Consider the following 57,671-nt stretch of genomic DNA (forward strand, 5'->3'; position numbering starts at 1 on the left):
TTTTAAACACGCTGCTGCTGGCGGCTCGAATCCGGTCAAAATTAGTAATTATGATGAAAACGTCTGGATATTTCCTTTTCTGCCTTTTGATTTTGCTGCTGGCCAGCACTTGCTCCAATCCGCCAGAATTTCCGGTTGAACCCGTGATCAAATACCTTGGAGTGAGCCATACATCCATTGCCCAAAGCCGTGGCGGTGGTATTCCTCTTGATACCATCGAAATCCGCTTCGCGTTCACCGATGGAGACGGTGATTTGGGCAGCAAAGACAGCACCAACATCTCGCTGACCGATAGCCGGGATGACTTTGAGCATTTTTTCAAGGTGAGTCAAATACCCCAACTGGGTTCCGGGGATGGCATTCAGGGCGAAATTTCGATTAAACTAACCAACAGCCCGGATACCAAATATTTTTGTTGTACCTTCCCCAACACCCGTCTGACCTGTATCCCCAGCACCACTTTCCCTACAGATTCTCTCTCTTATTTCATCCGAATTCGGGATCGTTCTGGCAAATGGAGCAACACGATCAAAACCGAGAGAATAACCATTTTTTGTAAATAAATCAGACGTATGAAAGCACATAAATCTCCCCGCAAAGCGGGCATGCACAGCCTACATGACTCCAAAAACTCAGGGGCCCGAACGATGCATTCTCAGCAAGGCATTTCCACCAAAACCATTGTCATCATTACCGCATCTATCCTGGTTTTTTTGGTGCTGATGTATTTGATGATGGCTGGGTAAACTTCGTAGTGGGGTAAAATGAACACTTATTTTTTATCGCCCTTATCTTGCAACAACAAAAAAGCCCAAGGAAGCTTCCGCTACTTTGGGCTTTTTTTATAAAATTTAGTTAAAATTATTAAACTTTCAGAACTTATTGAAAATAATGAACTACATTTGTGATATAAAATGAAATGCTATGAATAAGCTCGCATTGCTCACTCAAAGTTCTTTAGGTTCAATCTACATTTTAGTCATGATTGCTTGGGCCATTCCAAGTAATGAAGGCCGCTTTTTTGCCTTAATTATGCTCTTTTTTTTAGGCATCTGGCAATACCTAAGCGCTTTTGTTTGGATCGTTAGTGGCGACAAACGTAGAAGACATTATTTTTTATGGGCCAGCACTTACCTATTGTTTTCGCTAGTAGGTATTTATACCGGTTTGAACAAACGATTTGAATATCTGGCGTATGCCGCTTTTGTTACGCTTCCTGTTTCATTGGCCATTTGGTACCAAATCATTGCTTACCGTCACTACCAAAGTATGGAAGATGAGAAACAAGGCGAGGATGAAAACGGCGCTACAGAATTATTGTAAATCAAGCGTTCAGCACCTTGATCTGACTAAACCCATCACTCTGCTTTTTCACCTGAATTTGTACGCCAATTCGTTCTTTCAACTCTTTGACGTGCGAAATGATGCCAATGGTTTTGCCACTTGATTGCAGGTTTTCCAGGGTTGAAATGGCGAGGTCCAAACTGCTTTCATCCAGGGTTCCAAAACCTTCATCAATAAAGAGGGATTGAATGGAAGTATTGCGGCCAGCCAACTCGGAGAGCGCCAGGGCCAGCGCCAAACTTACCAAAAAACTCTCACCCCCCGACAAAGTCCGCATGCTTCGGCGATTGTTGGCTTGAAAAGTGTCCATGATTTCCAAGCCAAGGTCCTCATTCGCTTTTTTCAAAATCACATAGCGGCCATTGAGCTGCTGCAAGTGGCGATTGGCCAGTTGAATCAATTTGGCCAAAGTCAGACCCTGGGCAAAAGTGCGGAATTTTTTGCCGTCGGCTGAGCCAATCAAGTCATTGAGTTTGGCCCAACGCTGGTATTCTTTTTGCTGCGCCTGAATGGATTTTAGCAAGTTTTTGGCTTTGAGTTGTTGTTGCTCGTGTCGCTGGAGTTTTTCCAACAATTGTCCCAGGTTTTGCTCCAACATTTGCCAGGCTTTCTCTTGTTCTTCCAATACCGTTTTGAGTGCCTCGGCTTCAGGGGCCTCGCGGGTTTCCAGGATCAAGTCGGCCAGTTGATTGGCATTCTCTTGTTGTAAGCGCTTTAATTCTGCTTCCTGCCGCGCCAATTGTTCCTGCACATTGCGGATTTCCTGCTCTTCTTCGGTGCTGAGCATACTGGCGCGTAGGGCGTCTAAATCCGGCAATTGTTGGTTTTGAAGCACCAGGGTCAAACTTGTCTCCAGTTTTTGGACTTCTTGCAAAGTGCGTTTGAGTTCTGCTTGTACATTTTCCAGGCGCGTCTGAGCGGCAATATTGGCTTCTCGGAGTGCTTTTAATCGGGCGCTTTCAGCTTGCAACTGCTCGTTGGCCTGCACAATGGCCAATTGCAGGGTTTCTTTGAAGTCTTCGATGTTTTGGGTGCCAATTAATGCGATCCTTTTGTCTTGCAAAAAGGACAAAGCTTCCGTTTCTTTTTGAATGAATTGGCTAAGTTGCTCCATTTGTAGCTTTAGCTTTTGCAGGTTGTCCGCCTGTTGTTGGCGTTCAAAGCGATTTTTCTCCAGATCACGTTCCAGCGAAAGTTGTAGTTCCTGGGCTTTTTGAAAATGCTCGCGGGCATTAAGCAACGCTTGCAGGAGTTCAGTGCTATTTTCCTGATAGCCAAAATCGAGCAGGGCCAATTTTTCCAAAACGATGGCCTGTTTTTGCGCCACACGGATATTAATTTCGCTTTGTTTTTGCCCCAATTGCGCCTGCCGTTCGGCCATGATGGCACTGCGTGACAGCAGTTGTTGTTCCGCCTGCTGGAAGTCCTGGAGATTTTCCTGCAAGGTTTTTAATTCCTTGGTCAAGTTAGTCAAGGTGCCAATGGCCTGTCGGCGCGCTTGTAACAATTGTGCCGTATCCGCAAGGTATTCGCCTAAGGTGCCTGCTTCCTGATCCACGTCGAGGCCCACCAAACTACCCATAATCCGGCCTCTTTTGCCTTCCAATTCATGGATGCGCAACAGGCCTTGGCTCAGTTGGCCGTGCAGGGGTTGCTCCAATTGTTCTACCTGGGTGCTGGTTTCCCGCAATTGCAGGGCTAGATTGTGGCGGTGTAGTCGTAGCGTTTCGGCGTCAGCCTGGGCCTTTTCGTATTCTTGTAGGGCCAGGTCGACAAAGGGTTTAAACTCGTGGTAACGAAAAGGGTGTTCGGTGGAAAAACAAAGTGGGCAGGCTTCGCCCTCTTGCAGGCGGTTGCGGTCTTGTTCGTAATTGGCGATCAGGCGTTGTTGTTCGTACACTTGCTGCTTGTACAACAGGATTTCATCGCTAAATTCCTGTTCATCAAAAACATTCAAGAGTTGTTTTTGCAAATCCATCTCGCGGTGGCGCAGCGTTTCCAATTGCTGTTCCAAACTGCTGATTTCCGCCAACACTTGCCGATACGCCCCGTTTAGTTCTTGCAATTGTTCCAACTGGGTTTGGCGTTGATTGAGGCGTTCGAGGTCCTGGTACAACCAATTGAGCAAAGCCTCGTCGGAATGGGGTACATCGGGTGGCAAAGCGGCTTCGTAGGCTGCTTTCAGCTCACTTTGTCGACTCAACAATTTGGCTTTTTGAACTTGCAAATCCAGGGTTTGCGCTTGCAATGAAGTCAGCTCTTGGGTAGTTTGTGTTTGATCCTGGTTCAGCAGCGCACTTTGTTGCCGCGCCTCGTCCAAGGCAGCAATTTCGCTTTGCAAAAGGGGCAACAACGCCGCCAGTTGGTGCCAATTGGGGTGTTCCTGCAACCAGCTTTGCACCTTTTGCAGGCGTTCTGCTGCGGCTTGGTGTTCGGCTTCAAGAGCAGCGCCTTTTGCCTGACTTTGTTCCTTTTCTATCCGTAAACGCAACAGGTTCTCTTGTTGCGTTTGCAGGGGTTGGGCACGCGTATTGATCTGCACATCGAGGCGTAAGGCTTCGGCCAGGATGGGTTCCTGTTGTTTTTGCTCTAGCTGGCCTTGTTCCAGGAGCTGTTGAGCCGCACGGGTTTGGGCTTCCTGGGTCAAAAAAACTGCTTGTTGTGCATCCTCCTGCATTTGTAGTTGCACAACCTGCTCTTGGATTTGGGTTTGGGCCATCAACAAGTCGTCTAACTTCTGCAACTGGGGCTGGTACCTGCGCAAGGATTGATAGCGCTGCAAACGGGCAAATGGAATTTCTGCCGCTGTGTGGGCAAGTTCCCATTGGCTGTATTCCTCGCTGAGATTTTGTGCGCTGTTTTCCAGTTCGGTTTTGCGCTGAAGCTGTTGCTGGAAATGGCGGAGTTTTTTGAGGTTTTGCTGGGTGACTGCACTTTCTTGCTCCAGTTGTTTGGCTTGTTGGGCCAGCGCTTCGGCCTCTTCGGCGGGTAGTATTTCCAGGCGGCCTTTTTCCGCTTGCAGTTCTTTCAACAATAAATCTTCCTGTTTGTGCCGGGCAAAAGCAGCCTTCGACAACTCGCTGTAAATTTCGGAACCCGTAATTTTTTCCAACAACTCACTGCGTTCTCTTTCGTCGGCGTGTAAAAAAGCGGCAAAATCACCCTGGGCCAATAACACCGAGCGCCGAAAACGATCGTAATCCAGGCCAGTCAATTCTTCAATGAGTTGATCGACTTCTTTGCCCTTTTGGCCAATGGTGAGGAACTCCTGTTTTTCAAAGTCCCAACGCTCCAGTCGGCGCACAGGCTCCTGGATTTTGCCTTCCAGTTTCCCCCCCGAGCGGTGCATGCCCCATTTTGCGCGAAGTAGGATGTTGTTGTTTTCAAATTCCACTTCAGCCAAACATTGGGTCGCTCCAAAGGACAATACTTCGCCTCGTTCGCTACCCCTTGGCAACTTTCCAAATAGGGCCAATGTGATCGCGTCCAAAATGGTACTCTTCCCCGCTCCAGTGTCCCCTGTGATGGCAAACAACCCAGTGGTTCCCAGCGGAGCTGCCAGAAAGTCGATCTCGGCATCGAGGCGGAGGGAGTGGAGGTTTTTTATGGTAAGTTTGCGGATCTTCATAATAAAGTGAAAAGTGAAAAGTGAATAGTGAATAGCGCTTCGGCTTACTTCGACTCCGCTCAGTAACCAACACTCAGCGACCACGCTTCGGCTTACTTCGACTACGCTCAGTAACCAACGCTCAGCGACCGGGCGGCTATGGGCTATTCAAACCTTCCACTAACTCACGAAAAGTGGCTTCCAATTCGGTCCATTCTTCTGTGCTGCGCTGGTCTTTTTCGGCCCGTTTGCGAAAAACTTCGAGGACATCCAGGGATTCCAGGGATTCTACCACGGCGTCCAATTGTTCGTCGAGGGCCTGGTATTGGCGTTCGAGGCGAATTTTGAGGATTTCGAGTGGCAAATCTTTGACGAGGGTGCGCAAGTGGCTATCGAGTTGAGGGATGAAGGTAGGTGATTGTACGATGACTTCAACCCAGGCTGGCAGCGCTTCGCGCTCTTTGTTGCCAAAAATTTGCAGTTTATCTTCTACTTCGGCCAAAGTACCTTGAATGGTTTTGAGGCGGCGAAAAGTGGGCGCGGGTAAAAAGCGGACTTCACGCAGGGTGTGTCCATCAAAATCCAGGCAATACACCCCTTTTTCGTCTTTGGTTTCGCTAAAACTAAGAGGGATCAGCGAACCAGAATACCGCACCCGCTGGTTTCCGGCGACGGCTTGCGGGCGGTGGATGTGCCCGAGGGCTACATAGGAAAACAGGTCGGGCAGGATATCAACATCCAGGTTTTCGGTGTTGCCAATGTAGATGTTGTCTTGTTTGTCGGAGGCATGAGCGCCTTGGGCGTACAGATGCCCGGTGGCGAGAATGGGCACGTTTTGGGCGCGGTAAGGCTCCAGCAAGGCACCCATGTCCTGGTAGCGTTGACGAATCCCGGTTTGAATGCGTTGAATCCGGTCAAGGGTTGTTTCTCCGCTTACACTCGGCGAAAGGTCGCGGTCGCGCAAAAAGGGGATCGCGGCAATGACTGCCTCCAGTTCACCTGCGGCATTTTGGAGCAACAAACAGTCTTGTTCGAGGTTTTCGGAAGCGGCACCCACCACCCGAATGTTGAGGTATTCCAATAATTCGCGGGGCGCATCCAACATTCCGGGCGAGTCGTGATTGCCCCCGATGATGACAATGTGTCGACAAGTGGTGTGCAACAAATTGGTCAAAAAATTATAGTACAATTTCCGCGCCGGGTGGGGTGGGTTGCCGTTGTCGAATACATCCCCCGTCAGGATTAGGGCATCGGCCTGCTCCTGGACAATGGTCTCGTGGAGCCATTGCAGGGCCAGGTGTTGCTCATCGCCCCGCTCGTTGAAAAGGAGGCGTTGACCGAGGTGCCAATCGGAGGTGTGGATGATTTTCATGGTGGTACTTGTGGGGGATAAAGATAGCAAAAAATGGATTGGGGGGAAAGTGTGTCGCAGTCCCTGTTCAAACCATCACCCCAACAAAAACACCGTCATCGTCCGCGCGCCATGCGCCCCCAAGACCAACGACTGTTCAATGTCCGCAGTTTTGGAAGGCCCAGCAATAAACACCCCAAAGCCATACTCCTGCCTCTGCAAACGTTCATAGGCCTGGTGCATGTTGGCAACGAGTGCATCCGCTGGCAGCACAATGGCCAGGTGTTGGCAAATAAAAGGCACTACTCGTTGTTGGTAATTGGCTTCCGTCACCCAAATGGCCGAGTTTTCCGCCACCCCAAAGGTTCCGGTGATGATGGCCAGTTCTACATTCTCCAGCTCATGTGGGTCAGCATTTTCGGGAATGGGTTCGGCCAGGTGTTGCAATGCGGGGATGGAACTGATGATGCGCCCGGGGTAGGGATTTTCTTGTAGATAAGCCTCTATACTCGCATAATCCGCTACTCGCACAGGTTTACCACCAATGGTACTCAACACGGTCATAAACTGATCCAAGACCTCAGTGGTTCGCACCGGGAATGATGTCAAATCCGGTAAGGGGCGTTCATCCGTAGGTTGATTGGCCCGCACTTTGGCCAATATTTGATCGCGTACTGACATATTCCTACAAGTTAACTTCTATTTTTTAGATACCAGTCCCGGAACGATTCTTTGGGCGCTGCGGGCATTTCGCGTTGTTTGAACCAGGGATTGAAGGAATTACTGACCATTCCCGGGATGACGCGCATGGCCCAACGCCCCATTTTGCCCATACTCCGGTACACCATTGGGCTGGACAACACGCTAGACATCATTTTGAGGCCCATTTTTTTGCCAAAATCCACTTTGCCCTGTCGGGTCAGTTCCTGCCGCCATTCATAAAGCTGTTCATGGATGTTGATCTTGACCGGACAAACGTTGGAGCAGGAACCACAGAGGGTGGAGGCAAAAGGCAGGTCTGCGTTTTTGGTCATGTCGAGGTTGGGAGCCAAAATGGCACCGATGGGCCCCGCTACGGCGTTGTGGTACGAATGCCCACCACTGCGGCGATAAACAGGGCAAGTATTCATACAAGCCCCACAACGGATACATTTGAGCGAATTGCGGAAGGCTTCGCGACCCAACTGCTGGCTCCGGCCATTGTCCACCAGTACGATGTGCAATTGGGCACCTTTTCTTGGGCTTTTGAAATGGCTGGAATAAGTGGTGATCGGTTGCCCGGTTGCGCTGCGGGCCAGGAGGCGCAAAAATACTCCTAAGTGTTCGCGGCGAGGGATGATTTTTTCGATGCCCATACAGGCAATGTGGACATCGGCGAGGTGGACGCCCATATCGGCGTTGCCCTCGTTGGTGCATACCACAAATTCGCCAGTTTCGGCTACGGCAAAGTTCACTCCGGTTAAGGCTACACGGCGACTGAGGAATTTGTCGCGCAAGTGCTGGCGGGCCGCTTCGGTCAACAATTGAGGATCGGCATTCCCCTTAGGCGTCCCCAAATGCTGGTGAAACAACTCACCAATCTCTTCTTTTTTCCAGTGGATACAGGGCATCACGATGTGGCTGGGTGGTTCATCGGCCAATTGTACGATGCGTTCGCCCAGGTCGGTATCGACTACTTCAATGCCATTTTTGGCCAGGTATTCGTTGAGGTGGCACTCTTCTGTGAGCATCGATTTGGACTTGACCATGCGTTTAGTGCCAGCTTGTTGCAGGAGGGAAAGAACGATTTGATTGTGTTCTGCTGCGTCAGCCGCCCAATGCACGATGGCCCCGTTGGCAGTAGCTTGCCGCTCAAAGGATTCGAGGTAGTCCGCCAAATTTCCCAATACATTGTCCTTGATGGCGGAGGCGGTATCGCGTAAGCTTTCCCAGTCTTCGTAGAGGGTATGCGCTGCTATATCCCGTTTTTGGCGAATCCACCAGAGGGTGGCATCGTGCCAGTCTACGCGGGGTTCATCCGCGTTGAAACGTTCAGATAATTCGGGATGTTTGGGTTTGGTAGACATTGCGTGCAGTTTACGGACTAAAGTAACTGCTTTCTCGTATAAAATCCTACTGGTACTCTACTGTATGGTTCAATTTTTGGTTAAAACGTACTACCCTGAGGTGAATCTTCGTGTCTTAGGTTTCTTAGGTGGTGAAAAGAATCATTATTTCACCACCTAAGAAACCTAAGACACCAAGGGGCACCTCAGTAGTTTTTATTTCAGGGCCAACACCACCACAGAAAATGGCGGCACCTTCACCTTCAACTGACTACCACTCAAGGTTGCACCATTGTACACGGCAGGTTTGATTTTTTCAGGATTTTCAAAAGTATTGTGATCCTGCAAAGTAGGCGCTGTCAACACCCGGCCATTCACGCTGGCGTACTTGGCACCACGCAAATCAATGGTGATTTCCTGGGCTTCCCGGGCGTGGATATTGGTCAGTGAAATGTGCGTGACACCCTCCTTGTTTTTGGAAGCAGAACAAGTCAAGGCAGGCAATTGGCGATTGTCCAGTTTGTACTGGTTCGTCTGAATCGTCAAAGGCAACATCGTAGCCTCTTGATGCACATTGTACATTTCCATCACGTGGTAAGTCGGCGTCAGGATCATTTTTTCTTCCTTGGTGAGGATCACTGCTTGCAGTACGTTGACGATTTGAGCCAGATTGGCCATTTTCACCCGTTCGCAATGGTTTTGAAAAATGTTCAAGGTCATGCCCGCCAGCACGGCATCGCGCATGGTATTTTGTTGGTACAAAAACGCGCCATTGGTACCTGGTTCTACGTCGTACCAGCCACCCCATTCATCCACGATAAGGTCGACCCGTTTGTTGGGATCGTACTTGTCCATGATGTTGCTGTGGCGGGTCACCAGTTCTTCCATTTGATAAGCCCGTTGCATGGTGGTGAAGTACTGGTCTTCAGAAAAGGTGGTAGAGGGTCCTTTTTTATTCCAATCGATGACGGAATAGTGGTGCAGGGCCACGGCATCTAGCATGTTGTGGGGAATGTCGCGCATCAACACCTCCGTCCAGTTGTAATCCGCATCGCTGGCACCGGAGGCAATCTTGTACAGGCGGTCATTGCCCGTTGAAGTCATGAAGGTGGCATATTGGCGGTAAATATTGGCGTAGTACTCGGGTTTCATGTTGCCGCCACAGCCCCAGGCTTCGTTGCCCAAGCCCCAAAAGCGGACTTTCCAAGGCTTTTCACGGCCATTTTCCTTGCGCAGTTTGGACATGGGGCTGACTCCGTCGAAGTTGGTGTACTGCACCCAATCGGACAATTCCTGAACCGTGCCACTGCCTACGTTTCCAGACAGATAGGGTTCGGTGCCCAGTTTTTCGCACAAGTTCAAAAAGTCGTGGGTACCAAAACTGTTGTTCTCGGTTACATTTCCCCACCAGGTATTGACAATCGTGGGGCGATTGGCAAGGGGGCCAATGCCGTCTTTCCAGTGGTAGGTATCGGCAAAACAACCACCCGGCCAGCGCAGGTTGGGTATTTTGAGTTTGATCAAAGCGTCGATCACGTCTTTGCGCACCCCATCTACCGTAGGGATTTTGGGATTGTTTGTCCCTACGTAAATCCCATCGTAGATGCACCGGCCCAGGTGTTCGGAGAAATGGCCGTAAATGTGCTTGCTAATGGTGTGTTTGCCGAGGTCGGCATTGAGTACAGCCTGGTTTTGGGCGTACACAAAAAGGCTGCACAAAGTCAGCAGCAGTGTCAGATGTAGGTTTTTCATTGTTTACGTTTACGTAAGAAGTGGGGCAAAAATAAGCATTCATTTTCTCTGAGCCAAAGGATTAGATAAGACACTTGAAATGAACCGTTTACTCATCTAATCCTTTGGCAAAATGAACACTTATTTTTTTATCGCCCTTAAGAATAATTGTAAAAATAACTTTTAAAGGGAAAGTGGCAAAAATTTTGGTGGGATTTTGAAAAAAGGGGAAGCCCTTGGACAATATAGACTGTGCAACAGTAGAGCCCAAGATAGTTATATCCAGACATTGTGTTACTTTTAAACCTCCCCATTCAAAACCTACGATCACATGAAAACAAGCCATTTTATAGCTTTAACCTTAATCGCATGGTCAACCATCTTGCCACTTCCAGCCCAAGCTCCCACTCTGGAAACCGGCGCCCAAAAACCCATGCCCGCCGAATGGATCGATCGCAGCACTGGGCACCACATCAAACGACTCAGCCCGATCGACCAACCCAACGAGAGTTTTTATTTCCACAACAATCCCTTCATCAAAACGCCTGACGGCAAAGCGGATCTGATGATTTATTATCGCGGCCCTCAGTTGTATGTGCTCAATTTAAAAACGATGGTGCATACCCAGCTTACCCATAAGTTGACTCGAAAAGCCGGGGAAATTATAGGAAAAATCCACCGGGAAGTTTTTTATCAAGTCAAAGACAGCGTATTTGCCACGCATATTGACCGGGCCAGCACCCGCCTGGTTTGTGTTTTTCCGCCCGATTTTAAAGGGTCAATTACGACCCTGAACGCTAATGAAACCTTGCTGGCGGGTAGTTGGGCCGCGCCTGCCAAAGATTCCATTTACAAGCTTCACCCCGCCAAAGGGGAATATTTCGACCGGATTTTTGACGCCAAAATCCTCCATACCTTGTTCACCATCAACCTAAAAACCGGAGCTTTAGAAAAAATCCACAGCGAGAACACTTGGTTGGGACACATCCAGTTTTCGGTCACCGATCCCAACATTCTGATGTTTTGCCACGAAGGACCCTGGCATAAAGTGGATCGCATCTGGAACATCAACCTCAAAACCAAAGTGATCCAAAAAATCCACACCCGCACGGTAGCGCGCGAAATTGCGGGGCACGAATTCTGGAGTTGGGACGGCAAAACCATCTGGTACGACTTGCAAATGCCGCGTGGGGAAACCTTCTTCCTGGCCGGGTACCGCGTGGCGGATGGCCAACAAACCCGCTACCAAATGATCCGCAATGAGTGGTCGATCCATTTCAACATTTCCCGGGATCAAAAACTGTTCTGCGGGGATGGCGGGAATCCTGGCCAGGTTGCAAAAGCCCAGGACGGCATGTGGATTTACCTTTTTCACCCCGAAAAAGACCATTTGAGGTCCGAAAAACTGGTCAACATGAAGCTGCACGATTATCGCCTGGAGCCGAATGTGCATTTTTCGCCGGATGGGAAATGGGTGATTTTTCGGGCGAATTTTGAGGGTATGAGTCAAATTTATGCAGTGGAATTGTAAGCGGCAGCATCCCTTAGGTGGTACTATGGTGTCTCAGGATTCTTAGGTGGTGAAAGAACTTCTTTTTTCACCACCTAAGAAACTTAAGGCACCTAAGATTTCACCTAAGGGGTTTTGCGTCTTAAGAGCATAGTTATCGACTATTTCGTCAACTCACCCAGCAAGCCAGCAAACTCCCCCGCCAAATGCCTTCTCGTAAACTGCTGAATCCCTTCCGCACTCCCTTTTAAATCTCCATTCTGGTACGCTGCAAAAAACGCCAAAATGCTGTTTTTCAGCCCCTCAACATCTTCGTAATTGTGCAGCGCCCCACCTTTGGTCAGCTCTACTACTTTCGCCGAGTCGCTATCCACGGGGCCGATGGCCAGCAAGGGGCGGCCCGATCCGAGGTACTCGTACAATTTGCCCGGTATGATCGTGCGGGCATTTGGTGAGTTATTGATCAAGAGGAGCAACACTTGGGATTGTTGTTGGTACAAAACCGCCTCTGAGTGTGGTACAAAGTCAATAAACTCAGTGTTGGCTTCCAATCCATATCTCTGCACCGATTCGCGCACCGAAAAATCGGTTGGGCCAATCAGGCGAATTTTTAACTTTTGCTGCAATGCTGGTGCGGCGGCCAGGGCAGCTTGTACCGCCTGCCAAAACACCTCAGGGTTGCGATCTTTGTTCATCGAACCGATGTGGGCAATCGAAAATTCAGCATCCAGTTTGGCTGTTTCCGCTTGCGCAAAATCGGCATCGTCAAAACCATTCGGGATGACCGCGATGTCTTTTCTGCCGCAGAGTTCTACAAACTCATCCCGCGAACGCCAGGTAACCGCCACTACTCGGGAAGCTGTACGCAATACCTTTTGCTCCAAAGCTTTGTGGCGTGCATCCGCCCAGGAAGTGAGGCGCAGGTCTTTGTAAAAATCAATATTGGTCCAAGGATCCCGGAAATCAGCCACCCAGGGAATACCCGTGGCCTTGTGTACCCCTTCCGCAATCAGGTGCATGCTGTGCGGCGGGCCGGTGGATACGATGGCATCTACTGGATGTTCTTGCAGGTATTTCGTCAGGTATTTGATCGAGGGTTTGATCCAAAACATCCGGGCATCGGGGATAAAAAAGTTGCCCCGAATGAAGACGGATACCTTTTGAGCCAGGCTTTCTTTTTTGCCTTCGTTGATGAAGCCAGAGTAGATTTTTTCCTCTTTTTTGCGGCCCAAAAATTGCTTGTACAATTGATAAGGCTCCCAAATCGGCGTTTTGACCACCTGCAAGTCTGGTGCAACTTCCTTGGCCAGGCTTTCATCAAAGGCAGCCGTTTCTCCATTTTCAGGCGTGTACACCACGGGTTCCCAGCCGAACTGCCGGATGTATTTGGTCATTTTGACCCAACGCATTACGCCGCCGCCGCCAGCGGGGGGCCAGTAATAGGTAATGAGTAGGAATTTTTTCATAAGGACGCAAAAGTAGAGAATAAATGGTTTAGGAGGTTTAGGAAGGTTGAGAAAGTTGAGGCTACCGCGAGCGATTTTGACAAAGTCCTTGTCTAAGTTGCTCGCGGTAGCCTAAACCTTCCTAAACCTTCTCAACCTCCTCAACCCCTTTAAAAATAAAGCATGGCAATGGAGCCACAGACTGCTTTGACCAACAATAAACCGTCAATTACGATGAGATAGTACATAGTGGACCGCCTTTTTTTGAGGGCTTGCACCGCAAACAGCATGGCTATGAAGGGCAGGGTATTCAAGCTTATTTTCATTATCGAAAAATTGTGGGTAAAGCCGTACAACCAAAAAGTAGCGAGGCCAATGATGCTCAAAGGGAGTAAAATCGTAAAAAGGGTATTCCGCAACCCTCGCTGCACCACAAAGGTATTCAGTCGCTGGCGGGCATCGTTGGCATAGTCCTTGATGTCGAACATGATGCCGATCAAAGCAATGAACATCAGGTTTTTGAGGAACAAACGATAACCTACCCCATCCAATCCACCCGGCTGCCCGTGGGTAATCTTGTGCCACAAAATGGGATACAAAGTGCAAATGCCCGCCCAACAAAAGCCAATGATGAAGGGTTTGAGCACTCCAATTTTGCGCAGGTTGTACTGCTCATTGAAGCTGATGCCGTAATAACAAATGCCGAGGAAGGGGATTGATAAGCTCAAAGCCCATTGCACGGCACTCATTTGCAGCATGGCCCGGCCATAAGTAAATACAAAATAAAGGGCATATCCGCAACAAATCAGCAGCAAAATGGCCTGGCTAAATCGCACGAAAGGCTTGTGATTGCTGTACCACCTTGCCCTTAAATCTGGTACGGTTTGCATTTTGTCCAAAAGGTAAGGTAAGGTATAAAACCAGGTAGTCAGGGCAAAAACTGCGAGGTAATAGGCCCAATCTGCCAGCGGGTATGCTTGCTGCAATGCCGCTTCGATGGAGAGGGCAACTGCACACAGTCCATAAAAATAATTTCCGTAAAAAAAGCCCTGAACGGTGGAGCGAATTTGCATGGAGCCTTGGTTGTACAACCTTATTCATTCCATGTAAAATTACAGTACTTGGATCAAAAATGAAACGATTCAATTTTATCCCCCAGTACAAATTGCCGCATTTCTTCATCCAGTTGTTGAAAGTCTGGTTTTTCCACCCTTTGGACAATTTCGCCACCCCGTAAAACAAAGATTTGGTCGCAGGTATCGTTTAGGGTGGAAAAAATATGTGAGGAAATCAGGATGGTTTTCTGTGCAGCTTTTAAACGTTCAATGATTGCCGTAATGAGCATATTGCTTTGGATGTCCACGCCATTGAAGGGTTCATCCAGGATAAAAAAATCGTTCTTTTGCAGCAGAATGCCCGTGAGTGCCAACTTCTTTTTCATACCCGTTGAATAGGTTTCAGCGTACTGCGCCAAGGGTAAATCGAAGATGTTTTTTTCGGCAAAATTGTTCAGCGGGATATTCCGGGCATTGCACAACAATTGCAGGTATTCCGATCCAGTAATTTTGGGCAAAAAATAAGGATTGGTGGGTAAAAAACCCAGGTGGTTTTTCAAAATTGAATAGGGACTACTGATGCTGCCAGAACAATCCTCCAAACCTGCAATACACTTGAACAAAGTGGTTTTGCCCGCACCATTTTCGCCCACCATGCCGTATACTTTTCCTGGCTCCAGCTCGAAGTTGATTTGTTTCAATACCGTTTTTGAGCCGTAATTTTTACTCAAATTTTCAATCTGGATCATTGCAGATAAGTATTTAGCCGTTGAACAGCTCGTTTGTAAAACAGGGGTAGCACCATCAACAATAAGGGCGGAAACCACATGCTAAGGCCAAAAAAAAGCGCCTGAGGCAAACTCATTTCCTGAGGGTAAGCGGAGTATTTGGCCAAAATCATTGCCCCAATCAAGAACAAGCCTAAAGCTAAAACCAGAAATAAAATCCAGCTCTTATCCCAGAAAAAAATGCTTAGCACCACAATCAAAGGTAGCGTCAGCATGCTTAGATATAGCCAAGCAGTAGCCATTTTTTTGAGCAAAAAATGTCGTGGCGTGCAGTTGTACATCCACACGTAATAGTCGTTTTCCGGCAGGGCATAATGGCTCATGGCCAATAAACATATAAATGCCAGGCTCCCCACACCAAGGTTGAAATTGGTAACTTCAATGGCCTTCCATGCTACAAAATAGGCCAGCAAATAGAGCAGCCAGTATTTGCGAAACCCCGTTGTAAACTCAAATGGAAAGCGGGAAAAAGGGGTCGGAATGGTCAGACTCAAGCGAGTGCCTGAGTTGAACAAGCTAAGGGTCAAAGCTGCCGGCAATAAACCAAGTGCCAGTAAAAACTCGGTTTTAAAACATAAAAAAACGACAAAGGGCAATACGAGCAGGCCATTTTCAGCAGCCCGAACACGCCGATAAGTCGACAATGGGAAGGTCGTTTTCAAAAAATCATTGCGTTCCTTTTCGCCAAAACCAAACACCACGCTAAGGCCAGTAGCAACATAAATGTATCCGGCATAGGTCGTTTTGTAAAATAGGTAGAAGGATAAGCCAAGGAAAATCAGTACGCCAAGGATGTAACCTAAAACAGGGTGCAGTCCTAGTTCTTCCATTTTCCGGCTCAGGATTCGTTGTTGAAGGACAAAATAGTAGTACATGCGCCGATTAGTTGCCAATAAAACTAAAGAATTACAAAAGGGGTTATTTTTGCAGCACCTCCACCGTATTCAACTCCGGCCCACCACCCCGATTTTTTGAACCAGCGCCGATGTACAATTTCCCTTTGACCTTCACCACTTGGGTACCGTGGCGAGTGGTGGTGAGTTTAGCCCATTTTTCCCACACATTCTTTTTCACATCATAAGCTTCCACTTCGTTGTGCGCCTCCACATGAGTTGTCGATTCCCCGCCGATGATCAATACCTTGCCCTTATAAGCGATAGCTGTAGCACCAGCCCGTGGCGTGGGGATGTTTTTACTGGCATCCAGGGTCGTCCAGGTATTGGTTTTAAAATCGTAAATGTCTACCTCATGCAAAGTAAGTTGAAGCACCTGGTTCGTTTTGGCCCAGGACGTGCGGCCTCCAGCCACCACCAGTTTGTCTTTGACTACTGCTACGGAAATGTGGTCGCGGGCATGTGGCGCATCGGGCAGTTTACTCCAGGTGTTGGTAGCCGGGTCATATTCGTCAAACCAGCCCACAAAGCCATCCCAATGCCCATCCTGAATGCCACAAACGATGTAAAATTTGTCGTTGCGAATGAAGGTGCCCGCTGCACCGCGCAGGCGGTCTTTCGGGATTTCCGGCCCTTTGCGCCAGGCATTTTGCACGGGGTTAAAAATGTAAATGTTTTCAATGGGCTTCTCGTGTGGATAGCTGCCAGTAAAAGCCCCCATTACATAGATTTCTCCTTTGTAACTCAGTGCCTGAAAGTGGCTCATTTCCATCGGCGTTTGTTGCAAAGCCTTCCAGGTTTTGGTTGACAAATTGAGTTCATCCACGGGCCGCATGCCCCTACCCCCCAACAAATACAAGCGATTGCCAATGGCAGCCATCGCGTTTTCGTGGCGAGTGCTACATTCGTTTTGGGTAGGTAAAATCTGCCAGTTTTGGGCCGTGGCAAACCCACTGAGGCACAGGATGTTGAGGAAAAGAAGACCAATGCGCATGTTTGTTCAAGTTTGGGTAAAGATAATCAAGATGAAAAGGTCAAATGAATATCCAGCAAAATTATGTCGCAATTGCCCCACAAGCTGTCGCATTCACACCACATTTTGTTTCTAAAATAAATTACCTTTGCATTGTCAAACTTTTTTAAACATATCACCCATAAAAATTAAAACTATGGCAAGCGTAAGCACCTATCTCAATTTCCCTGGCAACACTGAAGTAGCGTTCAATTTTTACAAGTCGATATTTGGTACGGAGTTCAGTAGCGACGGCATCGTGCGTTTCAGCAGCGTCCCACCACAAGACGGTACACCTCCAATGGCGGAAGCAGACCTCAATCTGGTGATGCACGTTGCCCTGCCCATCATTGGCGGACACAGCATCATGGGCACCGATGCGACTGAATCGATGGGCTTCAATGTGCAATTTGGCAATAATTCCTACATCTGCCTAGCCCCTGATACCAAAGCAGAAACCAAACGCCTGTTTGAAGCGCTTTCCGTGGGTGGTAAAGTCGAGATGGAGTTGCAGGAGATGTTTTGGGGCAGCTTATTTGGTAGTTTTACCGATCAATTCGGTGTACAGTGGATGTTTGATTGTGTAGAAGCTGCTTAATTCACACCTAAAAAGAGAATCCTGATGCAAAATAAAATCTATCCCTGCCTTTGGTTTGATGGCCAGGCCAAAGCAGCAGCCGAGTTTTACTGCTCCGTTTTTGGAGAGGGTAAAATTACAACTGACACTGCCATGGTGGTCAACTTTGAACTAAGTGGCCAAAAATTCATGGGCCTCAACGGTGGGCCCCAGTTCAAAATCAATCCTTCCATTTCCTTTTATGTGGTTTGCCAAAGCGAAGCTGAAATTGATGCAGCCTGGGCCCAGCTCAGCTCTGGAGGCAGCGTGATGATGCCCCTGGGGAAATACGCCTGGAGTCAAAAATACGGTTGGTTGCAAGACCAATTTGGCGTGTCCTGGCAATTGGACTGGGGTAAAATGGAGGACGTGGGTCAAAAATTCTCCCCGCTGATCATGTTTGCCAATGAACAGAATGGCAACGCAGAAGCAGCGATTGATTTATATTCCAGTTTGTTTCCTGAATCTTCTCTTGTAGGAATCGCCCGTTTTGAAGAAGGAGAACCCACTCCCGGTTTAATCAAACACGCCCAGTTCAAGCTCCACAATCAGGTCTTCATGGTCATGGACGCTCCGGGCACCCACGCCTTCAATTTTAATGAAGGTTTGTCTTTAGTAGTGGATTGCCAGGGACAGGAAGAAGTTGACCATTATTGGAATGGCTTCACCGCAAAAGGTGAAGAAAGTATGTGCGCCTGGTTGAAGGATGAGTTTGGGGTATCCTGGCAAATTGTACCCCGCGAATTGATGCATGCATTGAGTGATCCCGATCCCGACGCTGCACAATTCTCCATGAACGCCCTGTTTCAAATGCGGAAAATCGAGATCGCCAAACTCAAACCACCCACTGTCATTACCGTAAAAAGCACAGTCAATGTGCCTGTTGAAAAAGCCTGGGAATACTGGACTACCCCGGAACACATCGTGCAATGGAACAATGCTTCCGACGATTGGCATACGCCCAAAGCGGAAAACGACCTGCGCCCAGGTGGCCGTTTTGTATACACCATGGCGGCCAGGGATGGCAGCATGAGTTTCGACTTTGGCGGTATTTTTGATGAAGTGGTTACCAATGAACGCCTGAATTATACCATTGATGATGGCCGTAAGGTGGAGGTTACTTTCAAGGGAAATGGTAAAAGTACTGAAGTCATTGAAGCTTTTGAAGCGGAAACGATCCATAGCCATGAAATGCAAGAAGCAGGGTGGCAGGCGATATTGGATAACTTCAAAAAGCACGCGGAGCAATAAACCACGATTGCTCGATTAATTTGAGTTCTGAGTAAATTTTTTTTTTACCGCAGAGTTTCACAGAGTACCCGCAGAGTTTCACAGAGCTTTTAGTTTTTAGGAGTTTTGCCACCTCCGGTGGCTAGAGGTCGGCTACTTTTAAAATTTGATTGTTTTGAATTAGTGTTCATTCAGGGCACCTCTGAGTAATCTTATGCCACCGAAGGTGGCCTAAACTCCGTGAAACTCCGCGGGTACTCTGTGAAACTCTGCGGTAAAAAATGTTGAGAGTGAATGGTTTATAGTGAAAACAAAGATGGAGAAACTTATGTCCTAACCGATACGATCCACCATCATTACCGGATCATGCGCGCAGGCTGGGATAATTTGAACCACTACTTTTTGAGGGTACGAATCCACCTACACATTAAACCTGATGGTAAAATCTGGATCATGGAAAATCGGACTGAGGACGAGATCGCAGAAATTTTGGTCGATTTGGGGGTCGATAAAAAGGATATTGTGTTGGCATTGTTGCCGGAGCACGTGAGGGGATTATCGGGATATGGGGTGTAGTCAACCTCAAAACAACACCTTCACATCCTTTTTCGTCACCTTCCCCATCGCATTGCGCGGCAGTTCAGGCACCAAAAGGTACTGCCGAGGCACCCGATAAGCAGGCATTCGTTCCCGCATCCAAAGGTTGAGTGCTTTCAGGTCAATCTCTGCTTTGGTCACCAACGCTGCCGCAACCGTCTCCCCCCATTCTTCACTCGGCAATCCCACTACGGCACAATCAACAATGGCCGGGTGGGTGCGCAGCACTTCTTCTATTTCCAGTGCTGACAGTTTATAGCCCCCCGATTTGATGATGTCCATCGAAGTGCGACCCAAGATGCGGTAATAGTCTTCCTCCACTACGGCAGTATCACCCGTCATGAACCAGCCATCGGCGGTAAAACTTTGCGCGGTAGCCTCGGGGCGTTGCCAGTATTCCAGAAAGACATTGTCGCCTTTGATTTGAATTTCGCCAACTTCGCCTGGGCCGATTTCTTGCTGCTGGTCATCTACCAATCGCACCTTCACCCCTGGCAAGGGCATTCCGATGTGTCCAGCCCTACGCTCCCCAACGTAAGGGTTGCTGATGGCCATACCAATTTCGGTCATACCGTAACGCTCCAGCAAACGATGGCCGCTGATGCCTTCCCATTTTTCCATCACGGAAACAGGCAGAGCCGCCGACCCCGAAATCATCAGTCGAAAAGTCTTCAGTCGATTCCTCAACTGCTCTTGTGCCTCGATTGACATTCCCTCCACTGCTTCGATTAACTTGAAATAAATAGTGGGCACGGCCATAAAGACGTTCAAATCACCCTGCAAAAAAATATCCAACACTTTTTGAGCGTCAAAATGGGGCAAAAACTGCACTTTTCCCCCAGCCCACAAGGTGCAGGATACCACGTTGATGATGCCATGCACGTGGTGAAGGGGCAAAATGCACAAGGTGTGATCGGTATCGGCATAAGACCAGGCTTCGATTAGGGATTCAATTTGCGCAGCGATATTGCGGTGGGTAGTCACTACTCCTTTGGGCAAATTGGTCGTGCCGCTGGTGTATAAAATCATGGCTCGGCGGCTTAATTCAATCTGGGGCAAAACTCCTTTTGCCTCTGGTTCTTCTTTGCCCAGCACCACCAAACGAAGGCCTTTTTCATGGCAATAATCGCCTAAAACAGCCTCAAATTCAGGAGAAACCACCACGATATCCGCTTGGGTATCCTCCAATACGTATTGCAAAGATGGCAAAGGGTAGGTGATACACAACGGCACGACTATGCCCCCAGCCAACCAGATTCCCCATTGAGTATGCACGTAGTCGAAGCCGGGTTTAACCATGAAGGCGACCCGACGTTCGGCGAGATCGGAATTGCCTTGTAGTAGAGTATGGGCAAAAATTTCGGCTGCGTTGAACAGATTGCCGTAGGTATACGATTGATCCTCCTCCTGAATGGCAATCTGATCTGGATGCGATTTGGCGTAGTTGAAAATGGGTAGTGACATGCTGCGTTGAAATAATCATAAATGAGCTGCCAAAATAAAAATCCTTGTCGAATCAGTGCTGATATCCACCCAAAATCGGCTAACTTTCCCTCAAACAATCACGGATTCCGTATGAAAACCAATAAAACCATTCAACTTCTACTCTTTTCCCTCCTGGTGTTTTTCCAGGTACAGGCGCAACCCTACGACACCAAGCTGTTCAATGCCATGCGTTGGCGCATGATTGGCCCACACCGGGGAGGTCGTACCGTGGGTGCAGTCGGTGTGCCCCAACAGCCCAATGTGTTTTACATCGGGGTCAACCACGGGGGCGTTTGGAAAACGACCGACTATGGCCGCACCTGGGTGCCCATTTTTGACGATCAGCCTACTGGGTCTATCGGCGATGTGGGCGTTGCACCTTCCAATCCAAACGTGCTCTATGTCGCCAGTGGCGAAGGCCTCCAACGGCCCGATTTATCCGTAGGTGATGGCATGTACAAATCGGTAGATGCGGGCAAAAGCTGGCAACACATCGGCTTGCGCGAAGGGCAACAAATCGGAGGCATTGACATTGATCCGCGGGATGAAAACCGGGTATTTGCAGCCGTCCTGGGCCATCCCTACGGCCCCAACACCGAACGCGGGGTCTACAGAACTACCAATGGGGGCAAAAACTGGGAACGGGTGTTGTACAAAGATGAAAACACTGGTGCGATTCAGGTCACGATCGATCCTACCAACTCCAATATCGTCTACGCTAGCTTGTGGGCAGCCCGCCAAGGGCCTTGGGAAAACGGGGCCTGGCAGGGGCCGGAAACGGGTTTTTACAAATCCACCGACGGCGGGACTACCTGGCAAAAAAAGGTCAGTGGTTTCCCCTCTTTTGCGGAGGGTTTGGGCCGCATTGGCTTTTGTATCGCTCCGAGTCAAACCAAGCGGCTCTACGCCACGGTCGACGCTCCAAGCAAAGGTGGCATCTACCGCAGCGACGATGGCGGGGAATCCTGGACCTTGATGAATCCCGATGCCCGGCTCTGGGGTCGCGGCAGCGATTTTGCGGAGGTAAAAGTGGATCCAAAAAACCCAGACATCGTTTATTCCGCCAATGTTGTAGCCTGGAAATCAAGTGACGGTGGCAAAAATTGGACTGCCTTCCGCGGCGCTCCAGGCGGCGACGATTACCACCGCATCTGGATCAATCCCAACAACCCGGATATCATCTTGCTGGCCAGCGATCAGGGGGCAATCATTACCGTCAATGGTGGAGAAACTTTTAGTTCCTGGTACAATCAACCCACCGCACAGTTTTACCACGTGAGTACGGATAATGCTTTCCCATACAACGTTTACGGTGGGCAGCAGGAAAGTGGCTCGGTGGGAATTACCTCGCGTGGCAATGATGGCCGCATCACGTTTCGGGAATGGCATCCCGTGGGTGTAGAAGAATATGGCTACGTAGCCCCCGACCCAATTGATCCTAACATCATTTACGGCGGCAAAGTCACCCGTTTTGACAAACGGACGGGCCAAAACCAAAACATCGCCCCGGAAGCAGTACGATCGGGCAAGTACCGTTTTATCCGTACTGCACCCATCCTGTTTTCACCCATCAACCCGAAGACTTTGTACTATGCAGGAAATGTGTTGTTTAAAACCCAAAATGGTGGCAACTCCTGGGAAATCATCAGTCCTGATCTAACCCGAGAGACTTATGATGTACCAGAGAGTGTGGGCGTTTACACCAGCGCAGACATGAAAACCATGCCCCGCCGAGGCGTCATTTACACCATTGCGCCATCCCCTCTTGATTCCAACCTCATTTGGGTAGGTACCGATGATGGCCTCATCCAGGTCACGCGGGATGGTGGCAAAAATTGGAGTAACGTCACCCCGCCTGCGGTTACTTCCTGGAGTAAGGTATCGATCATGGAGGCTAGCCATTTTGACAAAAACACCGCTTATGCTGCCGTCAATCGCATCCGTTGCGACGACTTACGCCCACATATCTATCGTACCCGCGACGGGGGCAAAACCTGGCAGGAAATTGTCACAGGTTTGCCGGATGACCCCATCAATGCAGTTAAAGAAGATCCGCTCAAAAAAGGGTTACTTTTTGCAGGTTCAGAACGAATGGTTTCGGTGTCTTTTGATGATGGCGAACACTGGCAATCCTTGCGGGTGAACATGCCCGCCACTTCGATCCGCGATTTGGTGATCAAGGATGACGACATCGTGGTGGGCACCCACGGGCGTTCATTCTGGATTCTTGACGACATCACTCCATTGCGGCAATTGACCCCAGCACTGGCCACTCAAAACTCGATTTTGTACAAACCTCAATTGACTTACCGGGTGCGCTGGAACATGAATACCGATACACCCATTCCGCAGGAAGAACCTTCGGGCGACAATCCACCGGATGGGGCGGTGATCAATTATTACCTAAAAGAAGCTGGAACAGTGAGTTTGGAAATTCTGGATGCGGCCGGGAATCTGGTGCGCAAATTCACACCCAATGACGCCCCAGACAACGTCCCAGCGAACAACGTCCCGCCCTACTGGATTCGTCCCCAGCAGATTTTGTCGGGAGCAGCCGGTTCACATCGCTTCGTGTGGGATTTGCACTACGCGCCGCTGCCCGGGCCAGTCAATTTCCCGATAGCAGCCACTTTTCGCAATACCGCCCCACGGCCTACGGGTACTTGGGTTATGCCAGGCAATTATACGGTGCGCCTGACGGTGAATGGTCAAAGTTTTACTCAGCCTTTGGTCATCAAGATGGATCCTCGGGTGCAAACTAGTACTGCTCAATTGCGGCAACAGTTTGACTTGTCGATGACTTGTTATGATGGGCAAAAGAAATTAGCCAATATGCTAAACCAGACTATTGGTTTGCGTGCGCAAATCAAAACAAATTTGGGCTTGCTTAAAAATGGGATATTGGCCCCAAAACTGCACGACTTGAACGAAGCATTGGTTGCTTTAGAAAAAGAATTTGGGCCAGCAAGTCGCACTTTTGCCGGGGTTTTCGGGGTATTGCAGGACGCGGACATGCCGCCAACTGTGCAGGCTATTGAAGCGGTTTCAGCGGCTCAATCCAGTTTGGAGGGGATCAATAAAAAAATGGAAGCGATTAAGGGTACGCTGCCAGATATCAATACTGCCTTGAAAAGAATGAATTTAAAAATCCTTGAATAAAATAAAAAATAGTCACTCATTTGGAAAACCTTCCTGAAAGGTCCACCCTTTCGGGAAGGTTTTTAGCTCAATCACCGCAAGCCCAGCAACACCACCACGCCCCACATCAACGCAAAACTGATCAACAAGGAAATATTCAGTAGCGTTCCCGCAATCCGAGAGTCAAAATTCATTTCATCTGAAAAAGGCAGAATAGTCATACCAATGGGCAGCAACACACAGACGATCAACACGCTGCGCATCTGCGAATCAGCAGGCAACAAAAAATACAAAGCTGTAACGGCTACAAAACCCACGCCATACCGAATGGCCAATACTTTGGAAATGGCTTTCAATTTGTTTTTATCCAGGGCAAAACTCAAATAAAGCCCCATTAGCAATAGCACCAGTGACTTGTTGGCAGTAGCCAGAATATCCAAGCCATCCATCGCCAATTTGGGTATTGGAATGTTCAAAAGGTTGATCGTCAGCCCTACAAACATGGCCAAAAAGGGTGGCAAACTAAACACCCGTTTGAGGATCATCCGCCAATCGACCGCCTTGGCTCCACTTGATGCGATGTAGCTCCCCAGTGGATAGACGATCCCAAAAGCAATGATGGTATTTCCAATGTCGTACATCACCGCGTAAACCAGGGCTTCCTTACCAAACAGCCCTTCGATGATTGGAAACCCAAACAAACCCACATTCGCCGTGCCAGCACCCATGGTGAGCACTCCACGCAGCTCGTTGGAATAAGTCCCAAACCAAAACCAGGCAACCGTAAGCATCAGTCCACAAAAACCAATACAAAATAGAGGCAATAAAAACAGAGAAGGAGTCAACTCCACCCGAATCATAGAGACCAGCATCAAGGCAGGAAAGGTGGTGTGCATCAAAAACTTGGAGATGGTTTTGCCCTCTTCTTCTTTGATGAAACCGTATTTTTTCAACAAAAAACCTAAAGCAATAATGCTGAGGGTGATGATGAAGACGTGGTTGGCTTGGGTCATTGAACAGTACAGTAATTAGCGAATGGATCGAATTCAGGAAGTACAAAAGTATTAAAAAAATCTTCTGGAAATTATTCGCTCCAATTGCGATTTTCAACAATTATTTGTGTTTTTTTGTAAAAAAATAATCAAAATGGACAAACTAAAGTCCCCTTCAGAAATTATTCTTTATACTACTCCGAACGGTGAGGTAAGATTGGAAGTGTATATTGGCCAAGAGACAGTTTGGTTGACACAAAAAGCCATTGCAGCTTTATTTGGTGTGCAGAGGCCAGCCATTACAAAACATCTAAAAAATATATTTGAAAGCAACGAATTGAATGAAGATTCAGTATGTTCCAAAATGGAACATACTGCAGAAGATGGTAAGGTATACGAAACACAATTTTATAATCTAGACGCTATCATCTCAGTTGGGTATCGAGTCAATTCTCTACAAGCGACGCAGTTTCGCATTTGGGCCACCCAAACCCTAAAAGAATTTATCATCAAAGGTTTTGTCATCGATGATGCTCGTTTAAAACAAGGAAAAACGCTATTCGGGAAGGATTACTTTGATGAGTTGCTCGAACGTATTCGCGAAATCCGAGCAAGTGAACGCAGATTTTATCAAAAAATCACCGACATCTATGCCCTTTCCGCCGACTATGATAAAGATGCCAACATCACGCACGAGTTCTTCACAACGGTTCAAAACAAGCTACACTGGGCTATAAGTGGTAAAACCGCAGCTGAAATCATTTATTCTGAGACTGATGCGACAAAGTTATACATGGGTTTAAAAACCTGGAAAAATGCACCAGCTGGCAAAATTTTAAAATCGGATGTAAGTATTGCCAAAAATTACTTGAATGAACAACACATCGCTGAGCTCAATCGGATTGTGTCTGCATACCTGGACTTGGCCGAAAACAACGCAAATCGGCAGCAACTTATGCGGATGGAAGATTGGATCAAATTTTTGGACGGTTTTCTGATGCTATCAAATTATCCGATTCTGACGCATAAAGGAAAAATATCACAACTTGAAGCAAAATTGAAAGCTGAATCCGAGTATGAGGTGTATCGGAAGATTCAAGATCAGCTATTTGAATCAGACTTTGATAAAGCAGTCAAAAAAACATTAAATAATCCACCTGAACAGGAGCCTAAACTGAATAAAGAATAGCGGTCAACACGATTTTAAACACAATGTTGACCGCTAATCGTCTTTTATTTAAACTCAAACTTCTCCACTCCACCCAGGAAATTCCCCTTCGCATCCGGATTTCGGAATACGATGAAAATATCCTGCTTTCCAGCGGGAGCAGTAGCAATCAATTTTAAGGGCACATCCTTTTTGTCTCCTTTGGGGAAACTGGTTTCAGCCAACAGTGCCCCTTCTGGCGAACCAGTGCGCAGTTCAATTTTCCCACCTACTCCATAACCTTTGGTGTACACCGTGATTTCGGAAACACCCGTCAGGTCAATGCCATTGTAACGCAGGTAAGCGTTGTCGTTGGCCACTTGCATGGGGTTGTTGCCCCGTGCGCGCATCATTTCCCGATTGGCATCCGCTTCGGTCGCATACAAAAAAGGCGAACGCAACGCGACTGTTTGGCTGGCGATCAAAGCGCCCACCATTGGAATCCCTTTGTCCGTATAGCTGGCACTCAGGATGTACATCCCCGGCTGCTTTTTCTCATGCTCCGTCAGGTTGACAGTGGCGGCGAGTGGACGGTTTTCAGGCTTTTTATCCTTTGCCAGGGACAAAATGTATTCAGCCATCGATTCGGCCTCCGACTTGGTCAATTGTGGGTGGGCATTCATGGCTTGTTCGCCCCACACCCCTTTGCCACCTTTGAGGATTTTGTTGGCCAAAATTCCGGCAACGGGCTCCCAACTGGTTTTGTATTTATTGGAAACATCCATCCAGCTTGGCCCCACCGATTTGTCATTCATTTGGTGGCAAGACTTACAATCGGAGAGTTCAATCAAGCGTTTGCCAGCCACAAAACCGGAGTTGGTTTGGTGCCCTTGAGCCACGCCCGTACGGTCGAAGCCTTCGATGTAGTTCAAACTCACCGCCACATCTTCGCTGCTGATGCCTTTGCCTACTTCGCCATCTTCCTTGTCACTCACCTTGATGGCATAATCCAGTGGTTTGCCGGGGAAGAAGAACGTTTGATTGCCTTTTACGGTCAAATCCAGTTTTGGCATTTCATTGCCTACCCGGATGCCCACTTTTGAACTGGACGTTTTGCCCTGGGCGTCGGTTACGGTCAATTCGGTTTCATAAAACCCAGGCTTTTTGTACTTGGCAACTGCATTGGGGCTCTTACTGCCTTTACCATTGCCAAAATCCCAGTCATAGGTCAAAGCCTGACCTTCGGGATCTTTGGAAGCTGCCGCGCTCAAATTTACACTAAGTGGTTTTTTACCCGCTGTAGTGCTGGCTTCCAATTTTGCCATCGGAGGCAAATTTCCCGGATTGTATTCAATTTTGAACAAGGTAGCGTCCTCGTTGGCTGAAAACCATTTTTTGCCATACTCCAACATGTACAAGGTTCCATCCGTGTGGAAAGCCATGTCCATTGGGTTGGACAAGGGAACATTGGGCGCAAAACGCTCCATGTCGGCGTATTTGCCATTTTCATCCAAAGTAAACACCATGATCCAATCGCGCATCCATTCGTAGGCGAAAAACTTGCCGTTGTAATAGTTGGGGAAACGGTTGGGAGCGTTTTTGAAATCGTCGGCGTAATACACGGGGCCAGCCATGGGGTTACGGCCTCCTTTGCCCATTTGTGGAAACTCTGGAGATACTGTATAGGGATACCATACCAGCGGCGGCTGTGCAGCGGGCAATTCAATCAAACCCGTATTGTGTGCACTTTCGTTGACTGGCGCTTTGGGGTCGTAGGCGGTACCCGCAGTTTTGGTGTCAAAATCCCAGCGGCGATAAGGTTTATTATTTGCTACAAAAAGTGGCCAGCCAAAGTAACCCGCTTTCTGCGCCTGATTGAATTCACAATGACCACGGGGGCCACGCTCGGCATTGTCTTCGCCTGCATCAGGGCCTACATCGCCCCAATACACAAAGCCAGTGTGTTTGTCTACCGAAATGCGATAAGGATTGCGGCAGCCCATCACAAAAATTTCCGGACGGGTTTTGGCAGTACTTGCCAGATACATATTGCCCTCAGGAATGGTATAAGTGCCGTCGGGTTGTACTTTGATCCGCAGAATTTTACCCCGCAAATCGTTGGTGTTGGAGGAAGTATATCGGGCGTCAAAACCGCTTCGGCCAGGACGACCATCCATCGGGCCGTAGCCGTCCGACTCAAAAGGATTGGTGTCGTCTCCTGTGCTCAAAAAGAGATTGCCTTTACCATCAAAATCGATGGAGCCGCCCGTGTGACAGCAGCCGTCTTTTTTAACTTGAACGCGCAAGACGACTTTTTCAGAAGCAAAAACCAGCGTGTCCTTGGCATCGTCATAAGTAAATTGCGAGAGGCGATTTTCCTTTGAGTTGTCGTTGGGCGTATAATACAAAAACAGGCGTTTGTTCTGGGCGTAGTTGGGGTCAGCACCCAAACCCATCAAGCCGTACTCATTAGTGGAAAAGACGGGCACATTGGCCACTACTTTTACATTGCCTGTAGCCGGGTTCCACATTTTCAGTTTGCCCTTGCGCTCGGTGAACAACACCTTGCCATTGGGCAAAACGGCCAACTCAGTTGGCTCGTCGAGGTTGTTGACCAACACCGTTTTGGTGAAACGGGCTGGATCGGGTACTTGTTCACTTTTGGCTTTGCTGTAGTCCAGTTTTTCGGACATTGCCCAGGTCAACCCACCGATAAAGTGTTTGGCAATTCTAGGGTCAGAAAAGCACTCCCAGGTATGGCCGTAGTTGGAATAAAAAGACTTGCCACCATCAAATTCATGGTACCAGGCCATGGGGTGGAAATCGCCCATTTTGCCATCCTTGTACGATTTTTCATCCACTTTAATCAGCGGTTTGATCAAATCAGTACGCAGGGATTTGAAGTCGTAAAACTCGTCCGTGTGGTCAAACGTGGCCTCGAGGTGCTGGGTGGAAGGGTGGTTCCGATCCATTACGGTCATCGTCCCCTTTTGTACGTTGGGATTGCCAGGGTGACTGGCAAAATACCCGCCCATCAGTTTGTTGTACCAAGGCCAGCCGTATTCCGTGTCGGACGCAGCGTGGATGCCCACATAAGAGCCTCCGGCCTGAATGTAGCGCTCAAAGTTGACTTGTTGCGCCGGGCTCAGTACATCGCCTGTGGTATTTAGCCATACCACAGCGTTGTAACGCTTGAGGTTTTCTTCGGTAAATTTGTTGCTGTCTTCGGTGGTGTCCACCGCCACTCCAGCAGTTTTGCCCCACTCCTGAAAGAATTGGATGCCGCGCTGAATGGAGTTATGACGCCAACCCATGGTTTTGGAAAAAACCAAAACCCGCTTTTGGGAAAAAGCGCTCAAAGAAATAAGACAGAGAAACAGTAGGATGATGTGATCTTTGCGCATTTTATACATTATTTAACAATCATTTTTAACAACAAATCAGCCACCAATTGATTGCCTGCATCGTTGAGATGCACCCGGTCGGTGGTCAAAATACCCGATTCCTGGTTTTTTGGATTGCTCTTCAGGTTGTAAGCCAGGAACTCTTTGCGTAGGTCGGCCAGTGGGCAATCAAACTTGGCAGCAATGTTCCGAATCATGTTGGAGTAATGGTTGAGATCGCCGTCCTGTTGGTTGCTGTGATCAGTGCGTTCACCAATGACAGCAGGAGTACAACAAATTACCTTCATGCCGCTGGACTGAAATTTTTTGATCAAAGCGACATAGAATTTTTCGAACTTGTCTGGATCGGTGCCAGTCTGATGGCTGGTTTTGTGCCACACGTCGTTGACCCCAACGTAAATCACTACGATATTGGGTTTTTGGGCCAATACATCCTCTTCCAGGCGGAGGTACAAGTCGTAAACTTTATTGCCGCCGATACCTGCTCCAATGAGTTGGTACTTGTCCTTGATGCCCTGTTTGATCAGTGCATCTTTCATTTTGGTAATGTACCCTCCGGGTTGCACGCCCGCCTGGGTGATCGAATCGCCAAAAAATACGACTTTCACTACTTCGTCTTTGGTCACGGCCAAGGAGAGCAAACTCAAGGCCAGGGTAAACAATAAGGTACTAGATTTGAACATCATTACTATTTTGAGTTGAGGGAGGTTGAGTAGGTTGAGGGAGGTTGAGGCTGCCGCGAGCTGCTTAAGCGCATCCTTGTCTAAGTCGCTAGCGGCAGCCTAAACCTTCTCAACTTCCTCAACCTTCTCAACCATTTTTAAAAATTATCACTTTCTTCATACGCCTTAATAAGCGCCAGTTCACCGTCTTTACCGGGCTTGGCGTTGCCGTGCTCCATCCCCATTACACCTTTAAAACCTTTGTCGTTGATGTATTTAAAGACGTTTTTGTAGTTGATTTCTCCGGTAGTAGGCTCTTTACGGCCGGGGTTGTCACCAATTTGAAAATAGGCGATTTCATCCCAGGCGCGTTCGATGTTCGGGATGAGGTTGCCTTCGGTGATTTGTTGGTGGTAGATGTCGAAGAGGACTTTGCAAGAAGGACTATCTACCGCTTTACAAACCTCGTACCCTTGGGCCGCTTTGGTGAGGAACAAACCGGGGTGATCCCGGAAATTGAGTGGCTCCAGTACCATGATGATGCCATGCGGCTCAAGAATGTCACATGCCTGTTTGAGGGATTCCACCACATTAGCGGTTTGGTAGCCCATCTCCTGGCGTAAATCCACAAAACCAGGCACAACCGTCATCCACTTGGCGTTCACCCGTTTGGCGACTTCGACCGATTCTTTGATGTGTTTGAGGAATTCATCCCGTTTGTCTTGTTTGCCGCTAGTCAGGCTAGGCTCTGTCCAATAAATTTTGTGTGCCACAAAAACCCCCATTTCCATGCCCAATTTGCCCATGGTATCGGCAATTTTGCTTTGCAATTCTACGGTGCGGTCTTTCATGCCATTGTCTTCCAACGCCATAAAACCCTGGTCTACCATAAATTTCAACTGGTCAATGTGGTCCTCTCCTGCGCTGTTTTTGAACATCCCAAAATGTGGCGCATATTTCATCTTGAATTGACGCTTCGACGAAACTGGACTATTTGGAGTGGCGGCATTTAAAGTGGCACCGGAGGCGATGGCTGCGGAGGCAGCAAAAGCAGATTGAACGAATTTCCTTCTAAGCATTTGTACTTTTGTTTGTTCGGTACAAAATAAGGAAAAGACTTTGAGGGATAAAATGTTATTTGCAGATTTTCGGAATCTAAATACTTAATCTTTTGATTCATATACTTCTAGCGTATAGCGAGAAAATTTTTTCATCAAGATTTTTCTGTCTTCAGCGTTCAAGATGTTTATGGCGGTGGCCAGTGCATCGGTCAAGGTTGACTTTTGTCCAGCCAATCGACTGAACTGCCGATGCTGAATCCCAATGCCTGTACGAGGATCGATGATGTGCGAATACCGCTGGCCTTCCCAATCCAAAAAGCGATAAGTATCCCCCGAGGTAGACACCGCTTCGCGCTCCAATGACAGTTCCACATCTATCGTTTCTCCCTTCTCATTCAGCCCTTTGCTGGCAATGATCCAGGCTGCTTTATCGGGCGGTGCAGCCCCTACCCTGATGTCGCCTCCCGCAGCCACTAAGGCGGTATTTATTCCAGCTTTGCGCAGGATTTTGAAACATTCATCTACCGCAAAACCTTTGGCTATACCACCCGCATCCAGGCGCATTCCGGGTTCAGTCAGGCGAATTTTTTTAGTCAAAGGATAGCGTTGGATGAAGCGGTAGTTGACTTTTTCCTTGGCTGATCCTATTTCTGCCAAAGCCGGAAATTGAGTTTGTCGAAAAGCCCGGCGCCACAACTTGCTCAAGGGGCCAATGCTGAGGTCAAAGGCTCCATCACTTTGCCGAGCAATTTTTTGGGAAACTGCAATCAAGCGCCACATTTCAGGGCTGACATTTATTTTTTGCCCAGTTCCCGCCGAGGCCGAAAGTCGGTTGATTTCACTGGTTTCCAGGTAGTCGCTAAAAATGGCATTGAGGGTATCGATGCGATCGAATAGCTGTTGCGCTATCTGCTTACCCTGCACAGTATCTTTGGCATACAAAATGACCTGGAACAAAGTCCCCATTTGGGGATGAAAAAATTCCTGCCTTTGCCCATAGGCCAAGACAGGAATCAATGATAAAAACCAACAAAAAAATCGCATTCGAATAATTTTATATCTTGACCATCCTCAGTGTCTGCACCTCACGGCCGACCTGGATGCGGCAAAAGTAAATACCTGCGGGCCATTGTTCACCAAGAAATTCTACTTGATGATCACCCGCTCCCAATTGTTGACTCATCAACACCTTCAACTCGCTGCCGATGTTGTCGAACACGCTGATGCGCGTCCAGGCTGAGGCGTTGAGTCGGAAGCTGATGCGGGAAATGTCCCGGAATGGGTTTGGATAAGCCTTCACCGAAGTCGCTTCGAAGCTCAGGTCTTCCGTATCCGTAGCCACTGCGCAATTTTTGACAATGGGCAAACGGGTATAATTCGCAAACAAGTAGTCTTTGATCTCTGCCTCGCTAACGCCAAACCAATCTTGCAAAATTGAGCCATAGATGTCGCGGAAGTCGATTTGCATGGGTACACCCGTCTGGTCGGGCACAGTAGCTGGAATTTCCGGGTTTTTGCCCACAATTTGTTTGCCTACACAGGAACCAAATACGAAGAGCGGAGCAGCAGTTCCGTGGTCAGTGCCCATACTGAAGTTGGACTTGATCTGGCGGCCAAACTCGGAAAAAGTCAAACCCAGCACCCTTTCTTCTAACTGCATCAAGCGCAGATCTTCCTGGAAGGCCTTGATCGCTTCAGACAAAATCAGGAGCAATTCGCGTTGGGTTCCCCGGGTGGTATCGCTGGCGTCTACTTGGTTGGCGTGGGTGTCAAATCCGCCCAGATTGGCTACAAATACCCTGGTTTTGATCCCACCTGAAAGCAACAATGCTACGTTTTTCAGTTGGGTAGCCAAGTTGGAAGTTGGGTAGGTAGCTTGATTTTTACCTTTTTTTGAGGCAACGCCGATTACATCCGCATACTGGTTGGTCTGCGAAATTGAGGTGCGCAAAAAGGACAGCTCCTGACCATAGGGCGTACCTGGAAACAGGGTTTCTTTTCCTTCGGTCAATTTACCAAAGTTGAAAGGATCGGTCAGGGTCAAACTAAAGTTGCCCACTGTGCCCTGGCATGTTTCGGATACGGTACTGCCCAGGGTAATGGCAAAAGGATCCGGGTACTCACCATTGGGGTAGCCCTCGGGATACGTGGCATGATCATCCTGAAAATAACGCCCTACCCAACCAGTATTCACGTATTCATTGGCACTTGAAGCCGATTGCCAGATGTCGGTAGAGCGAAAATGCGAGCGGTTTTGATTGGGATAACCTACACTGTGCACCACGCTCAATTTTCCGTCCTGAAACAATTGCTGAAACCCCGTCATGGACGGATGTAAGCCGGTTTCAGTCGAGATTTTTAGTGCTTTGGCTTCAGGAATCAGGATGTTCGCCCGCAGTTTGGACAAATTGCTGTATTGATCCACTGGCAGCACCACGTTTAGTCCATCATAGCCACCACTCAATCGAATAATGACCAACACTTTATCAGAATAGGGATCAACGCTACTAAAAAGCGGGCTCATGGGTGAAGCGGAAATTTTCATCCCGTTCAATACCATTGGAACCGTTGCAGCTACCCCCGCCGTTTTGATGAAATTTCTTCTTTTCATGGTTTTGAAGGTTTGTTCTAGCTTAGGAAAAATTCAGGCAAACTCAAGATGGCTTTCACCAAATTCCGCAACTTCGTTTCCGCACTCGAACGTGCGGTGTTGTTGCCAGGATTTTTGGTGTAGTTCGTCCAAATGGTATTCCATTCGTAGTCCGGTGTTCCCGCCAGAAAAGCATTCATCAAATCGGTCATCTGTGGCTCGGTCAAAGATTGTGGCAGCAGTACACTAACCATGTCTTCGACCAATAAATATGGATCATTGGGGTTAGGCATTGTGTTGGCAAAATTCAATACATTCAGGCCAGTCCGTACCCCTGCTGTATAATTATTGGTAGCCATGCGGTCGGTCAGTCGCATCCGGGCCTGTAGCGTGGTCGCATTGACCCAAATGCGGTAAAAGGCTGGCTCCTGGTAATAAGGTTTCCAACCCGCCACATCGGGTGGGTCAAAGTAGACCATTTGCTGGTTGTTCACCTCTCTGATTAAAGTAGACAAAGCCCTGTGTCGGGTAGCCAAATCCGCAGCTTCCATCGCGCTCCAGCCGATTTGTTTGAGCAAATTCAGGCTAAAAACGAGGGGATTTTTGATCATCGGCCCCATGTTGAGTACGTCAAAAAAGTGTTCACTTTTGAGCAGAGCCGTCAAAGCAGGCTTGATTTCGTAGTTGTTTTGCACCAAAATATCTGCCATAGGCGCAATAACATTTTGCTCTACGTCTGTACTGATCTCGTAATACACAAACCAGCGGTACAACTTGCGGCATATGAATCGCGCTACTTCTTTTTTGGTAAAAATGATGTCTACCACGGTTTCATGCTCCTTGTCAAAACCATTGTTGATCACGGTTTCGTCAAAGCGATGCGACAGCTTTTTGGACTTGGCATCGTGGGAAGAAATGCGGAAAAAAGAGCCTACTTTGGTGGTGGCATCTGTCACGTTGTAGCCTTGGTCGCGCCAGCCCGTGAGCGCACGGGCAATCTCCCGAATGTCTTGCTCAGTGTAATTGGTATAATCGCCAGGACCGACCAAAGGCCCTTTGCCAATGGTAAACAATTCCAGCACTTCCCGGGCGTAGTTTTCATTGGGCGCGTTGACCGTATTTTGGTTGCTGTTCAAAAAGCGCAACATCAGGGGATCAACGTTGATTTTTTTGATCAAATCTTTAAAATTCCCCCAGGCATAGGTGCGAAGGAGGCTGATGTGGCGGTACCAAAATTTAGGGTCCTGATTGTCGCCAACCCCGAAATGGTTGTGCCAAAATAAGGTCAACTGCTCGCGGATCGAGGTGGCCTCGTTGAGGATGGTCTCGTAAGTCCAGGTGCGCAGCGATGTGTTGCGATAACCTTGGTGCAGAAGACCGCCGTTTGAGGTGTCGCGCACATAAGGTGCATCGATCCAGCTAGAGCCTACTGGTACGTTGGGATCCGTGGTATAATCGTAGTTGAGCGGGGGATTCGGCAGTGGATTGTCCTTGAACAATTCAATCAGGGTGGCATTCAAACCCTTGCTTGCAGCATCTTTAATTTGGGCGTATTTGGGTCCAAATGTAGTGCGGCGCAAAAGGTGAGCGGCTTGTTCAAACCCAAAAGTACCAGCATAAGGAGCGAGCCCTAATACGGGTGGCTTGGGGGTTTCGAGGGGGGAAATTGCTTTCGCAGCATGGGATCGTCCCAATAGAGTAGAAAGCGTAGCTCTTCTATCCATAGGTTAAGCGTTTGGTTGTGAGGTGGAAAATGACCGTGCTAGATTTGACGACACAAGTTAATAAAAGTTTAATGGGCTTGAAAAAAGATTACAACTGAACTAATGATGATAGATTTATGACTTACTTTTGCAGCATCACCAAAGCACCAGATGTTTTATGATCAAAGCCTGTATTTTTAACCTGGAAGGGGTCATCGTAGATACGCAGCGTATCTTTTATGAAGCTTTGGACGATTTGGCGCTGCGATGGGGCTTAGATTCAGTGGCTCACCCTGCTGAAAACGAGGTCACCTACGGCGAAGCTCGGAAAATAGCTCTGGAGGAGTTAATCCAGCGGAGCGGCAAAATAATTGATGCCGAGCAACGTTCCGACATTATGGAAGCCATCGATGCGGAAATTGCTGCGCATATTGCTGGCATTACGCCCGATGACATTGAAGACGACGTTTTTGTTTTTATCAAAGAACTCAAAAACAAGGGCCTCAGTTTAGGCATCGTTTCTACCTATCCCAATACAACCAAAGTCCTCAATCGATTAAAGATTACCCACCTTTTTTATTCCATCGTTGAAATTGAAGGTACTGGGTTTTCTTCGATTTCGTCTGAGGTGTACCTTAAAGTAGCCAAAGAATTGGGCATGGCTCCCGATGAAATCATCGTGTTTGAACACACCAAAGATGGTGCCGCTGCAGCCGGAGATGCCGATTTTTTTGTAGTGGGGGTAGGTAAAGCCGATGATTTACAAGACGAATCTGATTTGGTGATTCCAGATTTTGACAGCGTGCGGTTTCGCAAAATCATTACTGCATTGGGCACTGATTAGTTTTTTTCTATTAAATAGCTTTTTCTACGACAAAAAATAATCCTTCATGATCAAAAGTGTACTGCTGATTGGATTTACCGCACTGATGGCGGTATCCGCCTGCAAACCAGAAAAGAACAATTCCAGCGGCTCCGAGGACTTGAGCCCAATAACTGGTTTGGCAAAAAAAGGTAGCGCGGCTGCACCTGTAGCTCCACCCAATCATCCGGTCATTCAAAGACTACAAATGAATTATTGGGTTTTTGAACACTACCTGGTGCCCACCGGCCAGGAGAGTTACGTCCGGCAACGGACCAACAAAGGGGTTTGGTTTCAGTTCCTTTCGGATGGTACTTACATCTCCGGACAATGGGGCAAAACGCTGGACGAAGGCACTTACTTTGTACACGAAGAAAAAAACCCCTACATGGGCCGCATCATGCAAAACGTTTACCTGGACTCGGCTATCGACGACAATCGGGACGTAGAATGGCAAATTCAGGGGATGTCGGAAGATGGGGGCTACATGTCCTGGGTGAAAATGACTGCCAACTCCGCGAATGCTGAACCAGGAATGGCCAAAGCTATTTCGATGATGACTTTGCCGACGCCAGCGTCGCTGAGGGTGGATTCGTTGGGGAATCCCGTGGAGTGAGGTAGTCGTTTTACCACAAGGTTTTGCCAAAGCGACATTTTTGTTACCACAAAGAAAAAAAGAGAGGACACAAAGTGCACAAAGTTAGGCGTTGACGACGCTTCGCTTTGTGCACTTTGTGTCCTCTTTTTTTTTCTTTGTGCTACAATAATGTCGCTTTGGTATTTCTTTTTTAAAACTCAGAGAATTGTTCCTTTCTACGTTATTTCAAAAAATCCCCATCGACAATCAACAATTTCACCCCCTTCTCCGTGACAGAGCGATGGGAACTCAACTCATCGGATACAATATAACTCATCCCCTTATTCAGCACAAATTGCTCCCCATCCTCCATTTCGCTGACAAATTCACCTTCGAGGCAATGCACCAAATGTCCTTTTTGGCACCAGTGATCCGCGATATAGCCCGCTGAATATTCCACGATGCGAATGCGCAAGCCGGGCAGTTGGAGGGTTTGCCAGTAGGCGGTGCCGGATTCGCCAGGGTGCTCGGTTTTGGGGATGAGGGACCAGTCGATGGATTGGAAAGGGATGGGTGGCATGGGTACTTTTTTTTCTAAATTAACGTGAGTTTTGAATTTATTAATTTTTTTACCGCAGAGTTTCGCAGAGTAAACACAGAGTTTCTCAGAGTTTTATTTGTTTTTAGGAGTTTTGCCACCTCTGGTGGCTGGAGGTCGAGTACGATTAAAATCTGATTGTTAGCCATTTAGTGTTCATTCAATGTGCCTCTGAGTACGCTTAGCCACCGAAGGTGGCCTAAACTCTGAGAAACTCTGTGTTTACTCTGCGAAACTCTGCGGTAAAAAATGTGGTGGATGATTAGCTTTTTTGTCAAAAAATACGATAATTTATTGATATTCAACACGAATAAATCAAAACTCACGTTAAATTAAGATTCATTTTTGGTACTCGGCAACTGCTATATTCACCCTACCAACTCCTCCACCCGATCCACAAAAAAACAATACTCATGCCGAGTCATCCCAATCTTCGGGTAATACCCAATCGCCTTGGGCGCTGACAAAAGGATCAATTTCGCTTGCGGGCTCGCCAATTTGGTTTGTCGAATCAATTCCGTACCAATGCCCTGGTGCTGGTACGCCACATCCACCGCCAAATCAGACAAATAGGTGCAAAAAGCAAAATCACTCAAGGAGCGGGAAACCGCAATCAATTTGCCCTCATCCCGGGCCGTTACAATCAGGTTGGCGTTTTCCAGCATTTTTTGCAGGCGTTCGGGTTCATCTATTGGTCGGCGTTCGCCGAGGGTGGAAGCGATTAGGACAGCGCGAAATTCAGTGACAGAGAGGTCATTTTCGATTTGATAGCTGAGCATATTGATCTGGATTGGGTTAGCGTGTTATTTGGCCCAGCCGAGGCCATAGCAAGAAAAACATGAGTCTGGGTAGGACGATTGGGATTCGACCCAACCCTTACCTGCACAGCTTGTACATACATGTGCGCCATCCGGAATGAGCGGAAGCAATTCAGCAAGTGCCGGATAGGTTTTGGCTCCTTGAAACAATACGGCGTAACGGGTTAGCTGGTCTTGTTCCAGCTCCAGCGGATGGCCAAATGCCTCATGGTCCATACAATAAACCTGGCCATCTAATTTTAAAGTCCACAGGTAAATGGTTGTGGCGTGTAAGGGTAACATTTGATGTTCCTTGCACACTTTATTAAGCCAATTGGAAAGTTCTGAACTTGGCAATTCCTCTATCCACCCCAGGATGAGTTCGGCCAATTTTGTTGAAGGTTGTTGCATAACGAGTGTAAATAATTCCGCCATTATTCTTTTAATTTCCCAAGCCAGATTTCAATTGCCATTTTTTCTGCGGATCGCATCGGCAAAAGATAAGTGCCCCCTACCAACGCGTCGGTGAGGAGTTCAACGATCATGCCGGAGCCTTTCAGTCTTGAATCCTCATGGATCGTTTTATTGACCACTCCCGCCTTTAGCAAGGCCTCAATTTCAGTGAATTGTGCCGCTGTGATATTTTTTTCAAAAGGCTCACCTCCGCTATAAATACCTGATGAACTCATGGCAGGAGTGACGGGTTGGTATACAATTTTTTGATTGCCAATACTCCATACATTGTTGCTGCCATCGTGATAGCGGTAAACCAAATTATGAGGGAGATTGGCAAATTTAGCGCTGGCCAATAGGTCACAGAATAACTGGTGATACTTTGTCAAATCACTAGTTTTGTCCAATGGCAGCAGTTCTTGTGTATTCACAGCAAAAGCTTCCACGTTCTTTTTGTAAAAGACAATGCTTTTTTCTCCGTTGCCTTCTTCCTGAACCGTGTATTCAAAACCCTTTCCAAACAATAACCGCTGGTTCTTGCTCAGTCTTTTGGCGGTTTTTAACTTCCATTGGGCATAACGTAACGTAAGTGTGTAGTTTTCGGCGGAAAGGCATTGCTGCATAGGTGTCTGGTTAAGGGCGAAAATGGAGGGAACAGGTTTCTCCTGATTGCCCTCCGCATCAAGCAATGGGCAACACAAAAACAAAGTGGCAAAAAAAAACAATAGTTTATATTTCATTAGTGGATAAATGATAGGCTAAAAATAAGGGCATTTTTGATCTATTTTTCCTTATTTTTGGCAGCTTAAGCACTTACACCTATGCCAAAAAAGTCATTCTACCTTACCCTATTTACTTTGTTGTTGCTGCTGTTGACCTGGACCAGTTCCTGGGCAGCAGACGAAAAACCCAAAAAGGAACCGCAAAAGGTCTACACGGGCATTTACCTAATGAATGTGTACGACCTCGACATCAATGGGTATTCCTACTACGCCGATTTTTACCTGTGGTTTCGCTGGAAAGGAAAACTGGATCCTACCAAAATTGAATTTGTCAATTCGATTGAAAAATGGGGCTCTACTCAGGTCGTTTTTCACGACTCCACCAAAGTCCTTCCCGATGGTTCTTTTTACAATGGCATGCGTTTTGAAGGCAGGTTTTACCATTCCTTTGAGTTGAAAGATTTCCCGATGGATCGCCACCCACTGGACATTCGCATCGAGAGTGTTGAATACCCCAAGGATTCGCTGGTTTATGTACGTGATACCAGCAAAGTGCTTTTGCGGGAAGGCTTCAACATTCCCGGCTGGAAAATCAAAAGTGCAGAAATTGATACCCACGACAATAGTTACAAAACCAATTTTGGAGAGCCCACTGGCCCACCCACCTTTTCCAATTTCACCTTTAAATTGACCATTGGTCGGCCTTTGAGTTATTTTTTACTCAAGTTGTTGTTGCCGCTTTTGGTCATGCTGATGGCGAGTTTGTTGGGCTTGTTCATCCACCCGGATTACATCGACGCGCGCATTTCACTGCCGATTGGCGGCTTGTTGAGCTGTGTATTTTTGCAACAATCGTACAGCAGTGCGCTGCCAGATGTGGGGTACATGGTGTTGATGGACCGGATATATTTGGTGGCTTATGTACTGATCGCCATCATCATGATGCGGATCATTCGCGGTTCAAATCTCTTGACCGACGCAAACCAGCGCGAAAACATCCAAAAAATCTGGGCTTCGGATCGCCGTAGAGGTTATCAGCTTATGTTTTTTATTGCTTTGGCGATTTTAATCCTGGTATTGGTCAGGTAAGCATAGGTACTTGTTCATTAATGTGGCCATTTTAACACGGACATAAATCCGATAAGTCGCCAATTGGTCATTGTGGAAATATTTGTTTTTTCCCCTTGCATCATTCCTTCCACATACTTACATTTGTGGCATCCACACAGGTGGCGAATATTCTATTTTGACTCTAACAATTGAACTAAATTAGGGGGAGATTCAGTGTAACTAGGGCGGGCCTCAACTGTTTGACTTGTCGCAGTTCTTTTCGGGGACAAGAGGATTACCGAACCACGCTGACTACCTTATTCGTGTGCTATCGAGGGTCTCAAAATATCCCTTCAGTTGCTTGTGTGGTGTTTTTTTTATAAAGAAAAAGGGTGAATCTCGCTGGAGGTTCACCCTTTTTCTTTTGATTTCATTCAAATTAGGCTCGCCCGTTCCGGTGCAATAAATCATACATCATGCCATTGAACGCATCCTGACCCAGCAAGTTTTCGAGCGTCAAATGCATGCGGTAGCGCCAATAATAAGGCATAATTGCCGGAACGTTAATTCGCTCTTCCATGGGGTTTTCACGGCGCAACTCCAGATCCATGGCCAATAAATCTTGCAAGGGGAATACCGTCCACATGCTCGGCCAGCGGAGGTGTTTTTCCACTACGGCCTTGGCAATGAATGGCTCACAAGTGTAAGGCTCCTGCCCCATGAATTGCAATTCGTTGTGGAAAAAGCGGTTGATCAGCGCGGGGTCTTCTTCTTCCCACCAGGCCCGGATCGGGGCCATGTCGTGGGTGGAAGGGCTCGCTACGGAGAGATAAGGAATGTCCGCTTCCTGCAAAAATTCAGTCGCCGGATTTTTGGACATGCGCTGGATTTCGAGGGTCAAAATCCCCAGTTCGCGCATCACACCAGGCACACAGGCGGGTACCATGCCCAGGTCTTCGCCACAAATCAACATATCGGTAGCCGCCTTGAGCGCAGGCAGTTTTTGCATGGCCTGGGCCCGCCAGAATTCTTCCTGACGGCGGTAGAAGTAATCGAGGTACAAGTCTTGCAACTTGTTTTGCTGACCATAATCCAGTTGCTGGAACGAGTAGGTTTTGTTCAGGTCAATGCGCGGGTGGAAGGCCCGGCCATTGCTGCCCGGAATTTCCAGCAACAAGACATTGCTGATCAGTTTGAACAGACCCGTTTGCAGTTGGATTTTATCCTGATTTTCCGGTGCTTTAAAAAAGGCTTCAATTTTACGCTGGGTATCAAATTCGGGTTTGAATGCAAAATAATTGAAGCGGATTTCGTCCAGGAATTGGGTGTGTACGTACGCTACTTCATCTCCAAAACGCTCGTCTAGCAATTGTTTGGTGATGAAAGGTTTGCAATACCGCTCTTGGTCAAAATAAATGCCCCGGGCATCCAGTTCCTCCCGCACGATGGGCAAGGCTGGGTTAAAAAAGCCCAGGGTGCCTTCTACCTGATCCAGGGGAATTTGCCAGATGCGGAAAAAGCCCAGGATATGGTCGATGCGGTAAGCGTCGAAATAACGGGACAGTTGCGACATGCGTTGCCGCCACCAGAGGTAGCCATCTTTGGCCATTTCGGCCCAATTGTAAGTCGGGAAACCCCAGTTTTGGCCATTGTCGGAAAAAGGATCGGGGGGCGCGCCAGCCTGGCCGTCCATGTTGTACAACTCTGGCGCAACCCAGGCATCTACACTGTTGCGGTAAATGCCGATGGGCAAATCACCTTTGAGGATCAAACCTTTGGAACGGGCGTAATCGGAGGCTTCGCGCAATTGTTTGTCCAAATGGAATTGCAAATAATAATGGAAAGCGACATCGGCATAATCAGCTGCCTCTGGCGAAGCCAATTCGGCCAAAACTGCGGGAGAATATTGGGCATAGGGTCCCCAATTTTCCGCAAATTCTACCGATTTGAATTTATCGCGCAGGTAGCAAAACACTGCGTAAGGTTCCAACCAATGTTTACTTTCTGCAAAAAAGGCCTGAAATTCGGCGTTTGCCAAAAAGGCCTTTTGGGTTTTGTTGAAAGCTTCGCGAGCCAGGCTCAATTTGGACTTGTTGACGGCCTCGTAATCCACCGCTGAGTGGACATTCAGCTTTTTGCGTTCAGTCGCTACTTTTTTGGCATTGATGCCTTCCAAACCGTCCAGATGCAAAAACTGTGGATGCAAACCAAACACGGTGATGGCCGCATATGGGTAAGAATCTGTCCAGGTATGCGTAGCCGAAGTATCGTTGACGGGCAGGATTTGCACCATGCGCAAACCCGCTTTTTGCGCCCAGTCAATCATTTTTTTCAAGTCATTGAACTCCCCTACCCCGAGGCTATCTTCGGTACGCAGTGAAAAAACCGGAACTGCCACTCCGGCACCTTTCCAATTGCCTCCTGACTGGGTGTAGTACTCGTCACAAACGATGCATGAATTCACCAGTGCATCCAAGGGAGCGCCATCCAGTTTGCGATTGGGGCCAGCTTCCAGTTCTACGATCCGTTTGAGTTTGGGATCGTACAGGCCGTATTTGTATTCAAATCCCTGACGGTAGCTGATGCTGATTTCACCCGTCCAGTTGGGAAAATCGGCATTGCCCAGTAGCACCGGATGGCCATAATCCCAGGCACCCAGCTCAGGCAAACTACCCAACACAGCCAGTTGCAGCCCCGCCTGAACCTGCACCGCCCGCAATTGGAAACGAATGCCCAAACGCAGTTCATCCGACGCAACGGTAGTGCCTTTATAAGTGGCTTGTGGTTTAAAAATTACTTTTTCAAACGCAGCGGTGTAAAAGGCATTTTCGGGATGGTCGATTGCCCGCCAACTGTCTTTGAGGAACAGGTGCTCGCCCGCAGCACGGGAAATGCGCAATTTGCGGCGATTGCCCCATTCCGCACTGAAAGCAGAAAGGGTACTGTCATCCTTGATCAGGTATTTGTACTCCAGGTTGCTGGGGGCTTTTTTGAAGGGGATTGAAATCCGCCAATAGCCGCCACCGATGTATTGCATCACCTGCGCTTGTTGTTCGTTGCCGCTGCCCAGTTCGGGTACATTGCCCACAATGGCAATTTGTTGTCCCCAATTGGTCAGGTAGTGGATTTGAAAAGTAATCGTCATGTTTCATACATTGTAGTGGGGCGAAAGATAATAAAAGTTGGGGAGTTTGGGGGTGGTACTTAAATCAAGTAAAAATTAAACATATCCGTAGACTCCAGATCTGTAACGCCAAGCTGCCGCAAATAATTCACGACTTGCCCTCGATGATACGTGCTATGATTGACCACATGCGTGTTGCTTTATGACGCTATCACAACCGTCAAATGGTAATTGACAGCATGAATAGTAGTCAGTAAAAACAGCTCTGGATGATAAAAATTGTCAAATTCATCCACAGTTAAAATATGGTAGTCAAAATGAGATTGATTCCATTTAAGCTCTAATTCAATCCCAAATAGTTCTTTTTCATTTGCATCCATTAAAATATATTTACTGCTTAACAGGCTTTTCAACGTCAGCAAATATTCTTCCCTGTTTCCGTCCGTAAAGTTGCTCAATATAATTCCCTTCCAACCCAATTTAAAGTCCATCAGCGTCTTATGGTCTTGTTTCAATTGAATGGTTGCATCCCAACGACCCTCCGGTACGAGTTGATACCGGGAAAGATCGGCTAAAATTATTTCCGCATTGAATGTATACCATTTGGGATAGGATAATTCACCCAAATGAATATTATCTTTGGTAAGATCGAAATTTCTTGAATTGCTAGAGTTTACTTGGTATTGTCCCATTTTTAAGTCAAGCGCTGGTGAACTGATTTGCGCTACAAGGTATGGACATATCTGCGATTTTTCAAGTGAGGATAAATGCAAAATAGAGTCAACGCCGGTGCTCCACAGATAGGTGCCGCCGCGAGATTAGCTCGCCAACACCAGGGTTTATTTGCAGTTTTTGGGAAATGCCTGTAACAAGTTATTCAGGCGTGCAAATCCAAAGGTAAGCTGCTTGCGGATGGAACAACCACAGCAATGTATAAACGTAAACTTGGCTTTAGTTTACGTAGTATTTTGTTGAGGCAACGTAGATCAGCCCCGAAGGGGCGATATCGCTTAAGAGAGGGTGTAGCCCTTTCGATTTCAGGGTGCACGGCCACGACTTAGACTAGATCACAGCTCCGCCATCCTCCCGCCCCAAGGCATCGCCCCTTCCAACTGCGTCGCCAAACGCAACAACAAATCCTCCCGCCCCTGCATGGCAGTAAACATGGTGCCAACGGGCAGGTTCTCCTCCGTCCACAAGGTGGGGATCGTCATGGAAGGTTGCCCGGTCATGTTGGCAAAGGGTGTCCAGGGAATGTAACCAAAAGCTTTGTCCGCCAATTGGCCAATGCTCGCTTTGACCATAAAACCCAAATTGAAAGCGTTGACAAATTTGAGCAAAGTTTGTTCGGCGGGGCTGTTTTGCAGCGCCCCAATTTTGATCGGACGGCTGGCAAGAGTGGGCGTGAGTAACAAATCGTACTGCTGATGAAAACGGGCCACCCGTTGGGCAATCTCGTTCCATTCTTTTTTGGCCTGGGCAAAATCTCCAGCTTTGAAGGTACGGCCCAACAAGGCCAGGGCGTAGGTATTCGTTTCAACATCCGTGGTGGTCGGACGGCGTTTTAGGAATTTACCCAATTGTTGTAGTTCGCCTTCAGCTTCGCCAGATACGACCACTAAAAAGCGTTCCAGCAAATCTTCTTTGAAATACGGTAAAGGAGTGGCTTCGCTGACCTCATGCCCCAAATCGCTCAGTTGTTTCGCCATTTTGGCCACGGCATCTTTGCAGGCTTGATCCACTGCAAGCCCAAGCGGGTGGACGGTACTAAAAGCAATGCGCAATTTCCCTGGGTTTTGCCCCAATTGTGAAACATAAGTGCCTTCCAATGGAGTAGTTAGGTAAGGATCTCCTGGTTGAGTACCACCTATCGCATCGAGGTACGCCGCAGAATCCCGCACCGAACGGCTGACACAACCTTCTACCACTGCCCCACTCCACATTTCCCCGCACGTAGGGCCCAGTGAGATGCGGCCACGGGTAGGTTTTAGCCCAAACAAACCACAACAAGAAGCCGGAATCCGAATAGAACCACCACCATCACTTGCCGTAGCCATCGGTACAATCCCCGCTGCGACTGCTGCTCCGGAACCACCACTACTGCCTCCGGGCGAATGCTCCAAATTCCAGGGGTTGCGGCTGGGGCCAAACAATTCCGGTTCGGTGTAAGGAGTCAGGCCAAATTCGGGGGTATTGGTTTTGCCCATGATCACCAATCCAGCTTCGCGGATCTTTTGAATCGCATAACTATCTTGTTTGGAAATGTACCCTTCGTACCCTCGACAGCCGGTGCGAATTGGGGTGTTTTTTATTTCCAGGCCCAGGTCTTTGACCAAAAAGGGAACGCCTGCAAATGGTCCGGCTCCTTCTAAGGCAGCAGTAGTCCTCGCTGAATCGAATAATGGATAGATGATGGCATTGACTTTGGGATTGACCGCTTCAGCCCTTTGGATGGCTGTTTCCAGCAATTCGCTCGCAGTTACTTCTTTTTTTTGAACCAGTTCGGCCAGTCCAGTGGCGTCGTATTGACGGTATTCGGTATAGTTCAACATGGGAGACAATTGTATTTTTCTGTGAATAAAACTAAGCAATCCAATGTATATTCCAGTTTTTATTTTACCATATATTTTATTTTCCTAAAAAAAAACCTGCAATCGCGTCATTTTCCTTTTTTTATTCTTCAAGATTTAGCTAGGTGTAAGAAATACACTATCTTTCAGACCGTTTTTTAATCAAACAAATCACGTTCAATTTTCAGAACTATGGATAGACGTACATTCAACCAATTGGCAATCAGTGGCAGTATGGCTGCATTTTTGCCTGAGTTTGTACTTGGTGACAAACGCATCATCAGTGTACAATTGTACAGCGTTAGAGATGACATGCAAAAAGACTTGGTTGGCACCCTCAAAGCCGTACGCAAAATGGGTTATCGCCTGGTAGAGGGCGCAGGATACAGCGATGGTAAATTTTATGGCAAAACCCCACAAGAGTTCAAAATGCTTCTGGCTGATCTGGGCTTAAAAATGCCAAGTGGCTACTTCGGCTTCGGTAGTGCCAACTACGATCCTCAAAAGAAGGCAATCAACGATGCCTACAAAAGAGCGATTGACGATGCCGCGTCTATTGGACATGAATACGTGATTGCGCCGTACATGATTGACCCCGACCGGAAAGGGGACAAACTGAAGCAATACATCCTTGGGTTGAACAAAGCCGGGGAATATGCAAAACAAGCTGGGGTGAAATTTGCCTACCACAACCACGCATTTGAATTTGAAATGGAGGATGGCCGCCTCATTTACGACGCCATCCTCCAAGACACCGACCCCAATCTTGTACTATTACAAATGGACTTGTACTGGACAGAAAAGGGCAAAGCCAATACCATCGAGTTGTTGAAGAAAAATGCGGGCCGGGTGCCCCTTGTTCACGTCAAAGACATGGCCAAAACCGAAAAACAAGAAACCGTTGAGGTAGGGCAAGGCAGCATCAACTTCCAGGAAATATTCAAATACACTCCAGCAGCCGGAGTCAAATATTATGTGGTAGAATTGGAACACTACAAGACTAGCCCGATGCAAGGCATTGGCGAAGCTTATAAAGGTTTGAAAAAGTTGAAATTCTAATTTCGTAAATTTCAGTGTTTTCAATGTGCGGAGAAGGGCTCTAATGGCTTTTTTCCGCATTTTTTTGTCAAGGCGTTAAAACGACTTTAACAAAATTTTAAGAGTTAATAGCTAACAAACACAAAAGTAAACTATCAGATTTTTTATAAAAATGATATTTTTTTTTGTTAACGTCGATCTTTTTCTCTCAAATCTACGTTTAAGTAATAACTTTACCCCGCTTGAATTGCACTAACCTTAACCGAATACTGTACCGTATCAATTATGGTCACATACAAACTCAAACGGCGATTGCTCCGTGCGAGAGTGGTTCTGAATCAGGCCATTCGTCAAATTCTGGAGATCAATCGGACCCGCAAGCAGCTTCCATTTTTCCAAAATCGTGAAGCCAAAGAAAAAGAGATTGAGCAGGATTTAAAACTGCTCAATAAAATTGCGCAGCAACAGGCTGTGCTGATTAAAAAATACGAAGATGAGCTGGAGACAGCGAGTTGATGCCTTAACGTAGAGACGCACGGCCGTGCGTCTCTACAGCACCAAATTTCAGCCGAGGCATGGTCACTGAGCGTAGCCGAAGTGTCAACCTCTTAAAGCTTCTATTTCCCCAATTTCCTTGGGGATAGCCGGTCCCAAAACCCTTGGCTCATCGTAGGTAACCAACACATCGTCTTCGATGCGCACACCTGAAAAATCCCGGTAAGCTTGTAAAGCTGGATAATTAATGAATTGGCTAAAGCGGCCTTCTGCCTGCCACATGTCGATCAATTGTGGAATAAAGTAGATACCAGGCTCAATGGTCATCACAAAACCGGCCTGTAATTCACGAGCCATCCGCAGGGATTTTAACCCAAACTGGGTACTGCGTTCCAATCCCTCTGTATATCCTACATAGCTTTCACCCAAATCTTCCATATCGTGTACGTCCAAACCAATCATGTGTCCCAAGCCATGTGGGAAAAAGAGCGCATGCGCACCAGCCTGGACAATTTCGTCGGTATCACCTAACAACAAACCCAGCGATTTGAGACCATTGGTAATTACTTTGGCTGCGGCAAAATGTACATCCAGATTGCGCACCCCCGGACGGCTGGCAGCAATACCCGCAAGTTGGGCATCCAGCACAATTTGATAAATTTCTTTTTGTTGTTGGGTGAAAGTTACATCCACCGGCCAGGTACGGGTAATATCAGCGGCGTAGTGCATGCTGGATTCAGCACCCATGTCGGCTAGTAGCAATTGGCCTGGTTTCAGGATATTGTGGTGATCATGGTTGTGTAGGACTTGACCATTGATGGTCAAAATGATGGGATAAGCCAAGTCACCACCGCCAGCCACCGCAATACCTTGGGCAATCCCGGCCAATTGGGCCTCTTTGACGCCGGGTTTGGTTTGTTTCATGGCAGCCAGATACATGGCTTTGGTGGTCACCAGGGCTTTTTCCATTTCGGCTATTTCTTCCCCTGTTTTGACGGATCGTTGCGCGACAATGGCTTTGATCAAGGTAGCCGAGGCTTCCTTTTGTAAGTCCAACAAGGGCAAATGCAGCCAAAAGGCCAGATTGATTTTGTTTTCTGCCCGATAGGGTGGTAAAAAATGAATGGCTCGGTTTTGTTTATTTGCGGCCTGTAGTCCTTCAACCAAAAGATCATAATTCTGGACTTTCTGGATACCTACTTGTTGCGCCTGGTCTTTTAAGGAAGGCTGGGCACCCATCCATACGATGTCCTCGATGCTCAATTCATTGCCAAACAGGATGGTTTCGCCAGTTTCAGTATCCAAAATTGCGGCCAAATGGGCATGGTCCAAACCAATGTAGTAAAGGAAATTACTGTCTTGCCGAAAAGGAAAAGTATTGTCCAGATAATTCTTTGGGCTGTATTCATTACCCATCAGCAGAATGATGCCTCTTCCCACCTGGTGCATCAATTGCTCCCTACGGCGGGCGAAAGTATTGGCAGAAAACATAAGTTAGGTTTACGATATTTGGCAATTTTGCCTAGTCTCGTAAAACTAAAAAAGGATTCGACAAAAAAAAATAAAATTAACATGAATTATCATACGTCCCACAGTCCTATTAAATGAGCATGGGTTCGGCGGGTTTCCATAACCTGGCCATTGTTGGGGTTAAGTCTAAAAACCCGGTTGCCCCAGATGGCATACAAATATCCAGATTGAATAGTCATGTCTACCTGGTGTGATTTGGCATCACCAAGTCCAAAGCAGCGCAAGGTCCGCGACCATCTGCGGCTGCCATCTTCGGCATCCAGGGCAAAAACTTTGCCATCCCATCCCACATAGACTACACCTCCATTTTCGAGGGCGGAAATTTCGGATTCTCGGTCTTTGGGTAAGCCGAAACGTTTAATCGATTTGAGCCACACTGGAGCTCGGGAATAATCTTTGAATACCATAATGATTCCTTTTGGTGAATGAAATCTCAGGAATTCCATTTAGGGTTTAGTTAAAAAACCATCCTCTATTTGCCGAGGACAGCAAGGCATAGGGATTAGTTCGTTTTACAATTTTGTGACAATTTAAAACCGTTTCCTCATAAAAGCAACCGATTCCTAAATTAAAATGAACAAAACGCCCAATTAAGTTCCCGATTTGTCATATTTTCTTTACAATCAAGTGTAAAAAAGAAGAGTAGATCATTTGTAGCTGAATAGTCTTATTTTTGCCGCAGCGCTATACTTGCACGGTATAGTTTACGAGCTTGTATAAACCCAAACAACATCCATGAGACACATCCATGAATTGCTTTCTTTGTTGGAATTGGAACAATTGGAAGAAGATCTTTTCCGAGGTACCAGTAAAAGCGTGGGGAGCAGTACCGTTTTTGGAGGCCAGGTATTGGCTCAGTCCCTCTACGCCGCGATGAAAACTGTACCCGCCGATCGTCAAGTTCATTCCCTACATTCTTATTTTATTCTGCCAGGTGATCTGGAAATTCCCATCGTTTTTCAGGTTGAACGCATCCGCGATGGAGGCAGTTTTACCACCCGCCGGGTAAAAGCCATTCAAAGAGGTGAGCCGATTTTTTTTATGTCGGCTTCCTTTCAGTTGGTACAGGAAGGTTTTGATCATCAAATTGCAATGCCCAATGTCTCTCCGCCGGATTGGCTAGTGAGTTGGGAGGATTTGGTTCAAAAATTTGGAGAAATGCTGCCTGAAAACATCCGCAATTTTTTGAATTTGGAGCGCCCGATTGAGTTTCGTCCGGTTGAGCTGGTTAATCCAGCCTTACCTACCAAAAGTCAACCCTTTCGGCACATCTGGATGAAAGCCAAAGGGGAAATGCCTGTAGATGCCCAAACCCATCAGTGTGTTTTGGCCTATACTTCCGACTACAACTTGCTCACCACTGCACTGCTGCCCCACGGCAGCGAGGCTTCTTTTGGCAATGTAAAAATTGCCAGTTTGGACCATGCCATGTGGTTTCATCGCCCCTTCCGCATGGATGAGTGGCTGCTGTACGCTATTGATAGTCCAAGTGCATCCAATGCGCGTGGATTTACCCGAGGGAATATCTTCACCCAGGATGGCATGCTGGTCGCTTCGGTCGTACAAGAAGGTTTGATTCGACCTAAAAAATAATAATTTTGCGCCTAAGTATGACGCAAAAAATTACTTCCCGATTTTTTGAGAGGCTTTTGAATAGGAAGCTCACTTGAAATGAAGCGTTCGACTTCCTATTCAAAACCCAAAATCGGGAGGTTAATTTTTCTGCGTTACTAAACACTTTTGTCCGAGCAAGGTTTTGCTTTTAAAGTCCAATAAATTCTGCCTTATTCATGCAAACGATCTACGAAACCAGACTTTTCCAACTCGCTTCCGAATACGAGCACATGATGCGTCGCTCCAATGACTACAAAGGGCTGAGTAATGGCATTTTAGATCGTTATGCGCATCCTGTACTCACTACCGGGCATTTGCCCCTCACCTGGCAATACGACCTTGATCCGGAGCGCAACCCGAATTTGATGTTGCGCCAAGGCGTGCTCTCCATCGCCAATGCAGGTGCAGTGACCGTGGGCGATAAAATTGTGCTGATGACCCGCTTGCAAAGTTTTGATGGGCAATTCTTTTTCGCTTTGGCGGAAAGCAGTACGGGTGTGGAACGTTTTCGTTTTCGTACCTATCCTACCATAATCCCGATCATGACCACGGTGCGCACCAACATTTTCAATTTGCGGCTAACTCCGCATGAAGATGGTTGGATTTACGCCTTGTACAACCTCCGACAAAAAGATCAAAACAGTGCTGCAGCTACTTACCACCACGCGGTGGCTCGGACCAAAGACTTACAAAACTGGGAAAGTTTACCCGATTTGGTTTTTAGCGCCCCAGCACAACGGCTGTGTTTATTGCACCCTGCCCTGGTCGATGGCAAATACATGGTGTACAGCCAACAAATCGACCAATTGCAAAGTGGAATCGGAAGGCACCCCATAACGCTCAATAGTTTTGAAGATTGGGCGCATGCCTCCTGTACAGAGGAAAGTACGCTCAAAGGCATCGCTTTTCCTGAAATCGAAACGCCAGCCTATGTCCTAGGGCCTTGCCCGATTAAAACCGAGTTGGGTTGGATTCATTTGTGCTCGGGTTTGCGGCGGAGTTCCTATGGTTGGCGGCACATCTTGCATGTTTTTTTGACCGATTTACATGAACCTTCTAAAATTCTTGCCCAACCCGGTGGCCATTTTTTGGAATTAAATGAAAAAGACAAGTCGAGTCCCGCCTTGCGAATGTTGCACTCCAATGGTTGGGCCATGTTCAAAAACAAGGTTTATTTGTACTACACCAATTTAGACAATCGGGTCAAGGTGGTCAGCATCCCACTGGATCGCCTGCTGGATTATGTGGTCAATACGCCTCAAAATCAAATAGATGCCTCAACGGGCTTAAAGATGCGCCTCGAAATGATTGACCAGAATCAAACCTTTATGAACAAATTCCATTTATAGCTCAAAACAATCATCTCTTTTTGTGCTATCAATTCCTTTTTTGCGCTTAGTACTCTTTTGCCAGTACTTGCTATTTTGCGAAATACTAATTTTTTGCTGAAATACATGGTGGTTTCAAACTTCTATGTTATTTTAGCCCGTACAAACTATAAGTAACAAAACGCATTTCAGAGTCAGATTCACGTTATTAAGCGACTTTTGAACACCATTGGTCTTCCTTTCCATCTCTGCATCGGTTCCATGATCGACACTGGCAACTATGGGCAAACCTCCAATGTGGTAACTGTTTTTTTCTAAATAAATGTCCAAATTATGCAAAAACGAGTACGTTTTTTTTCAGCAGTGTTCGTACTGCTGCTCACTAGTAGTGCCATGCTGGCACAGGCTACTTTGAAGGGTTCGGTAAAAGACCAAAGCGGCGAAGCCTTAATTGCTGCATCAGTTGGAGTAGTTGGTTCTACAATAGGAACCATTACCAAAATTGATGGCACTTATGAATTGCCACTTCCTGCGGGAACCCACATCATCAATGTATCGTATACTGGTTACGAATCCACTTCCCAATCGGTAACCATTGGCACCCAAGACGTAGTACTGGATTTTATCGTCAAATCCGCCATTACCAACTTAAATGAAGTGGTCATCAGTGTAGGTAGCCGCAATACCTTGCGTACCTCTACCGACACGCCATTGCCCATCGACATTCTGGGGGCAAAAGATTTGGTTGCGAGCGGCCAGACTACTTTTGACAAAGCATTGACTTATCGGGTTCCATCTTTTAATAGTGTACAAACGCCGGTCAACGATGCAACCTCTCTGCTCGACCCCTATGAAATCCGCAACATGGGCCCAAGCCGTACCCTGATTTTGATCAACGGGAAACGGAAAAACATGAGTTCCTTGTTGTATACCCAGACCTCGCCAGGCCGGGGGGAAACGGGTGCGGATATCTCGTCCATTCCCCAGGATGCGATCGAAAGGGTTGAAATCTTGCGCGATGGGGCTTCTGCGCAGTATGGTTCGGATGCCATCGCCGGGGTAATGAACATCATCCTGAAAAAGGATGTAGACAAAGGTGGTGTAACCCTCCGTACCGGCATGACCAGTGAAGGCGATGGTGAAATGTTTGGCGTCTCCGTCAACAATGGGGCTCGATTGGGCGCCAGAGGCTTCCTCAATTACACCCTAGATCTTTCCAAAATTGGTTTGGCCAATCGGCCGGGTACGGTGGATGCAGAGGGAGAATCTGCCGACTTTGGGGCTAGCCTCGCTGATGTCAACAACTTTTTGAGGGATTTTCCCGATGCAGGCAACATCAATGGTTCGCCAGCTACTACCGCCATGAAATTTGCGATCAACACCGGTGGTAAGGTGAGCGAAAACAGCGAAGTGTACGGCAATGCGGCGTACATTTTCAAAAAAGTCAACAGCTACGCCAACTACCGTACTCCTTACTGGCGTACGTTGGATGATTTTCCGTATCTCACTGATTTCTTTGGCGTCAATGGGAAGTATGTAGGTTATGTCCCCACTTTTGACGGCGACCTGGTTGATTACCACGCCACTGCTGGTTTTAAATCGAGCAGAAATGGTTGGAACACCGATGTAAGCTTTACCGTTGGCGGCAACCAGCAGACCTACACCGTCCGCAATTCGCACAACCGCAATGGTACCCTCAACCCAGATGGTACCTTCAAGTACCGGGAGAACAGCCCAATCAATTTCCGACCAGGGGGTACCCGCTTTACCCATGCAGTGGGGAACATTGACGTGAATAAGCGCGTTTCCAATGTGTTTAGCTTTGCGTTTGGCTCGGAATTCCGTACCGAAGACTTCACCATTATTGTAGGCGATGAAGCCTCATATGAAGACGGTGGCGCCGACTCCTTTGCGGGCAACGACCCTCGCAACTCTGGCCATTTCAATCGCTACAACGTGGGGGCCTATGCCGACCTAGCCTTTGATTTGACGGACAATTTCCTGATCAATGCCACTGCACGTTTGGAGAATTACAGCGACTTTGGGGATGCTTTTGTCTGGAAAATCAGTTCTCGCTACAAATTGGCGGATGACAATGTTGTACTCCGTGGATCTATTTCTACGGGTTTTAAAGCACCAACGCTGCACCAGATTTATACTCAAAAGGCGCAGTACAGCTTTGTACCCGGCCAGGGCATTCAGGTAGGTGGTTTGGTGAGCAACGTTTCGCGCGAAGCTCGTTTGTTGGGTATTCCGAACCTTGATCCAGAAAAATCAACCAACTTCACCTTGGGTGTTGGCATCAAGCCTGCGCCTAACTTCAACATTACCCTCGACTATTTCAGCATCAATTTGACCGATCGGATCATCTTGAGCACCGAAATCAAATCTACGGGTGGCAATACCGCCTTGGATCAAATTTTGTCCTCCAACAACCTGTCCGACCTCAGCTTCTTCGTCAATGCGTTGGACACCAGAACTTCCGGTCTTGACTTTGTAGCCAACTACCGTGCCATTAAATTTGGGGCAGGAAAATTGGGCGTGAGCCTTGCCGGAAACGTCATGCTGCAAAACGAGCGGGACGGTGCAGTCAAAAACCCAAAATTGATCTCTGATGCTGGTCAATCCGTGGCTAACGCTACTCAAGAAGCCTTGTTTTTCACTTCTCGTCCCAAGTTCAAAACCATTTTAGGTTTGGATTACGAAGTTGGTCGCTTCATCTTCACGCTTGGCAATACGCTGTTTGGGCCAACCAAATTCAAACAACAGGGTTTGGATGCTAACCTGTACACCGAGTTTAAAACCAAATTGGTTACTGACTTAGGCATTACTTTCCAAACGAGCAAAAAATCAACGATTGCGTTGAACATCAACAACTTGTTCAATGTATTGCCAGAATGGGAATTTAAAGCCGAAAACCCAGCGGGTGAAACCTTGCTGAAAGATGCTGCTGCGCTGAAGGTGAATTCCAACTTGATTACCTTCAACCAACGGTATTCGATTACCACTTACGATGGTTCTCACTTTAGCCAGTTGGGAACGATCTTTAATTTGTCTTATAACTTCCGGTTCTAAGGGAGAAACGGTTTGTAAAATAGAGCCGCCACTTTTCCGTTTGGAGAAGTGGCGGTTTTTTTTGTTGTTATAAATTAGCTTACGCACGAAATGCCATTATTGCGCCTATTTTTCACTACATTTGAGTATCAGCTATCCTAAATCGCGGATCTAACGCTTCTCTCAACATGGGACAATCTCCGAAAGGCCAGATGAATAGAACAAAAACAAAAAAACAAAATGATCAACTTCACAACAGCTTGTCAAATCATTGTAGCATTCTCAGTGGCCTATGTTTGGATCTTTAGATTTCACAACATCATCCTAGAATTCAAACAATTCGGACTAAGTGATTTAACCCGCAGCGCAGTTGGTGCCACCAAAATAGCTTTGGCGACCTTACTTGTTGCAGGCATCTGGTATCCCTCTTTGGTTCTTGTCCCGTCGCTGCTGATGGGTTTACTGATGGTAGCTGCACAATTTTTTCACTTCAAAATAAGTAACCCTTTGGTGAAACATTTGCCTTCTTTATTCCTTTTACTGCTGTGCATTTTCATTGCTTTGGTTTCATCAAACATCCTCAAATTGTGAGTCTACTCAATTTTTGTGTTTTCATTTCAAGTCTCTCTTTTTTTGCTTACGGCATATCGTATTTTTTTTCCCCTCACATGCAAAGCGAATTCAAACGCTTTGGTCTGGAGCGAATAGGAATACTCACGATAGTTTTGGAATTACTGGGGGCTGCTGGCCTGCTTTTCGGTTTAGTCTACAACCCTATATTGGTGCTTTCTTCCGGAGGACTAGCGTTATTGATGTTTTTTGGCGTGCTGGTGCGGATAAAATCAAAAGACAGCCTGTTCGTTTCATTGCCGGCTTTGTTTTTAATGGGATTGAATTTGTACATCTTCATTGTGTCAATAAAGTAATGTACGAATCGAAATGGCGAGTACTTCATCTAAACTCCAAATACCCTAAACACAACAGCCACTTTTCCCTCCGGAAAAGTGGCTGCCTAATATATTTCGATGTAACTTGGTCAAAAAAAGAAAGGCTGCTCTTGGCAGCCTTCTGAACTACTAATCTAGCCCGGTAATCAGTCTTTGCACTACAAAGATAGGGGCGTTTAAAGCTGGTGTCTTGTACTCGTTCTGGTGTTTTTTGGAAAAAACGCGTCAAAAAAAACCAATAAAAACTTATAAGCCAAGATATTAAGTCAAATATTTTTTGGGGTTTTCATTTTCGATGCTAAAAAAAATGAAAAATTATTTTTCCCGGAATTCGCTGAGCTGATTTTCTTTTTCCACATAAATCACGGGCACATTCCCCAGGTTGTTCACCTTTCCCCTTACCACGATGTATTTGTCCTTCCAATTGGTCAGAGGGTCATAAGAAAAATTGACTAGTTGCTCTTTGTTGATAAAAATGGTGAACAGCTCATTGGGGTATTGTTGATCCAGGTTGAGCAGGATGTTGCCTTTGCGGCTCGCGCGGGCACCGACCACTTTTCCACACACTTTAATTTCTTCATTCCGCCCCATGTACAAGCGGGCCTGTACGGAGTTGAAATGTGCTGGAGGTAATGTTACCGCACTGAGCGGTTCTACATCACCGGAAGCAATGGTTGTCAAAAATGAACTTTTATCGATTTGTTTTTCCAGAGTTTCCTCCAAAGTATTATCCAGGCCAGCAAAAAAATCAATTCCGGTGATTTTTTCAATCTCATCAATGGAGGTGGCAAAACTGGTCAGCGGATAACCTTTGGTGTTTTGGGGTACCAAAAAGGCAATTGCCTTGCGGTTTTTGAAGTCCAGGGCGATTTTCCAATACTGCTCAGGGATGGCCACTTTGTTTTTGGCGCGAGGGATAGTGGGCAAGCCCGGTTTCAACACTGGCCCGGTGAACACAAACAACTGCGTGGTGGTATTGCGAAACAGATAGGCGCGCAGCAAACTTTCCAAATCCGCCCAAATGCCCCGGTTGAACTCGGCCAGTTGGGGCGACATGTTGGAGTAGTAATAAGACTCGGAGAGCGCTTTTTCCGACCAACGAAAATCGGCAGAGGGTGCCAGGTGCCCACGGTCGTAGCCAAAACCATCGTATACATAAGCACTGTCGGGCTGCAAAACTTTGATGAAATAATCCTGTTCTACCGCTGAGCCCGTTTTGATTTTGGGGTCGGGTCGAAAATCGTTGGTGCGGCCCACTACCCCATTCACCACATCCGGGGTGATGATGTGCCCTACCCAGCGGGCTTGCTCGTAGGCTTCAGCATAAACCAAAGCCATCAGCGAATGGCTCACTACCTCCTCTCCCACCCCCAAAGCGGGCAACATGGGCTGCAAATCGACCATCACCTTTTGCATTTTTAGGTCTTCGATGGCCAGTTCCACCTCTTTTTGCTGCTGGCGCAGATTTTCCAGCTTGGCTTCCAGGTTTTTAAGTTGTATTTCTAC

Annotated in this window: 48 protein-coding genes (1 of these 48 cut by a window edge); 19 read left to right on the plus strand and 29 right to left on the minus strand. The window is 47.4% G+C overall.

Translation table 11 applies throughout. The annotated features are described in order from the left end of the window. The first annotated feature begins 50 nt into the window (after positions 1–50). From ACEW9O_RS03985 to ACEW9O_RS03995, 3 genes are all read left to right on the plus strand, one after another. Positions 51–563, plus strand: coding sequence for a hypothetical protein (locus ACEW9O_RS03985; RefSeq protein ID WP_373548834.1), 513 nt, complete (start codon positions 51–53; stop codon positions 561–563). Positions 564–572: 9 nt separating this feature from the next. Further along, complete coding sequence (locus ACEW9O_RS03990; protein ID WP_373548835.1) at positions 573–746, plus strand: hypothetical protein; 174 nt, start codon at positions 573–575, stop codon at positions 744–746. Between the two features lie 178 nt (positions 747–924). Further along, the gene (locus ACEW9O_RS03995; protein WP_373548836.1) at positions 925–1,323 is read left to right on the plus strand and encodes a hypothetical protein; all 399 of its coding nucleotides are present in this window, start codon (positions 925–927) and stop codon (positions 1,321–1,323) included. 1 nt (position 1,324) lies between these two features. On the opposite strand, the gene ACEW9O_RS04000 is transcribed toward ACEW9O_RS03995, so the two are convergent. From ACEW9O_RS04000 to ACEW9O_RS04020, 5 genes are all read right to left on the minus strand, one after another. Continuing rightward, positions 1,325–4,972: an SbcC/MukB-like Walker B domain-containing protein gene (locus tag ACEW9O_RS04000; RefSeq protein WP_373548837.1), complete on the minus strand. Its 3,648-nt coding sequence runs from the start codon at positions 4,970–4,972 to the stop codon at positions 1,325–1,327. Between the two features lie 136 nt (positions 4,973–5,108). Further along, positions 5,109–6,323 carry an exonuclease SbcCD subunit D C-terminal domain-containing protein gene (locus tag ACEW9O_RS04005; RefSeq protein WP_373548838.1) on the minus strand — a complete coding sequence of 405 codons (1,215 nt, stop codon included), beginning with the start codon at positions 6,321–6,323 and terminating at the stop codon, positions 5,109–5,111. Positions 6,324–6,398: 75 nt separating this feature from the next. Further along, entirely contained in the window at positions 6,399–6,983 is a 585-nt protein-coding gene (locus tag ACEW9O_RS04010; RefSeq protein ID WP_373548839.1) for a lactate utilization protein C, read from the minus strand. An 11-nt stretch (positions 6,984–6,994) separates the two neighbouring features. After that, positions 6,995–8,368, minus strand: a complete 1,374-nt coding sequence (locus ACEW9O_RS04015; RefSeq protein ID WP_373548840.1) for a lactate utilization protein B — start codon at positions 8,366–8,368, stop codon at positions 6,995–6,997. A gap of 195 nt (positions 8,369–8,563) precedes the next feature. Further along, positions 8,564–10,099: an alpha-N-arabinofuranosidase gene (locus ACEW9O_RS04020; protein WP_373548841.1), complete on the minus strand. Its 1,536-nt coding sequence runs from the start codon at positions 10,097–10,099 to the stop codon at positions 8,564–8,566. A 310-nt stretch (positions 10,100–10,409) separates the two neighbouring features. Between ACEW9O_RS04020 and ACEW9O_RS04025 the strand changes: the two genes are divergently transcribed. Next, positions 10,410–11,609, plus strand: coding sequence for an oligogalacturonate lyase family protein (locus tag ACEW9O_RS04025; protein WP_373548842.1), 1,200 nt, complete (start codon positions 10,410–10,412; stop codon positions 11,607–11,609). A 140-nt stretch (positions 11,610–11,749) separates the two neighbouring features. On the opposite strand, the gene ACEW9O_RS04030 is transcribed toward ACEW9O_RS04025, so the two are convergent. The 5 genes from ACEW9O_RS04030 to ACEW9O_RS04050 all read right to left on the minus strand — a co-directional run bounded on the left by ACEW9O_RS04030 (position 11,750) and on the right by ACEW9O_RS04050 (position 16,763). Then, positions 11,750–13,054, minus strand: a complete 1,305-nt coding sequence (locus ACEW9O_RS04030) for a glycosyltransferase (protein WP_373548843.1) — start codon at positions 13,052–13,054, stop codon at positions 11,750–11,752. Between the two features lie 149 nt (positions 13,055–13,203). Continuing rightward, complete coding sequence (locus ACEW9O_RS04035; protein WP_373548844.1) at positions 13,204–14,106, minus strand: hypothetical protein; 903 nt, start codon at positions 14,104–14,106, stop codon at positions 13,204–13,206. Between the two features lie 53 nt (positions 14,107–14,159). Continuing rightward, on the minus strand, positions 14,160–14,837 hold the full coding sequence (locus ACEW9O_RS04040) for an ATP-binding cassette domain-containing protein (protein ID WP_373548845.1): 678 nt from the start codon (positions 14,835–14,837) through the stop codon (positions 14,160–14,162). Continuing rightward, positions 14,834–15,751: an ABC transporter permease gene (locus tag ACEW9O_RS04045; RefSeq protein WP_373548846.1), complete on the minus strand. Its 918-nt coding sequence runs from the start codon at positions 15,749–15,751 to the stop codon at positions 14,834–14,836. The genes ACEW9O_RS04040 and ACEW9O_RS04045 overlap by 4 nt, the downstream gene beginning before the upstream one ends. A gap of 43 nt (positions 15,752–15,794) precedes the next feature. After that, positions 15,795–16,763, minus strand: a complete 969-nt coding sequence (locus tag ACEW9O_RS04050) for a Kelch repeat-containing protein (RefSeq protein WP_373548847.1) — start codon at positions 16,761–16,763, stop codon at positions 15,795–15,797. A 175-nt stretch (positions 16,764–16,938) separates the two neighbouring features. On the opposite strand from ACEW9O_RS04050, the gene ACEW9O_RS04055 reads away from it, so the two are divergent. From ACEW9O_RS04055 to ACEW9O_RS04065, 3 genes are all read left to right on the plus strand, one after another. Next, positions 16,939–17,379: a VOC family protein gene (locus ACEW9O_RS04055; protein ID WP_373548848.1), complete on the plus strand. Its 441-nt coding sequence runs from the start codon at positions 16,939–16,941 to the stop codon at positions 17,377–17,379. A gap of 24 nt (positions 17,380–17,403) precedes the next feature. Next, positions 17,404–18,648 carry a VOC family protein gene (locus tag ACEW9O_RS04060; RefSeq protein ID WP_373548849.1) on the plus strand — a complete coding sequence of 415 codons (1,245 nt, stop codon included), beginning with the start codon at positions 17,404–17,406 and terminating at the stop codon, positions 18,646–18,648. A 273-nt stretch (positions 18,649–18,921) separates the two neighbouring features. Next, positions 18,922–19,203 carry an element excision factor XisI family protein gene (locus ACEW9O_RS04065; RefSeq protein ID WP_373548850.1) on the plus strand — a complete coding sequence of 94 codons (282 nt, stop codon included), beginning with the start codon at positions 18,922–18,924 and terminating at the stop codon, positions 19,201–19,203. 6 nt (positions 19,204–19,209) lie between these two features. Here the strand turns inward: ACEW9O_RS04065 and ACEW9O_RS04070 are convergent, their stop codons facing one another. Then, the gene (locus ACEW9O_RS04070) at positions 19,210–20,688 is read right to left on the minus strand and encodes an acyl-CoA synthetase (protein WP_373548851.1); all 1,479 of its coding nucleotides are present in this window, start codon (positions 20,686–20,688) and stop codon (positions 19,210–19,212) included. Between the two features lie 111 nt (positions 20,689–20,799). On the opposite strand from ACEW9O_RS04070, the gene ACEW9O_RS04075 reads away from it, so the two are divergent. Then, complete coding sequence (locus ACEW9O_RS04075; protein ID WP_373548852.1) at positions 20,800–23,868, plus strand: glycoside hydrolase; 3,069 nt, start codon at positions 20,800–20,802, stop codon at positions 23,866–23,868. A 71-nt stretch (positions 23,869–23,939) separates the two neighbouring features. Here the strand turns inward: ACEW9O_RS04075 and ACEW9O_RS04080 are convergent, their stop codons facing one another. After that, a complete protein-coding gene (locus ACEW9O_RS04080; RefSeq protein ID WP_373548853.1) occupies positions 23,940–24,860 on the minus strand; it encodes an AEC family transporter in 921 nt (306 codons plus the stop codon). 133 nt (positions 24,861–24,993) lie between these two features. Here ACEW9O_RS04080 and ACEW9O_RS04085 point away from each other — a divergent pair, with 133 nt between their 5' ends. Then, positions 24,994–26,028 carry a virulence RhuM family protein gene (locus tag ACEW9O_RS04085; RefSeq protein WP_373548854.1) on the plus strand — a complete coding sequence of 345 codons (1,035 nt, stop codon included), beginning with the start codon at positions 24,994–24,996 and terminating at the stop codon, positions 26,026–26,028. A gap of 44 nt (positions 26,029–26,072) precedes the next feature. Here ACEW9O_RS04085 and ACEW9O_RS04090 read toward each other — a convergent pair whose 3' ends face one another. From ACEW9O_RS04090 to ACEW9O_RS04115, 6 genes are all read right to left on the minus strand, one after another. Then, the gene (locus tag ACEW9O_RS04090) at positions 26,073–29,399 is read right to left on the minus strand and encodes a ThuA domain-containing protein (RefSeq protein ID WP_373548855.1); all 3,327 of its coding nucleotides are present in this window, start codon (positions 29,397–29,399) and stop codon (positions 26,073–26,075) included. After that, positions 29,399–30,073 (minus strand): SGNH/GDSL hydrolase family protein, encoded by a 675-nt coding sequence (locus tag ACEW9O_RS04095; RefSeq protein WP_373548904.1) that lies wholly within the window; start codon positions 30,071–30,073, stop codon positions 29,399–29,401. Before ACEW9O_RS04095 ends, ACEW9O_RS04090 begins: the two co-directional genes overlap by 1 nt. Before the next feature lie 137 nt (positions 30,074–30,210). Then, a complete protein-coding gene (locus ACEW9O_RS04100) occupies positions 30,211–31,131 on the minus strand; it encodes a hydroxypyruvate isomerase family protein (protein ID WP_373548856.1) in 921 nt (306 codons plus the stop codon). Between the two features lie 84 nt (positions 31,132–31,215). Next, positions 31,216–32,157, minus strand: coding sequence for an FAD:protein FMN transferase (locus tag ACEW9O_RS04105; RefSeq protein WP_373548857.1), 942 nt, complete (start codon positions 32,155–32,157; stop codon positions 31,216–31,218). Positions 32,158–32,167: 10 nt separating this feature from the next. Then, positions 32,168–33,724, minus strand: a complete 1,557-nt coding sequence (locus ACEW9O_RS04110; protein ID WP_373548858.1) for a DUF1501 domain-containing protein — start codon at positions 33,722–33,724, stop codon at positions 32,168–32,170. 17 nt (positions 33,725–33,741) lie between these two features. Then, the gene (locus ACEW9O_RS04115; RefSeq protein ID WP_373548859.1) at positions 33,742–35,427 is read right to left on the minus strand and encodes a DUF1800 family protein; all 1,686 of its coding nucleotides are present in this window, start codon (positions 35,425–35,427) and stop codon (positions 33,742–33,744) included. A 157-nt stretch (positions 35,428–35,584) separates the two neighbouring features. Here ACEW9O_RS04115 and ACEW9O_RS04120 point away from each other — a divergent pair, with 157 nt between their 5' ends. Further along, positions 35,585–36,250, plus strand: a complete 666-nt coding sequence (locus ACEW9O_RS04120) for an HAD hydrolase-like protein (protein ID WP_373548860.1) — start codon at positions 35,585–35,587, stop codon at positions 36,248–36,250. A gap of 46 nt (positions 36,251–36,296) precedes the next feature. Then, positions 36,297–36,884: a hypothetical protein gene (locus ACEW9O_RS04125; protein ID WP_373548861.1), complete on the plus strand. Its 588-nt coding sequence runs from the start codon at positions 36,297–36,299 to the stop codon at positions 36,882–36,884. A 202-nt stretch (positions 36,885–37,086) separates the two neighbouring features. Here ACEW9O_RS04125 and ACEW9O_RS04130 read toward each other — a convergent pair whose 3' ends face one another. From ACEW9O_RS04130 to ACEW9O_RS04145, 4 genes are all read right to left on the minus strand, one after another. Further along, positions 37,087–37,425 (minus strand): DHCW motif cupin fold protein, encoded by a 339-nt coding sequence (locus ACEW9O_RS04130; RefSeq protein ID WP_373548862.1) that lies wholly within the window; start codon positions 37,423–37,425, stop codon positions 37,087–37,089. A gap of 386 nt (positions 37,426–37,811) precedes the next feature. Beyond that, positions 37,812–38,222, minus strand: a complete 411-nt coding sequence (locus ACEW9O_RS04135; protein ID WP_373548863.1) for a GNAT family N-acetyltransferase — start codon at positions 38,220–38,222, stop codon at positions 37,812–37,814. A 24-nt stretch (positions 38,223–38,246) separates the two neighbouring features. After that, positions 38,247–38,675: a hypothetical protein gene (locus ACEW9O_RS04140; protein ID WP_373548864.1), complete on the minus strand. Its 429-nt coding sequence runs from the start codon at positions 38,673–38,675 to the stop codon at positions 38,247–38,249. Next, complete coding sequence (locus ACEW9O_RS04145; protein WP_373548865.1) at positions 38,675–39,433, minus strand: hypothetical protein; 759 nt, start codon at positions 39,431–39,433, stop codon at positions 38,675–38,677. Before ACEW9O_RS04145 ends, ACEW9O_RS04140 begins: the two co-directional genes overlap by 1 nt. An 81-nt stretch (positions 39,434–39,514) precedes the next feature. On the opposite strand from ACEW9O_RS04145, the gene ACEW9O_RS04150 reads away from it, so the two are divergent. Then, positions 39,515–40,504, plus strand: a complete 990-nt coding sequence (locus ACEW9O_RS04150; protein WP_373548866.1) for a hypothetical protein — start codon at positions 39,515–39,517, stop codon at positions 40,502–40,504. A 400-nt stretch (positions 40,505–40,904) separates the two neighbouring features. Here the strand turns inward: ACEW9O_RS04150 and ACEW9O_RS04155 are convergent, their stop codons facing one another. The 4 genes from ACEW9O_RS04155 to ACEW9O_RS04170 all read right to left on the minus strand — a co-directional run bounded on the left by ACEW9O_RS04155 (position 40,905) and on the right by ACEW9O_RS04170 (position 46,141). Next, positions 40,905–43,610, minus strand: coding sequence for a 4-alpha-glucanotransferase (locus tag ACEW9O_RS04155; RefSeq protein WP_373548867.1), 2,706 nt, complete (start codon positions 43,608–43,610; stop codon positions 40,905–40,907). Positions 43,611–43,669: 59 nt separating this feature from the next. Next, the gene (locus ACEW9O_RS04160) at positions 43,670–43,777 is read right to left on the minus strand and encodes a DinB family protein (protein ID WP_373548868.1); all 108 of its coding nucleotides are present in this window, start codon (positions 43,775–43,777) and stop codon (positions 43,670–43,672) included. Between the two features lie 12 nt (positions 43,778–43,789). Beyond that, the gene (locus ACEW9O_RS04165) at positions 43,790–44,281 is read right to left on the minus strand and encodes a hypothetical protein (protein WP_373548869.1); all 492 of its coding nucleotides are present in this window, start codon (positions 44,279–44,281) and stop codon (positions 43,790–43,792) included. Between the two features lie 375 nt (positions 44,282–44,656). Next, complete coding sequence (locus tag ACEW9O_RS04170) at positions 44,657–46,141, minus strand: amidase (protein ID WP_373548870.1); 1,485 nt, start codon at positions 46,139–46,141, stop codon at positions 44,657–44,659. Between the two features lie 210 nt (positions 46,142–46,351). Here ACEW9O_RS04170 and ACEW9O_RS04175 point away from each other — a divergent pair, with 210 nt between their 5' ends. Together ACEW9O_RS04175 and ACEW9O_RS04180 are read left to right on the plus strand one after the other, a co-directional pair. Continuing rightward, positions 46,352–47,218 (plus strand): sugar phosphate isomerase/epimerase family protein, encoded by an 867-nt coding sequence (locus ACEW9O_RS04175; RefSeq protein WP_373548871.1) that lies wholly within the window; start codon positions 46,352–46,354, stop codon positions 47,216–47,218. A gap of 264 nt (positions 47,219–47,482) precedes the next feature. Next, complete coding sequence (locus tag ACEW9O_RS04180) at positions 47,483–47,713, plus strand: hypothetical protein (protein WP_373548872.1); 231 nt, start codon at positions 47,483–47,485, stop codon at positions 47,711–47,713. A gap of 84 nt (positions 47,714–47,797) precedes the next feature. Here ACEW9O_RS04180 and ACEW9O_RS04185 read toward each other — a convergent pair whose 3' ends face one another. Together ACEW9O_RS04185 and ACEW9O_RS04190 are read right to left on the minus strand one after the other, a co-directional pair. Then, complete coding sequence (locus ACEW9O_RS04185) at positions 47,798–49,183, minus strand: aminopeptidase P family protein (RefSeq protein ID WP_373548873.1); 1,386 nt, start codon at positions 49,181–49,183, stop codon at positions 47,798–47,800. 89 nt (positions 49,184–49,272) lie between these two features. Then, positions 49,273–49,629: a hypothetical protein gene (locus ACEW9O_RS04190; RefSeq protein ID WP_373548874.1), complete on the minus strand. Its 357-nt coding sequence runs from the start codon at positions 49,627–49,629 to the stop codon at positions 49,273–49,275. Between the two features lie 328 nt (positions 49,630–49,957). On the opposite strand from ACEW9O_RS04190, the gene tesB reads away from it, so the two are divergent. The 5 genes from tesB (at position 49,958) to ACEW9O_RS04215 (ending at position 56,144) form a co-directional block, all read left to right on the plus strand. Then, positions 49,958–50,815, plus strand: coding sequence for an acyl-CoA thioesterase II (gene tesB, locus ACEW9O_RS04195; RefSeq protein ID WP_373548875.1), 858 nt, complete (start codon positions 49,958–49,960; stop codon positions 50,813–50,815). A 197-nt stretch (positions 50,816–51,012) separates the two neighbouring features. Further along, positions 51,013–52,185, plus strand: a complete 1,173-nt coding sequence (locus ACEW9O_RS04200) for a hypothetical protein (protein ID WP_373548876.1) — start codon at positions 51,013–51,015, stop codon at positions 52,183–52,185. Positions 52,186–52,497: 312 nt separating this feature from the next. Next, positions 52,498–55,239: a TonB-dependent receptor domain-containing protein gene (locus ACEW9O_RS04205; RefSeq protein ID WP_373548877.1), complete on the plus strand. Its 2,742-nt coding sequence runs from the start codon at positions 52,498–52,500 to the stop codon at positions 55,237–55,239. A 219-nt stretch (positions 55,240–55,458) separates the two neighbouring features. Further along, a complete protein-coding gene (locus tag ACEW9O_RS04210) occupies positions 55,459–55,809 on the plus strand; it encodes a DoxX family protein (protein ID WP_373548878.1) in 351 nt (116 codons plus the stop codon). Beyond that, complete coding sequence (locus ACEW9O_RS04215) at positions 55,806–56,144, plus strand: DoxX family protein (protein ID WP_373548879.1); 339 nt, start codon at positions 55,806–55,808, stop codon at positions 56,142–56,144. Before ACEW9O_RS04210 ends, ACEW9O_RS04215 begins: the two co-directional genes overlap by 4 nt. Positions 56,145–56,480: 336 nt before the next feature. On the opposite strand, the gene ACEW9O_RS04220 is transcribed toward ACEW9O_RS04215, so the two are convergent. Continuing rightward, positions 56,481–57,671, minus strand: partial view of a DNA/RNA non-specific endonuclease gene (locus ACEW9O_RS04220; protein WP_373548880.1) — the 3' portion only. Its footprint extends 57 nt past the window's final position; the window shows 1,191 of its 1,248 coding nt (coding positions 58–1,248); the start codon falls outside the window, past its right edge; its stop codon occupies positions 56,481–56,483.

This window comes from Haliscomenobacter sp., assembly GCF_041740695.1.
GTDB lineage: Bacteria > Bacteroidota > Bacteroidia > Chitinophagales > Saprospiraceae > Haliscomenobacter.

Excerpts from the sequence above, each read along its gene's own strand:
- ACEW9O_RS03985 (WP_373548834.1), top strand. The coding sequence starts at position 51 with ATGATGAAAACGTCTGGATATTTCCTTTTCTGCCTTTTGATTTTGCTG.
- ACEW9O_RS03990 (WP_373548835.1), top strand. The coding sequence starts at position 573 with ATGAAAGCACATAAATCTCCCCGCAAAGCGGGCATGCACAGCCTACAT.
- ACEW9O_RS03995 (WP_373548836.1), top strand. The coding sequence starts at position 925 with ATGAATAAGCTCGCATTGCTCACTCAAAGTTCTTTAGGTTCAATCTAC.
- ACEW9O_RS04000 (WP_373548837.1), bottom strand. The coding sequence starts at position 4,972 with ATGAAGATCCGCAAACTTACCATAAAAAACCTCCACTCCCTCCGCCTC.
- ACEW9O_RS04005 (WP_373548838.1), bottom strand. The coding sequence starts at position 6,323 with ATGAAAATCATCCACACCTCCGATTGGCACCTCGGTCAACGCCTCCTT.
- ACEW9O_RS04010 (WP_373548839.1), bottom strand. The coding sequence starts at position 6,983 with ATGTCAGTACGCGATCAAATATTGGCCAAAGTGCGGGCCAATCAACCT.
- ACEW9O_RS04015 (WP_373548840.1), bottom strand. The coding sequence starts at position 8,368 with ATGTCTACCAAACCCAAACATCCCGAATTATCTGAACGTTTCAACGCG.
- ACEW9O_RS04020 (WP_373548841.1), bottom strand. The coding sequence starts at position 10,099 with ATGAAAAACCTACATCTGACACTGCTGCTGACTTTGTGCAGCCTTTTT.
- ACEW9O_RS04025 (WP_373548842.1), top strand. The coding sequence starts at position 10,410 with ATGAAAACAAGCCATTTTATAGCTTTAACCTTAATCGCATGGTCAACC.
- ACEW9O_RS04030 (WP_373548843.1), bottom strand. The coding sequence starts at position 13,054 with ATGAAAAAATTCCTACTCATTACCTATTACTGGCCCCCCGCTGGCGGC.
- ACEW9O_RS04035 (WP_373548844.1), bottom strand. The coding sequence starts at position 14,106 with ATGCAAATTCGCTCCACCGTTCAGGGCTTTTTTTACGGAAATTATTTT.
- ACEW9O_RS04040 (WP_373548845.1), bottom strand. The coding sequence starts at position 14,837 with ATGATCCAGATTGAAAATTTGAGTAAAAATTACGGCTCAAAAACGGTA.
- ACEW9O_RS04045 (WP_373548846.1), bottom strand. The coding sequence starts at position 15,751 with ATGTACTACTATTTTGTCCTTCAACAACGAATCCTGAGCCGGAAAATG.
- ACEW9O_RS04050 (WP_373548847.1), bottom strand. The coding sequence starts at position 16,763 with ATGCGCATTGGTCTTCTTTTCCTCAACATCCTGTGCCTCAGTGGGTTT.
- ACEW9O_RS04055 (WP_373548848.1), top strand. The coding sequence starts at position 16,939 with ATGGCAAGCGTAAGCACCTATCTCAATTTCCCTGGCAACACTGAAGTA.
- ACEW9O_RS04060 (WP_373548849.1), top strand. The coding sequence starts at position 17,404 with ATGCAAAATAAAATCTATCCCTGCCTTTGGTTTGATGGCCAGGCCAAA.
- ACEW9O_RS04065 (WP_373548850.1), top strand. The coding sequence starts at position 18,922 with ATGGTTTATAGTGAAAACAAAGATGGAGAAACTTATGTCCTAACCGAT.
- ACEW9O_RS04070 (WP_373548851.1), bottom strand. The coding sequence starts at position 20,688 with ATGTCACTACCCATTTTCAACTACGCCAAATCGCATCCAGATCAGATT.
- ACEW9O_RS04075 (WP_373548852.1), top strand. The coding sequence starts at position 20,800 with ATGAAAACCAATAAAACCATTCAACTTCTACTCTTTTCCCTCCTGGTG.
- ACEW9O_RS04080 (WP_373548853.1), bottom strand. The coding sequence starts at position 24,860 with ATGACCCAAGCCAACCACGTCTTCATCATCACCCTCAGCATTATTGCT.
- ACEW9O_RS04085 (WP_373548854.1), top strand. The coding sequence starts at position 24,994 with ATGGACAAACTAAAGTCCCCTTCAGAAATTATTCTTTATACTACTCCG.
- ACEW9O_RS04090 (WP_373548855.1), bottom strand. The coding sequence starts at position 29,399 with ATGTATAAAATGCGCAAAGATCACATCATCCTACTGTTTCTCTGTCTT.
- ACEW9O_RS04095 (WP_373548904.1), bottom strand. The coding sequence starts at position 30,073 with ATGTTCAAATCTAGTACCTTATTGTTTACCCTGGCCTTGAGTTTGCTC.
- ACEW9O_RS04100 (WP_373548856.1), bottom strand. The coding sequence starts at position 31,131 with ATGCTTAGAAGGAAATTCGTTCAATCTGCTTTTGCTGCCTCCGCAGCC.
- ACEW9O_RS04105 (WP_373548857.1), bottom strand. The coding sequence starts at position 32,157 with ATGCGATTTTTTTGTTGGTTTTTATCATTGATTCCTGTCTTGGCCTAT.
- ACEW9O_RS04110 (WP_373548858.1), bottom strand. The coding sequence starts at position 33,724 with ATGAAAAGAAGAAATTTCATCAAAACGGCGGGGGTAGCTGCAACGGTT.
- ACEW9O_RS04115 (WP_373548859.1), bottom strand. The coding sequence starts at position 35,427 with ATGGATAGAAGAGCTACGCTTTCTACTCTATTGGGACGATCCCATGCT.
- ACEW9O_RS04120 (WP_373548860.1), top strand. The coding sequence starts at position 35,585 with ATGATCAAAGCCTGTATTTTTAACCTGGAAGGGGTCATCGTAGATACG.
- ACEW9O_RS04125 (WP_373548861.1), top strand. The coding sequence starts at position 36,297 with ATGATCAAAAGTGTACTGCTGATTGGATTTACCGCACTGATGGCGGTA.
- ACEW9O_RS04130 (WP_373548862.1), bottom strand. The coding sequence starts at position 37,425 with ATGCCACCCATCCCTTTCCAATCCATCGACTGGTCCCTCATCCCCAAA.
- ACEW9O_RS04135 (WP_373548863.1), bottom strand. The coding sequence starts at position 38,222 with ATGCTCAGCTATCAAATCGAAAATGACCTCTCTGTCACTGAATTTCGC.
- ACEW9O_RS04140 (WP_373548864.1), bottom strand. The coding sequence starts at position 38,675 with ATGGCGGAATTATTTACACTCGTTATGCAACAACCTTCAACAAAATTG.
- ACEW9O_RS04145 (WP_373548865.1), bottom strand. The coding sequence starts at position 39,433 with ATGAAATATAAACTATTGTTTTTTTTTGCCACTTTGTTTTTGTGTTGC.
- ACEW9O_RS04150 (WP_373548866.1), top strand. The coding sequence starts at position 39,515 with ATGCCAAAAAAGTCATTCTACCTTACCCTATTTACTTTGTTGTTGCTG.
- ACEW9O_RS04155 (WP_373548867.1), bottom strand. The coding sequence starts at position 43,610 with ATGACGATTACTTTTCAAATCCACTACCTGACCAATTGGGGACAACAA.
- ACEW9O_RS04165 (WP_373548869.1), bottom strand. The coding sequence starts at position 44,281 with ATGGGACAATACCAAGTAAACTCTAGCAATTCAAGAAATTTCGATCTT.
- ACEW9O_RS04170 (WP_373548870.1), bottom strand. The coding sequence starts at position 46,141 with ATGTTGAACTATACCGAATACCGTCAATACGACGCCACTGGACTGGCC.
- ACEW9O_RS04175 (WP_373548871.1), top strand. The coding sequence starts at position 46,352 with ATGGATAGACGTACATTCAACCAATTGGCAATCAGTGGCAGTATGGCT.
- ACEW9O_RS04180 (WP_373548872.1), top strand. The coding sequence starts at position 47,483 with ATGGTCACATACAAACTCAAACGGCGATTGCTCCGTGCGAGAGTGGTT.
- ACEW9O_RS04185 (WP_373548873.1), bottom strand. The coding sequence starts at position 49,183 with ATGTTTTCTGCCAATACTTTCGCCCGCCGTAGGGAGCAATTGATGCAC.
- ACEW9O_RS04190 (WP_373548874.1), bottom strand. The coding sequence starts at position 49,629 with ATGGTATTCAAAGATTATTCCCGAGCTCCAGTGTGGCTCAAATCGATT.
- tesB (WP_373548875.1), top strand. The coding sequence starts at position 49,958 with ATGAGACACATCCATGAATTGCTTTCTTTGTTGGAATTGGAACAATTG.
- ACEW9O_RS04200 (WP_373548876.1), top strand. The coding sequence starts at position 51,013 with ATGCAAACGATCTACGAAACCAGACTTTTCCAACTCGCTTCCGAATAC.
- ACEW9O_RS04205 (WP_373548877.1), top strand. The coding sequence starts at position 52,498 with ATGCAAAAACGAGTACGTTTTTTTTCAGCAGTGTTCGTACTGCTGCTC.
- ACEW9O_RS04210 (WP_373548878.1), top strand. The coding sequence starts at position 55,459 with ATGATCAACTTCACAACAGCTTGTCAAATCATTGTAGCATTCTCAGTG.